Origin of the sequence: Exiguobacterium sp. SH4S7 (genome assembly GCF_004336795.1) — a bacterium.
Taxonomy (GTDB): Bacteria; Bacillota; Bacilli; order Exiguobacteriales; family Exiguobacteriaceae; genus Exiguobacterium; species Exiguobacterium aurantiacum_A.
Genome location: NZ_SJUT01000005.1, coordinates 57238 through 114308, shown reverse-complemented (window position 1 = coordinate 114308; position 57071 = coordinate 57238). Strand labels below are relative to the sequence as shown.

Here is a 57071-nt window from a genome sequence, read left to right as displayed (position 1 = left end):
GTTGAAAAAGAGCTTGATAAAAAGATTCACGAGGCGACCGCTGGCCAAGACGCCGTCATCGTCGCTGCGACAGCAGGTGCTGAAGGCACGAGCAAAGAGATTGAACTGCTTGACCGGAACGTCGCGATGAAAGCGATTGACGCCGCTAAAAAAGAGCGCGTCCGTCACGTGGTCTTACTAAGCGCATACGGTGCCGATCGACCAGACGCGGGCCCGAAAGAACATTACAACTTCTTGTCTGCGAATAATGCGGCCGATGAGTATATCGAACATAGCGGCTTGAACTACACGATCATTTGCCCAGTGGCAATTATAGATGGACCTGGAAAAGGGTCGATCGAAGCTTCAGAAGACTTAAGTGACGCCTCAGGCGCCACGATTTCCGAGACGGACGTCGCGACAGTCATTGCTGCCTCGCTCGATAATCGGGGCTTGTACGGACGTCGGATTGAAATTAGATCAGGAAGTACACCGATCAACGATGCACTCGATTTTGATAGTCGAGGCGAAGCCGCGACAGCTGGAAGAACGACACTTCGTCGACCACAGCGATGACCGAAAAAATGAAGGAGAAGGTGTCTTGATGGAACGAAAACTGTACAAAGATCCGTCTGACCAAATGATAGCAGGCGTTTGCTCGGGGCTCGGGAAGTACCTCGGAGTAGACGTGACGTTGATGCGGATCATCTTCGTCGTTCTCGCCTTATTCGGCGGACCGGGCTTGTTAATTTATATCGTGCTCGCGATTGTCATGAAAAAACCGCCTTCAGAGTATGAGGCGGAACAAGAAAGCCGCTTCTAACGAAAACGTGCTGACCAATGCGGTCAGCACGTTTTTTCATTCCGTATAGAGCGTGTAAGTCGCTTCGAACGTTTCGTTCGGTGCGAGCAACTGCATATCTTCTTTTTGACGGATGTCTTTACGATGTCCTTTATAATCGGCATGACCGAACCAAGGTTCGAGGCAGGCGAACGGGGCGTCAGACTGAGGCGGTGACCAAATCCCGAAATGGGTGAATGTCGGGCACTCCATGACGATGGCGCGACCGCTCGGTTGGTGGCGCAGTGCAGCATACTCGATATTTTCGAAAATTAAAGCGTCTTGGTCGAACAAGTGATGCGAGAGCGGGATGTAGCGGCGTTCGCCGAGCGGTTGATAGGCGCCGGTCAAATAAGGACCCTCTAACAATAAGCGATCAAGTGAGCGCGTCTCACCGAAATCGATTGTATACTCTTCGAACACCCCGCCCGCGAACGGGATATTGAAGGCAGGGTGTCCGCCGATGCTGAACGGTAACACCTCGTCGCCGCCGTTTCGGACGCGATATGTCACGTTCAATTCCTCGCCGATCAGTCGATAGTCCACGTGAAGTTCGAACGGGAACGGATAGTGTTTCTGTGTCTCGACCGAGTCACGGAGAACGAACCGGACGTGTGTATCAGACGATTCTGCGACTTCGAACGTCTCATCGCGAGCGAATCCGTGTTGGCTCATCGTATACGTCAAGCCATCATATAAGTAACGGTCATCCAACAATCGTCCGACGAACGGGAATAAAATCGGGGCTTGTCGTCCCCAATACGTAGGGTCGCCTTGCCAGAGTAGCTCGGTCCCGTCGACTTTCCAACTCGTCATTTCCGCGCCTTGCGCTTTCAAAGTGACACTGACTTTTTCATTGTGAAGTTGCACGATAGTTCCGCTCCTTTGAGTGAATGTGATAAGTTAAGTTTAGAAATGAATAGGACAGAGAACAAGGGGTAAATGATGCGATTTCATAAACTGGCTATTGGATTGATTATGGCGGGACTGATCGCCGGTCTGGGCTATAAAGGGTATGACGAATACAAGGCGAGTCAAGCGAGCGAACAGACTGACCGTGTCGCGACGGACGACACGGTTCTCGGTGGTCTCGAGATCGGTCAACGCGCGCCCGCCTTCGAACTGGAGACAATCGAAGGGGAAACGTTGGCACTTGATGCATACGCAGGACAGCAAGTCGTCTTAAACTTCTGGGCATCGTGGTGCCCGCCTTGCCGAGAAGAACTGCCGGAATTGATCGAGTTCGGCGAAGAAACCGGGATTCCGGTGCTCGGGGTGAACGTCACGAAAAATGAGCGACGCGGCAGACAAGACGTCGAGGCGTTTTTGAAAGAAGTCCCGGTCAGCTTCCCGGTATTATTGGACGAAGCAGGCACGGTGGAGAAGACGTACCGCGTCGTCGCTTTGCCGACAACGTATGTCGTCGGTCCGGACGGTGTGATTACAGCCAAACAAGTCGGTCCGGTCGACTTTAACTGGTTACGCGAACAGACAAAATGAACGTACAAAGACAGACTGGAAGAGAACCGGTCTGTCTTTGTTTACTTTTTATAATGTTGTTTGATGAGCGCATCGAAATTCGGTGTCATGTCTTCTTCAAGATAATAATGGTGGTTATCTCGAATGATCGTATCGCCAACCCGTGCTTCTGATGGCAAGAATCGTCGTGGGATAAAACTTGAGCCGTTGTTCCAACGTAACACGGCGTATTTCCCTTCGACTCGCACCAACGTGCCGTATTTGATCATGCCTCTTCCTCCTCAGCGAACAGCTTTCTGTCTCTTTTATTCTTATAGAGTGTATTCCCACATTCCATAAAACCTACACATATTTGAATGTTGCTACACAAACGAAGGAGAAGTAAACAACGATCAGTAATTGTGAAGAAAGTTTGAAGAAAACGCTTTCTTTTTGAAATGTTTTCTTCTATAATGAAGGCACGGGGTGATTATGACGAATTTGTGAACAATGGGGGTATGGTCAATGTTTTCATCAGCTATGATCGGATTGCTCGCTCTTACCGGAGTGACGATTTATGGGATTGACCGTATGTTCACGGTCCGTTCAGAACGCATCACAAAGAAATAGGTTTACAGAGGGGGATCGCAACGTCTTGGGGAGACGTTGCGATTTTTTTGCGTCAATAGTCGCGTTGGCGTGCCTCGCGCTCATGCTCTTTTTGTTCGACATGTTTTCGATTGCGTTCGTGAACCCGGTTAAAAAAGGCGTGCTCAGGCCAAAGCGAGGACCAGACGCGTTCTTCAGGCAAAGCGAGGATATATTCTTCGGCAGCGCTGAGTCGCTCAATCATCTTACTGCGGTCATCACATAGGTCGCCGTGGCCGGGGATGAGCCAACGGATCTCGTGTTCGTAGACGGCGGATTGAAGTTTTTGAAGCGATTCGAGATACGCTTCCGCGTCGTGCTCAATGAACGGTGGTTCGATGTTCGATCCGTAATCACCGCACACGAGCAGACGCAACGGTTCGACAATGAGTGACATATGGGTCGCTTCATGTCCTGGCGTCAAGTAGAACGTGATCGGGGTAGCACCGAGCTCGACCGTACTGTCTTCGGAGATGATGATGTCGACGACTGGCTTTTGAATCGGGCGGTCGATGTAATACTGTTCGTAGAACGTTTTAATCTCTTCAAGTTGGGCGCTGGCGTCTGTTTCGACGAACGTTTTTGAAGCAATCACGGTCGCATCAGGGAAAGCGTAAGCGCCGATGATATGGTCATAGTGCTGGTGCGTATAAATGACGTACAATTTCTTACCTTGTCGCTTCAACTCGATATCGCGACGGATGGTCGCAACTTCTTCTGGCAACCAGTTCGGGTCGATTAAGATGAGGCTGTCTTCAGTGTCGATCAAAGTCGATGTGGTTCGCATTAAAGCACTCTCATAAACGGTAAATGGCTGTAGGCGGACTTGAATCATGGTGATCCCTCCTTCATATCTCCAATTCTTTTCCCGAATCGGTCTCATTTAAGCGTGACGTCAAAAAACAAAAGAGCAGGAAGTCGAATGACCTCCTGCTCGTTACATGGTGTGCACCATGTGGTTATGTGTGCGAGTTAAGCCTCGCGAATATGTCGGAAATTGGAGCGGGTGAAGAGAATCGAACTCTCGTCATCAGCTTGGAAGGCTGAGGTTTTACCATTAAACTACACCCGCACATTCAAGTATACGATTTAAAAATTGGAGCGGGTGAAGAGAATCGAACTCTCGTCATCAGCTTGGAAGGCTGAGGTTTTACCATTAAACTACACCCGCGAAACGCTTAACGTTACGGTAATATAATAGCACACGATTTAACCTTTGCAAACCCTTTTTCGAAAAAACATTAGTTGTGGCGGATAGGTGGTCTTGCTAAGATAATAGAAGAGGGGAGTGGGACGGGCATGAGCGAACGAAAATCTTATTTGAAGATGATGAGTGAAGGGTTTCGCATGATGAACCAGGCGAAACAAGTCGAACAAACTGTAACGCTCCGTCAATGGACGTTCTCGGTGCGGCATGAGTCGATGTGGCATGTGATTTTACGGACTGACCGGCTAAAATGGGTCAGTTCACCGACCGAGACGTTGGTCATCGAGCCGATGTTCGTTCAAATCGGAGCGTTGCATCTCACGCGCCACGTTGAAACGAACGAGGTACGTTTGAAAATCGAGGAAGAATGGGGAATTGAAAGTAAGATCGTCTGCGACGACCAAGAGTGGGAACGATTCGTCGAAGCGCTCAAACAATTGAAGGGGGAGTAGTCGTGAGTCGAGAACGACTGTATCGGATTGAAGCGGAAGCCCGTGGCAGCGCTTGGCGGGCCCGCGTATTGACCGGCATCCAACGGTTCCGCTTTTTTAAAGGGGAACTGCTCGCACCGACTGAACGACCCTACGTCGTCTTGAGCATCTCCCAAGACGCGGGGGCGTTACCCGATTTGATTGAGACGGATATGGGCGTCTTGCTCATCCACGAACGAATCGGACCCATCTTTATGAATCTATGTCCGTACGACATCCAGCTCGTCCGGGTTGAACTGCATACGAGTACCGGCAAGACCGACCACTATTGCGCGCTCAACGTCTTACGCCGATTTGAGATCGAGCACCTCGAGGATTCCGGTGAATATCGTCCGTTAAGCGAGGATCGTCTCTACTTTCTGTCCCGACAAACCGTTCGGATGGATTTATGCGGACATATGATCGCCCAAGATCGAAACAGCCAACGCCTTTACGTGACGGAGCGGCTCAAATATGCGCTGCAAGCCAAAATGGTCACCGGCCTGACATTCAAGAAAACGAAGGAGCAATTAGCATGAAAGAATACGAAATCGACGGGTGGCTTCGTTTATCCTACCCAGAGCACTATGAATACAATGAAGAAGAGGATCACGTCAGCTTCTATTCGGTGGAGGAAGATGCGCAAGGGACGCTTCAAATGTCTATCTATGAAGCAGAGGAGGCCCAGGCACCTGAAGATGCGGCGCTGCAAGAACTGAATACCTTTTTAGGGGAGTTCCCGATCGACATTAAAGTCGCGCCGAGCGTGACGGATCAATCGGGCGGCATGACGACGGCTTACGCGAGCGGGATTGAAGACGACATGTATTTGGACGTCTGGTCGCTCACGGACGGGAAGCGCCTGTTGTTTTTAACGTACGTCGCCGACAAGAAGACGGATGAAAAGTTAGAGATCGAAGCGATCGTCGATTCCATCGAATGGACATGAAAAGAGACACGAAGCCAAGTTGGCTCGTGTCTCTTGTTCGTTATTGGAACTTTGGTACGTCGAAGTGAACTGTGTACGAATTAAGTTGGCTATACACGTTATTGATTCGATGGGTTTGTTTTAAAGCCCAACCGATATCGGTCGCATATTGATGCACACCCGGTCGGTCTGGGTTGAAACGCATCTTATAAAGTGTATTTTGTTTATAGGTTGGGTGATTGATGTATTGTTCGCTAATCCATCTAGCACCATCTTTAATTGCAATCTCTGGTGTGAACCACTTCTGCTCGAACGCGAATTTCGCGCCTAAAACAACGGGATTGCTATCTGAAGCTCGGATGCCGTACATATTGTAGACTGTAGCCGCAACAGGACGTTCAGGATAGATGCGTGTACCGCTATTATTAATTAATGCGTTGCCGTCTTTATCGACAGGAACCCCTTTAGATAAAAGTGATGAACCATACCCTGTTTCATGTGTAGCGTGGGCAAGCAAATAGACTTCATTTACATTATATTGTTTTCCTGAGTCGATGAAGAGTTGTCCTTTATCGGTTAACGTTCCGCTCAATCTGCCGTTGTTATTGAGGACTTTATTCAACATCGGGGCAGTCGTTCCTGCATTCTTCGTCAAGTCGAGGAATTGATAAAATCCACCTGAACCAACTGTGAAATGATCAGGGTTTGTAAACGCATCAATTTCAGACAACGAAGCGTGACGCCAAACATGATCGTAAATACGAACGTTATGTCCGCCTGGTCGGTAGTACGGACCGATTAAATAGTAATTTCCGACTTGTCCCGTAATACGGACTGTTTCACCAGGGTTAATATGTCCGTATACATGTGAATTCAGATTATCTAAACTAAGAAGTTTTGCTTCTCCGACAACGGAAGAGGCCGGAACGTATCCGATCATTGGACCATAAGAAACTTTGTACCACGTCGAGATGCCGCTCGGACGCTCCATATATTGAAGAAGAGCGCCGCTTGGGATTGTCGCCAACACTTCGGCGTTATTGCTTGACGGATTTTTTTGCAAGTTAATCGATCGAACTGTTTGAAGAGGTGTATGAGTGATCACACCAGTAGACCCGGTGACTTTTACCCACGAACGCGGTAAGTAAGTCGCTTTCGTTTTATTCGCGTCTGTCAGCCCGGAATTGGCGGCTTGGCGTTCGGCCATCCCGCGAACTGTCATTGGATAGTCTGTATACGATACAATGCGTTGGATACCAGTAGCTGGCGGCGTCGTCGTAACGGGTGCCGTATAACTCAAATGGATATAGCCGCCGACGAAACTTCCGCTCGTCAAGATGCCCCATTCCGTATTCAAGACAGGTTTCACTTTTACAATCGTGCCATGGATAAGGGTGCCGATGGCGGCATTTCCAGTCCCAGGAGTCGGCCGGACGTTCAGTGGCGTACCGCTTGAGATGACTTGTACTTCAAGCTCAGGTCCGTATTGTTCGGTTGAAGTCGACGGGGCTGTGAGCGAGAAGTTACGTGCTGCGACATACCCAGTCGTGTTTGCGTAACGAACTTTGAACCATGAGCCCGTCGCGCCGTGCGCCGACAGCTGATCGACTTTTGCACCGACCGGGATCGTTTGAAGGACGTTTCCGCGCGTCGAAGTCGAAGAGTACATCGTCGCCGTCTCTTTAGCGTAGTAAGGTGTGACCTGTTCTGCGACTTGTGACTCAGATAAGTTTCGCATCGGTACGTAACCTGTCAACGAGCCGGCTGCGACTTTCGCCCAAGACCCGGTTGTACCGTGTGTCGAGATCAATTTAACGCTTGTCGCGATTTGAAGTGTGCCGACTACTTTTCTTGAAGTCGACATCGAATTGAAAATACTTGATGTCGATTTGACGTACATCGTTGTCGGTTCGACTGTCACGAGCGGCTGCAAGTTCCGTTTCGCGACATAGCCCGTCTTCCCGCTGTATGTCACTTTGGCCCACGATCCGGTCGCGCCGTGCTCCGAGAGGAACGTTACTTTCGCACCTTTCGGGATCGCAATCAGGGTTGGGGACGTTGAAATCATCGAGCTATGCATCGTCGTGTTTGTTGTCGTACTATGCGTCGGGTTCGCTTGGGGTGCCACGGTTTCGCCTCCTACTTGAGAGAAGTAGCGTTGAGCCACATAGCCAGTTTTCCCGCCGTATGTGACTTTGAACCATGATCCAGTCGCGCCGTGCGTCGATATGTAAGTGACGGTCGCACCTTTTGGAATCGTTGTAACGATTGAAGCGCTCGTTGTCATCGCCGAGCGCATATTGACGGTCGCATTAGCTGTATACGTTTTGGTTGTTGCCGCTTTCGTGACGGTAGACTTCAACGTTAAGTACGAGGAAGAAACGTATCGCTTTTGGCCTTGAAACTCGATTTGGGCCCAGTTGTTGCTTGTCGAATAAACTTGTACAGCAGTTCCTTTCGTCAACTTGCCGACAATCGCTGCCGAAGTCGACGTAGACGACCGGACGTTCAAAATGGAGGTATTCACCGTGCCTTCGTATGTTGCTGCATATGACTCGGTCGGTCCGATCATGCTCAATACTGTGCTAGAGATGAGGACGGCCGCGCTCAGTCGTGTAATAGTTGGTTTCAATGTGTTACCCCTTTCATTCCATATACTTCAATCTATAAGTGTTCTTCGTAGTGCGCGGTCTAAGTATAGCGCACTTAAAAAATGGAAAGAAGATGAAAAATTTCAAAAAAGGTAAATGAATTAGAAAGTCGTTGGTTTAAAATGTAAAAATAAAAAAACCTCCATTTAATAGGAGGTTTTTCCATGTCTTAGCTTAAAGGTTGCGCAAGAGCCAACTGCTTATATCGGTCCACACTTCGTCGCGTTGCCGTTCGCGGAGCACTTCGTGACGCGCGTTGTCGTAAGACAGCACCGTCAGTTCGACTTCTGCTGCCTGATAGTTTCGAACAATCCCTTTCAACCCTTCCCCGTCGTGTACGACCGGGTCGTCCGTTCCGGCGACGAAGAGGATCGGGAGCATCTTCGGATGTTCATGGATACGGGCGAGGGATGTGACCTCTAGCGAAGCGCTAGCTACTTCATATAAGTAACCGAGTGTCGGGATACCGCCGCAGTCCGGGTCGCTGCGGTAAGAGGCCACTTCTTCCGGGACGCTAGAAATCCAATCGTTCTCCGTCTTGCTTGGGAAGAATTTTAAATTGTAGCGCCCGAACAAGAGACGTTCGAACAGGCGAGAGTGGTAATCGCTCCCTTTCATACGAATTGCCGACCCGATGGCGTAAAGCCCGAGCCGGCCGACGAAACCAGAGCCGGGAGGCGGCGAAATGGCGACGATGCCGGCTAGGTTATGACCCATGATTTGACCGAGACGACGGACGAGCAAAGAACCAAAACTATGTCCGATTACAAACGTCGGCAAATCATTTTGATAGTGACCGATCAATGCGACAGCGTCTTCGACCATTTGGTCAAATCCTTCTTTTGGAAGTAAGTGAGCGTATGTGGATTGAGCACGCGCTGATTTTCCAGCTCCGCGAAGGTCGCAAACAAAAACGTTAAATCCAGTTGTTGCCATAAAGTCGGCGAACTCGACATACCTGCCGTGGTGCTCGAGCATACCGTGAAACAAGAAACAATTTCCAATCGGGTTCGTTGCCGGGACGTGCAATACGTGCGTGCGGTACCCGTCTGCGTACGTGTGCTCAATGACGTCCAAAGTCATCCCTCCGTTGTCGTGTGGATTAAAACAATCCGATGGCCTTACCTGTCTCGTCGATGCCCATGTTGAGAGCGGCTGGATGTTTTGGCAGTCCTGGCATCGTCAAGACGTTACCCGTCAAAGCGACGAGGAAGCCGGCACCGACCGACGGTTTCAACTCTCGTACGGTTACCGTGAATCCTTGAACGTATCCGAGTTTTGTCGGATCGTCGGATAGTGAGAACGGTGTTTTGGCCATACAGATCGGCAAATCGTCCCATCCGTTCCCTTTAATTTGAGCCATTTGCTTTTTCGCCGTAGCGGTGAACGTGACGCCGGCCGCTCCGTAAACTTCTCGGGCAATCGTCGTAATCTTCTGTTCGATCGAATCAGTCAGCTCGTAAAGTGGTGTGAGCATGGCTTCGTTCGACTCGACTGTCTCGATGACGGCCTCGGCAAGTGCTTGTCCGCCTTGTCCGCCGCTCGCCCAAACTTCGCTGAGGGCGACGCGGATTTGATGCGTTTCGCACCAGTCGAGCACAGTGTCGAGCTCTGCGATCGAATCTGAATTAAAGCGGTTCAAGGCAACGATGGTTGGCAAACCGAGCTTTGTCATCGTGTCGACATGTTTGGCGAGCAACTCCATGCCTTTTGTGACGGCCTCGACGTTTTCGATGTGGAGTTGGTCTTTGGCGACACCACCATGCATCTTCAACGCGCGGACTGTCGCCACGAGGACGACCGCATCAGGATTTAAGTTGCCGATACGCGATTTAATATGACAGAACTTCTCGGCGCCAAGATCAGCTCCGAAACCGGCCTCGGTGACGACGTATTCGCCGAGCTTCAAGGCAGTCTTTGTCGCGATGAGCGAGTTACAGCCGTGCGCGATGTTCGCGAACGGGCCGCCGTGGACGAGAGCCGGGGTCTGTTCAAGTGTTTGGACCAAGTTTGGCTTGAACGCCTCTTTCAGTAAGAGTGTGGCCGCACCGGCCGCACCAATCTGTTCAGCCGTGACGGGTTCATTATCGAAGTCGTAGGCGACGACGATCCGCTTGATACGCGCCTCTAGATCGGCGAGCGAATCGGCGAGGCAAAGGATCGCCATAATTTCTGAGGCGACGGTGATGTCAAAACCGTCTTCGCGCGGGACACCGTGTGCGGCTCCGCCAAGTCCGACCGTCACGTGGCGAAGGGCACGGTCGTTCAAGTCAAGGACGCGCTTCCAGACAATTTTCCGAACGTCGATTTTTAGATCGTTGCCTTGATGAAGATGGTTGTCGAGCATGGCGCTGATCGTGTTGTGGGCTGACGTGATGGCGTGCATGTCACCCGTGAAGTGGAGGTTGATGTCTTCCATCGGCAAGACTTGGCTGAATCCGCCGCCGGCCGCTCCGCCTTTTAGCCCCATCGTCGGGCCGAGTGACGGCTCGCGGAGACAGACGATCGCTTGTTTATCGAGTCGGTTCAACGCTTGACCGAGTCCGACGGTGACCGTCGATTTTCCTTCTCCGGCGGGCGTCGGATTGATGGCTGTGACGAGGACGAGCTTGCCGTCTGCTCGAGTCTTCACTTGTTCGAGCAAATCGAACGACAGTTTTGCTTTGTATTTCCCGTAAAGGTCGAGATCATCTTCTTGTAGGCCGAGCTTTTCAGCGATTTGCTTGATGGGGAGCATGTCCGCTTGTTGGGCGATCGCTAAGTCAGATAACGGTTTGATTGTCGTCATGTATAAATTCCCTCCACTTTCGAACGTTTTACTAGTATTATGTTTGATTCATTCGTGATTCGAGCCATAATTCGGATCGTTTCTCTAATATAAACTGGCTCGTTCGTATTGTCATTGACTTTATCATAACGCATCAGTTCTGCAAATTCACTAATTGAGTTCAATATATTCCACCCATTCCGTCAAATGTATCCGTTTTCATTTTATTTCATTGCAGGTAAATTGATAGTGGAGGCGATGAAGATGATTGAAACACCGAAGCGAAGCAAACAGAGACGGAATTGGAAGAAGCCGGCAAGCTTTATCGCATTTGTCGGTCCGGCCTTTTTGGCGTTCGTGGCCATTGTACTCATCCCGTTCTTTAACGGGATCTATTACAGTTTCACGGACTGGAACGGGGTGACCGGTCAGTTGAACTTTGTCGGATGGGATAACTATCATCGACTCTTGTTCGAGGACGCCCAGTTCCGTTCGTCGTTTTGGATCACGACGAAATACACGATCGTGGCCGTCATCATGACGAACATTGTCGGCTTTTCATTGGCGCTACTGTTGACGATGAATATTAAGACGCGAAATATATTGCGAACGGTCTTCTTTATGCCGAACTTGATTGGCGGACTTATCCTTGGTTTCATCTGGCAATTCATTTACGTGAAAGGATTCGAGTCGATCGGATCATTGACCGGCTGGAGCCTGTTCGAGCTGCCGTGGCTCGGCGACGCCCAGACAGCGTTTTGGGGAATCGTCATCGTCGCGATCTGGCAAGGCGGGGGCTACGTGATGGTCATCTATATCGCGGCGCTGCAGAACGTGCCTACGGATTTGCTCGAGGCGGCCCGGATCGACGGGGCGAACCGGTTGAAAATGTTGCGCCATATCACGCTCCCGATGATCATGCCATCGATTACGATCTGTCTGTTCTTGACGATCTCCTGGTCGTTCAAAGTATTCGATACGAACTTGTCGCTCACGAACGGAGGACCGTTCAAATCGACCGAGATGCTCGCCTTGAACATTTATACAGAGTCGTTCGTGAACAACAATTACGGTCTCGGCTCGGCGAAAGCGGTCATCTTCTTCCTCGTCGTCGCGGCGATCACCGTCACCCAAGTGTATTTGACGAAAAAACGGGAGGTGCAGGCATGACGACGGAAAAAATTGAACAGTTCGAACCAAAAGCAGATCAGACGCCGAGACGGCAGTTGCCGCAAAAGCCGCTGCGGACGAGCGGGTATACGACCGGCCTTGGCCTCATCGAATTGGTCGCTATTTTACTAGGACTGTTGTATCTCGTCCCGTTTTATTACGTCATCGTCAACTCATTCAAGTCGATCGCTGAGATTTATACGAACACGTCCGCACTCCCAAACGTCTGGCTCGGATCGAACTATACGGAAGCGTGGGAGGCGATGAACTATGGCCGCGTCTTTTTGAACTCGCTTTTGATCACGGCCGGCGCGAACATCGTCATCGTCATCTTCACGTCGATGGCGGCATGGAAGCTCGTCCGGACGAAACATTGGATCTCGACCGTCATCTTCTTCTTGTTCGTCGCGGCGATGGTCATCCCGTTCCAATCGATCATGATTCCGCTCGTGAAAGTATCGAGCGTGCTCGGTCTATTGAACAGTCATTGGGGACTGATGGTCATGTATCTCGGGTTCGGGTCAGGTATTTCGGTGTTCTTATATCATGGCTTCATGAAATCGATCCCGGAAGAGATCGAAGAGGCGGCCATCATCGACGGTTGCTCGACATGGGGGCTGTTCTGGCGGATCGTGTTCCCGCTCTTGAAACCGATCACGGTAACGATCGTCATCTTGAACAGCCTATGGATTTGGAACGATTTTCTGTTACCTTCACTTGTCCTCCGAGACATTGAACTGCGGACGATCCCGCTCGCGACGTTCTATTTCTTCGGACAATATACGAAACAATGGGATTTGGCACTCGCTGGTTTAGTTCTTGGGATCGTTCCGCTCCTCATCTTCTTCTTTGCTATGCAACAGCATATCATCAAAGGGATTACGAGCGGCTCGATCAAATAACCCTTCCCAAGGGATCTCCCTCGTCCGCTACACGGGGGAGAATTTTTTTTAGAAAAGCTGTTGACATTCGTCTGAATATTTATAATAATGAGTTCAATTCAATTGTGAACGACATTGAAAGGACGAGTACACAGAAGACGTAAGCAAAGCGAGCCGGGGAAGGTGAGAGCCCGGACTGAAATCTCTGTCGAAGAACCTCCTGGAGTCGCTACCCGAACGCTTTGCAAGTAGACGTAGCCGGACCGTTCCCCGTTATCGGAACTACGAGATGTTCGTCTCGAAAAAGTGAGTAGATTCGTCTACTAATTTGGGTGGCACCGCGGAGCTTGAAGCCTTCCGTCCCATAGTCCATGGGATTGGAGGGCTTTTTTCTATTGCTCCGTCCCAAATCCCACAATTGGAGGAAGACAAAATGACAACGACAGCAACAAGCATGATGAAGGAAAAACAACAGGCAATCACGGCGGTAAAGGCAATGTTCGAGGACAAGTTCAGCACGGCGCTAGGTCTCACGCAAGTACAGGCACCGCTATTCGTCACATCGGCGAGCGGAGTCAACGATCACTTGAACGGCGTCGAGCGCATCATTCAGTTCGACACACAATATCCGGGACATGAGCTTGAGATCGTCCAGTCGCTTGCGAAATGGAAACGCGAAGCGCTCGGCCGGTACGGGTTCAAAGTTGGCGAAGGGTTGTATACACAGATGCGTGCGATCCGCCGCGACGAAGAACTCGACGCGACACACTCGCTTCATGTCGATCAATGGGACTGGGAACGCGTCATCGCCCGGGAACACCGGACGACCGACTATTTGAAAGCGACCGTCGAATCGATTTATGCGGCCTTGCTTGAAACGGAACGGTCGGTCGAGTCGGCATACGCGATCGAAGCGATTCTCCCTGAGTCGATTCACTTCTTGACGAGCCAAGAGCTAGAAGACCTGTATCCGACGCTGACGCCAAAAGAACGGGAACATGCGATTTGTAAAGAGCATGGCGCGGTCTTCCTCTCACAAATTGGAGGCGCGCTCGCCTCAGGAGAGAAACATGATGGCCGAGCGGCTGACTATGACGACTGGTCGCTCAACGGCGATATTCTCGTCTGGCATCCAGAACTCGAGACGGCGTTCGAACTGTCGTCGATGGGAATCCGTGTCGATGAGACAGCGCTCGCTGAGCAGTTGGTGACAGCCGGCGCGGAAGAGAAGCGGAAGTATCCGTTCCATCAAGCCGTGCTCGAAGGACGTCTCCCACTTACGGTCGGAGGCGGAATCGGCCAGTCACGTGTCGCCATGTATCTGCTCCGGGCCCGTCATATCGGTGAAGTCCAATCGTCGGTCTGGCCGAGCGAGATGGTCGCGGCGTGCGAAGAAGCTGGAATTAGCCTGTTGTAATTATATAGAAGCAAATGAGCCAGGACTTTCTTACGAGAAAGTCCTGGTTTTCTGTACAACATTTTCCACCCTACACGTCAATTTTGACACCTACATAATGGAAGCGTTTTCATTTAAAGTAAGGGTGTACTGATTGGATCGATTATTTTAGTCGACTTACACACCGAGGGAGGAAGCAAGATGAAACGCAAATGGAGATTATCGACAGCTGTGATGACGGCTGGCATGGTATTGACGCTCGCTGCCTGCGGGGGCGGATCGCTCACAGAAGGGGAAGGGTCGGCTGACGGGAACGCGGATAGCGGTGACTCAAAAGATGTGACGTTGAACGTCTTCCAATTTAAAGCCGAAATCGCTAAAGACCTCGAGGCGATGGCGAAAGAATATGAAGAAGAGACGGGCGTCAAAGTAACCGTTCAAACGGTCGGCGGCGGAGCCGACTACGGTGCCGCGCTCAAATCGCAATTCGCATCTGGCAATGAACCGGATATCTTTAACAACGGTGGCTTCACGGAAGCGCAGACGTGGAAAGATAAGTTGGAAGATTTGTCGGATGAAAAGTGGGTCGGTGATTTGACGGAAGTAGCCAAAGAACCGATGACGATGGACGGGAAACTGTACGGTATGCCGATGAACCTTGAAGGCTACGGTTTCATCTACAATAAGGAGCTGTTTGAGAAAGCGGGCATCAGTGAACTGCCGAAGACGCTGTCTGAATTGACGGACGCGGCTGAAAAATTGGACAAGGCGGGCATCACCCCGTTCTCGGTCGGATACGCGGAGTTTTGGATTCTCGGCATCCACTTGCTCAACATCCCGATGGCACAACAAGATGATCCCGATGCGTTCATCCAAGCGCTCAACGACAACAAAGAGAAGTTCGAAGACAATGAGCAGTTCCAACAGTTCTTGAAACTGTTCGACCTGACCATCAAATACGGCAACAAGAACCCGCTCACGACGGACTACAACACGCAAGTCACACAGTTCGCCCAAGGCGAGACAGCGATGCTCCAGCAAGGCAACTGGGCCCAACAGATGATTCTCGACGTGAATCCGGACATCGAGATGGGCTTCGTACCGATTCCGATCAATGATGATAAAGAGAAGATGGACCGCTTGCCGGTCGGCGTCCCGAATAACTGGGTCGTCAACAAAAACTCACAATATAAAGAAGAAGCGAAAGACTTCCTCGAGTGGATGGCGACGTCAGACACAGGAAAAGACTACATGGTCAACAAGTTCAAGTTCATCCCGGCGTTCAAGTCGATCGAAGCGAACGACCTCGGACCACTCGCTGACGATATCCTTGCCTATTCGAACGAAGGCAAGACGATCTCATGGAACTGGTTCAAGTATCCGGACGGCGCGGTCAACGAGTATGGTGCCTTGATGCAAGCGTACGTCGGCGGTCAGAAGACCGGTGACGAGATGCTCCAAGACTTCACAAAAGTATGGATGGATAAAGCTAAATAAAGAAAACACAAGCAGCGAACTGACCCCTTCGCCGCTTGTGTTTTTTTTATGAAGAAACTGTCACAGGAATCCCATAAAAAGCACACACATACCCCCCTAGGTTTTCGTACAATATGTTTTGTAAGCGATTGATCAAGAGGAGGGGTTATGAGACAACTAAAACTTGGATTGCTCATCGGCTTGTTGTTCGCAGCCCCGTCTGTCCACGCGGAGTCCGATTTAGTGACGCTTGACGAACCGATCGTGGTCCGTTCGAATGAGACGTTTGACGGTGCGGGGAAACGCTTCGTCAGCTGCAATGAACCGGCGTTTCGGTTAGAAGGGACCGGGGCGGTGCTCGAGAATGTTTTGGTCGAACAGTGCCGGCAGACGGACGTGGCTGCCATACAAGTCTCAGGGCTTGGCCATCAGCTGATCGATGTGACCGTCGAAGCGTCCGGGACCGGTATCGTAGTGGAAGACAGCTACGGGGTAAGGCTCGTCCGTCCCGTCATCTCGGGGTCTAATCAACACGAGGGCATCTCGCTATTGAACAGCGAAGCGGCTTTGATCAAAGGGGCGGTCATCGACCGAGTCCGTGACGGGATCTACATCGAGAACGGGTCGGGTCACCAGCTGATTCGACCGAGCGTTGCCGATGCTAGATACGGTGTCCATCTCATGTTTCCGACAGACGTGTCGATCAATTTGCCGAACCTCCGGCGCAACGGAGCAGGTGCGATGATCATGGGGACAGAGCGCGTCGTCATCGAGAACGGACAAATCCATGACCAAGTCGGCGCGACGGCGACCGGGATCATGTTGTTTGAAGCAGTCGAGACGACGTTGCGTGCCAACGCGATCTTCGGCAATCGGATCGGGATTTATGCGGAAAAATCGGAGTGGACGACGATTCATGACAACGGTGTAAACGGCAATGATGTAGGACTGCGCTTGAAGTCGGCGAACGGGATGACGATGGCAGGGAACGACTTGACCGGCAATCGGTATCCGGTCGTCTCGTTTGAGTCGGCAGACAATGTGATTCAAGGAAACGATTGGGGCGGACAGACGCTCGATTTGACACGCGACGGGTTCAGTGAGATCCCGTTTCGGGCCGACCCGTACTTGTTTTTATTGGCCGATTCATATGAAGCGTTCGAGTTGCTGTACGGTGCCCCGGGGCTAACCGTGCTTGAACGTGTGCTCCGTAGCCCGGACGAGGTCACACTCACGGACGCAGGGCCAATTGTGTCCGCGTTTCGCATCGAGTGGAACGGGTCGTTCGGAGCGGTCGCTTTAACCGGAATGATGGTTTTACTATGGATATTTGGGAGGAAACGATATGACTACGTATAAGAAAATGGCAGGACTATTCGCCGCATCAAGTTTGACGCTCGCACTTGGGGCGTGTTCGAGCGCTGCGGCGGAACCGTTCGATATCGAATGGGGCAAGACCGAGTGTGAAGTGTGCAAGATGAAAGTGATGGATAAACAATTCGCTGCCGAAGCGATTATGGACAACGGGAAAGGCTATGCGTTCGACGATATCGGTTGTTTGATGCGTGACTGGTACCCTGAGCAAACGGAAGAGGACATCGCGGCGATGTATGTGAAAGACTACAATACGATGGACTGGGTCGATTTAGATGAAGGTACGTTTGTCTATAATAAAGAAGCGAAAACGCCGATGGCTTATAACATCGTCTCGTTCGCAAAAGCAGCGGACGCGGAGACGTATGCCGAAGAGAATGGCGGCATGGTGATGGATTTAGACGACTTGAAAGAACACACGTGGGAACGCGGCGAGATGAACGGTCATAAAAAAATGAATTCGGACGACGATGGCGAAGCGAGCGACATGAGTGACGCGCACGATTCGGATGAGTCATCTGACGGTCACGGGCAGTAAGCGATGTTATGGCGGATCGAATGGTCCCGTACGCTGCGTCAGAAAGAAAGTTACGTCTTCTTGCTTGCTTGGGTACTGACACTCGTCTTGCTGGGTGGTCTCGGCCAAGCAATCCCGGTGGCGACGGCGTATACGAACGTCAGCGCGACACTCGTCACGGTGATCGGGCTCGTGTTACCGCTCCTCGTCATGTTGACGACGGCACTGCAGTGGGGCAATGAGCGTGAATCAAAGCGGATGCGACTCGTCTCGACGTTCACGGTGTCGATGCGCCGCGTGGTCTGGATGCGTTACAGCGCATTCCTGGCGACGCAAGGACTCATCATCACGCTTGCGTTCGCGCTCGCCTCGTTCCTTGTTTCGATGCCGCTCGAGACGTGGTTCGTCCTATGGGTGTATGCGTTCGGCCTCACCGCGTACGGTGCCGCAATCGGCACGTTCATCGGCGTCGTCGGACGGACGAGGCTTCGAGCCGTGCTCCTCTCGTTCATCGTCTGGGTCGTCCTCGTTTTACTTTGGCCGACGCTCCTCGTGGCAACGATTGCTTGGCTGCCTTACGGGTCGCAAGCGAGTGCGATGGTCGGGCTTCTGTTTTTGAACGGATTTGAGCTACTGCGCGTCTGGGTGAGCTCGGTCTTGTCGGCACCTGACCTGTTCGGGGCCGTCTATGAAACGTTTATCGGCTGGCTCGGCGACCCACTCGGTAGTTTGACCGTCAGCATCGCGATCTTGAGTGTCGTGTTTGTGTTGTGGTTCGGGACAGCTTGGTTACTTCGACAGGAGGGACGACATGATTCAGCTTGAACAGGTCGGTAAACGCTATGGCGATGTATGGTCGCTCCATCCGCTTGACGGAGCGATTGCCGACGGTCGGGTCGTCGCCTTATGCGGAAGCAACGGGGCTGGGAAATCGACGCTACTGAACATGATGAACGGTACGCTCGCACCGAGTGTCGGTCATATCTCGTTGAACGGGGAGACGCGTGACCGTCGAAAATCGTATAATCAATCGTTTGGTTATATGCCTGATGATTTCGCATTCGATCCGTCGTGGACCGTCGGTGAGACGTTTGCGTATTACGCGTTGCTTCAAGGAGTCAAACCGGATGCGTCTCTATTGAACCGTGTCGGGCTTGACGCCAAGACCCGGCAACAGGTCGGGATGTTGTCGAAAGGGATGCGGCAACGTCTCCTGCTCGCTCAAGCGTTGGTCACGAAACCTGACATTTTACTGCTAGATGAGCCGACGAACGGTCTCGATCCGACGTGGATGCATGTATTGGGCCGACTGTTGCGGGAAGAGGCCGACCGCGGGACGACGGTCGTGTTCTCGACACACCAGCTCGATGTGGCGGCGAGGCTTGCTGACGAAGTCTGGATGCTTGATGCCGGCCGGCTGGCCGGACGTGTCCTCGTTCAAGATGAACAGGCCGCTTACGCCGAAATTAAAAACTTCTTTTTCGAACCGGAAGTTGAGGCTTGTCAAACAGACGCCGCTCGCACAAAATAATAGACAGTTGAAGTGGTGGTCGGAGCCTTCCGGCGCCACTATTTTTGTGGGGAGATGGAACAGATGAGAAAGAATGTTACGGTCGCACTACTGCTTGCGACTTTTTTGGCGGCGATCGAAGGGACGGTCGTCTCGGTCGCGACGCCGGTCATTGCGAGCGAGTTGAACGGCGCGGCGCTCGTTAGTTGGGTATTTGCCGCCTTCTTACTATTTACCGCGGTGTCGACACCGATTTACGGGAAAGTCGCCGACTTGTTCGGTCGAAAGCGTGTCCTCTTGTTTGGGATCGGGCTGTTCACACTTGCCTCGCTCTTATGCGGTTTAGCGACATCGATGGAGCAGTTGATCGTGTTTCGGGCGCTGCAAGGTCTTGGTGCCGGTGCGGTCCTGCCGATCTCGATGACGATTATCGGGGACTTGTATAAGTATGAAGAGCGCGGCAAAATCCAAGGGATTTTAAGCGCGGTGTGGGGCGTGTCCGGTGTACTCGGACCGGTCATCGGAGGATTTTTGGTCGAGACGTTGTCTTGGCGCTACGTGTTCTTGTTGAACGTTCCGTTTGCGCTCTTATCGTTCATCATGATCGTCACATTTTATAAAGAGACGGTCGCTGAGACGACCGAACGGATCGATATAAAAGGGGCACTCCTGTTCGCTGGGGGGACGACCGCATTCTTGTACGCCTTGATCACGTTCAGTGAAACGAACATCTTGACGCTACCGGTCGTCGTCAGCGGTCTATTCAGTCTTGTGTTGCTCGTCAGCTTCTTCATGTCAGAGCGCCGGGCCAAGACACCACTCCTGCCGCTCGAGCTGTTGAAGCAGCCGATTATCGCTTCCATCAACGGGGCCGTCTTCTTTGCTGCTTGGGTGCTCGTCTCGATGTCAGCCTACATTCCGATTTGGGCGCAGGCTGTACTTGGTAAATCGGCGACGGAGGCGGGCTTCATGCTCATGCCGCTCTCGGTCGCATGGACGTTCACGTCGATTATCGGCGGACGGACGCTCGGAGCGGCATCACCGCGACGACGGGCTGTCTTCGGGATGGGCCTGCTCTTGATCGGGACGGTCATCTTGACGCTGATGACTCCATCGAGTTCGGACGTCTGGGTGTACCTCGCCGTCGCCATCATCGGCGTCGGATTCGGTTTGTCACAACCGATGTTCATCGTCGTGTTGCAGACGGTCGTGTCATACCGTCAGCGCGGTACAGCGACAGCGGCGAACTCATTTTTAAGTACGGTCGGACAGACGCTCGGCGTCGCGGTGTTCGGGGCGATGTTCAACTTTATCGTCTTGAGCGGATTCCGGAACGACGAAACGTTGAGCGGTGTCTCGCTCGAATCGTTCTTCAACCGGGCGGCGAGTGCCACGCTTGACGAGAGCGTCCGTCTGCAAGGTGAGCAGTTGATCGCCTCGGGACTGAACAGTGTCTTCGTCGGAGCGGCGCTCGCGGCGTTCATCGCTTTGCTCATCGCGCTTCGGTTACCGGCTCGCCCACCCGAACCTTCACGCGACGCCTAAAAGCGCGGTATGATGGGGGAAAGGAGGCGGTCACGTTGAAACGATGGTTACTCATGTTGTCACTCGTCTTTGTTGCCGGTTGTGCGTCTGATTCGGCGGACGATGCGGTCCAAGAAGAGGAAACCCCGATCGAACAACCGGCTGAATCGACGGAAGGGGCGCCGAACGAAGATGACGCGTTATCGGTTGGGGCGAACGAATCGATTGCACGACAGCTCGACGTCCCATGGTCGATTGCACGAACCGAGGACGGTTGGCTTGTTTCAGAGCGCGGGGGAACGATTGCAGTCATTGATGCTGACGGTAACGTCTCGCGTCAACCGGTCGAGCTGACTGAAGATGTGCTTGAAATCGGGGAAGGCGGACTACTCGGTCTTGCTCTCGCGGATGACTTTGCGACGTCGCGACAGCTGTACGCCTATCATACGTACGGGACACCTGGGGATGTGCGGAACCGGGTCGTCGAATTGACGTGGGACGGAGAACGATTTGAAGAGACGGACATCGTCTTGGAAGACATACCCGGGGCGCAGTTCCATAACGGCGGACGCTTATTACTCGACGGTGACGTGATTTGGGTCACGACCGGAGACGCACTCGTCCCAGACCTCGCTCAAGATGAGACGTCGATTGCCGGGAAAATCCTGCGCGTGCCGTTGTCCGGCGAAGGGGACCCGGTCGATTGGATTTATTCGTCCGGCCATCGGAATCCGCAAGGGTTGACCGTCATCGAAGACGTGCTCTATGCGAGCGAACACGGGGCGTCCGGTCATGACGAAGTGAACATCATCGAGCCAGGCAACAACTACGGGTGGCCGATCATCGAGGCCGATGAGACGGAAGACGGTCTCGAGACGCCTTGGTTTGAGGTCGGAGGAACGTCATGGGCGCCATCTGGCATCGTTGCCGACGAACAGTACGTCTATATGGCGACGTTGCGTGGAAATCGTTTGGTCGCGATCGACCGTGAGACGCGCGAAGTCGTTCCGCTCGTCGAGGATCAAGGGCGCATCCGGGACGTCTGGTTAGAAGACGACCGTCTGTATTACATCACGAACAATACGGACGGCCGGGGAAATCCGGGAGCGGAAGACGATCAACTGTTCATGTTGGAATTACGTTAGAAACTGACATCTCGTCAGTTTCTATTTTTTTGTTGTATTACTTGTGAGATTACGTATAATAAAGACGTTAATTGGAAAATGAAGGAGTTAATGACATGGATCATTCAAAATTGGTACATAAACACGAACAATTGTATTTCGGACTGCTCGTCGCGATGAGCATCCTGACGATCATTGTCGGCATCGTCTTGACGATTGCCTCACTCGGTATCTTCCTGTGGATCATCGGGCTAATCGTCTCGCTGTCGATGTTCGCGCACTGGATTCAAATCGGCTATATTCGGACGAACGGGGTCAAAGTGACGGAGCGACAATTCGCCGACCTGCATGAGATGTATCAGCGCGTCGGACAAGGGATGGGCATCCGTTTGTTGCCAGACGTCTATATTTTACAGGCGGGCGGGGTCTTGAACGCGTTCGCGACCCGATTCTTCCAAAAGAATATGATCATCTTGTATTCGGACGTCGTGGAACTGTCTCGGAACGGTCAGACGAAAGAAGTCGAGTTCGTCATCGCGCATGAACTCGCCCACATCCGCCGCAATCACGTCCAAAAACAGTGGCTCGTCTTGCTCGGGAATATCGTCCCATTTTTAGGGACAGCGTATTCACGCGCTTGCGAATATACGTGCGACCGGATGGCCGCCCATTACATTCAAGACGAAGCGGCTTCAAAACGGGCGCTCACTATCCTCGCCGTCGGTGGAAGGCTCGCCAAAGAAGTGAACGAGTTTGACTATTTATATGAAGCAAGTCGTGAGAACGGGTTCATCGCCAAATATAGCGAACTGATCTCGACGCATCCGACATTGCCGAAACGGATCGCCGCTATCGCCACGCATGCCGGTGAGGCGAACGTGCCGATGTTCAAGACGGCTGGTTATGTCAAAGCCTCAATCATCGGAACGATTGTCGTCACCGTGCTCGTCAACGGGGCCATCATCGCGTGGCTCGTCATGAGTGATGGGTTCACGAGCCTCGCCGCTTCACCGTTCAGCGAAGGGTTCGCTGGTGAAATGACGGAAGAACCGCTCCAAGAATTGGCGTACGACAATGCAGGTGCCGATGCGATTCGAGAAGAGCTGGCGAATGGGGCAGATGTCAATATGCAAGACAGTTATGGCGATACGCCGCTCCATAACTTGCTGTACAACGATGGAATGGACTACGATTCATTAGTGCTCTTGCTCGAAAGCGGGGCAGATGTCACCATAGAAAATGACGATGGTATGACACCGATCGATGTGGCGAAAGATTGGAGCCACGAATTTGGGATTATAGAACTGCTACGTTCTTATGAATGAACAGCTGGCTCGTCTCTCGGGAAACTGAGGGACGAGTTTTTTATGTTGGGATTGCAAACGCTTGCATGACCCGTGATATAATCTTCAAGAGGAGGGGTGTCGGTGAGGAGCATCCGTACGAAATTGACCGGGATGATCGCATTGACGATCATCGTTCCGGTTATTTTAGCGACCGTCATATCATTTTGGTACGTCAAAGACCGGGAACGAGAGCGCGGTCTCGAGCTCACGGACTGGTCACTCGAGCGCGGGACGTTGCAGATCGAACGCTACATCTCTGACTTGAGCCGCCTGCCGACGAGCCTATACGCCAATCGGGACGTCCTCGACATTCTTGAATACGGTCCCGGGCTGTCACTCGAGCAGACGGAGCTTGAAGTTCGGCGGGCCCTTCTTGGTATGTACTTATCACGGGAGGATGTCGCACAGATTCAATTGCTCATGCTTGAAGACATGGACTCGTTCGCCGCCTATAAAATGAAAGTGTCACCACGTTCGAAAAAACAACCGAGTGCGATTCAACAACAATTGCTGAAGTATGAAGAGAGCCGTGTCTTGCTCGAGGCGTCGCATCCGCTCGTCCCGTACCATGACTTTGGACCGATCGTCTCGGCAGAAGAGGTCGTGACGCTCCATTTCCGGCTCGACAAGATCGAGACGGATAAACCGCTCGCGATTCTCTCGATCGATATACCGGAAGACGTGTTTGTCGGACAACTCGCGTCGTTGCAAAACAATCCGGAGGAAAGCCTTTGGTTTATTGGCGGGAACAATCAAGTGTTTGCCAAGCTCGGGGACGAGGACATCCCGGACACTGTGGCGGCGAAGTCGATGTCGGTCGACGGGAAACATCATCGGATCATTAAATCGTTCGAGTTTGAAAATCAAACGTTTTATGTCGGGAAATCGATTCCGGATCGGTTGTTGATTGAACCGGCATCCCGGACGTCATTCATCATCTTCGTCGTCGGGATGGTTTCGCTCGTTTTAGCGTTGATCGGGGCGACATACGCATCGATGCGTTTGACGACGCCGATTAAAACGCTCACGTCGAACATTTGGCGAATCGAGCAAGGGGACATGACCGTTTCGTTCGATTCCCTGGGAAATGATGAGTTCGGCGTCCTTGGTCGGCAGTTCAAACGGATGATCGAACGGATCGATGACTTGATTCAGCGCGAATATCGGTTGGCACTCGAAAATCGGACGAACGAACTGCGCGCCCTGCAGGCACAAACGAACCCGCATTTTTTATTCAATGCGCTGCAGTCGATCGGGACGCTCGCCCTAAAAGGGGACGGTAAAACGGTTTATCGCTTAATCACACAGTTATCCTCGATGATGCGGTACACGATGCACCCGGACGAGTCGATGGTGACGCTCAAGCGCGAAGTCGAGCATCTCAATTCGTACGTTCGGCTCCAACAGGTCCGCTTCCCCGATCAGTTCGACGTCGAGGTCGACGTCCCGGACGCGTTGCTCGACTTGATCGTTCCGAAGATGATCCTCCAACCGCTCGCGGAGAACTTTTTCAAACATGGGTTTGAGCGGGACGGGGCGACGGCGGCCAATCGATTCTGCTTAAACATCCGTCAAACGGGAGCCGACCTCATCATCCGTTGTGAGAACAGCGGGCGAGCGATCTCGGACTTTGAGCTGAACGCCCTGCAACAACGGATCGAACGGTCGACAGGACCGATTCATGGTGCGGAAGGCACCGGTTTAAAGAACATTCGCGATCGACTCATGTTAAACTATAATCGGGAGGCTGAGTTTATGTTGGCTACACCAGAGACCGGCGGATTCCGCATCGTCATGCGTTTCCCGGCCGTGAAGGAGGCGGGTGCGTCATGACGAAAGTATTGATCGTCGACGATGAGTCGCCGGTACGGGAAGCGGTCAAATTGCTTGGGGAGTGGGAACGTCTCGGCGTCACGAAAGTGTTCGAAGCGAGCGACGGCGAAGAAGCGAAACGGATTATCACGAAAGAGCGCCCGGCCTTGGTTTTATCGGATATTCAAATGCCGCGCTGCAACGGGATTGAGTTGATGGAATGGGTGCATCAAGAGGTGGAGTCGGTAAAGCTGATCGTGTTGACCGGGTACGATGAGTATTCGTATATGCGGCGCGCGATTCAGCTCGGCAGCTTCGATTACTTACTGAAACCGATTGATCCGGACGTGTTGAACGATACGCTCGAACGTGCCCTCGCGGACGTCTGTCCAGCCGAGGAAGACCCAATCTTCCAAATCGGTGCGTTTATCGAGCGTCATTATGCGGAAGAGCTCAGCTTGCAAGGGATGAGCGAGCGCTTTTACTTGAGCCGCGAATACATATCGCGTCGTTTTAAGCAGCAGTATGGCGTCAACTTATCCGAGTACTTGCTGTCGATCCGCATGCTCGAAGCCAAGCGTCTCCTTGAAACAAGTAGACAACGTATTTATGAAGTCGCCCAAGCGGTTGGTTTTTCGGACGACAAATACTTCCGAAAAGTCTTTAAAAAACAAGTTGGTGTTACCCCGAACGAATATCGGGAAGACTACCAACGACAACTTTAAAGGAGGAATTTTATCATGAGTGTACACATTGGGGCAAAAGAAGGACAAATCGCAGAAACGGTATTACTTCCAGGAGATCCGTTGCGCGCGAAATACATCGCCGAGACGTTCTTAGAGGATGTCGAACTGTATAACGAAGTGCGTGGCATGTACGGTTTCACAGGTACGTATAAAGGCAAACGCATCTCTGTTCAAGGGACAGGTATGGGTGTGCCGTCGATGTCGATTTACGTCAACGAATTGATCATGTCGTACGGTGCTAAAAACTTGATTCGTGTCGGTACAGCCGGCGGGATTCAAGAAGACGTCAAAGTGCGTGACGTTGTCATCGCGATGAGCGCATCGAGTGAGATGGGACAAAACCGTGTCCGGTTCGATGGCATGGACTACGCACCGACAGCGACGTTCGACCTCCTACATCGTGCGTATATGAACGCGGAGAAAGCGGGCATCCCGGTCAAAGTCGGTCAAATCTTCACGGCCGACCAGTTCTACCAAGATGACTTCCACCACTTCAAAAAGTGGGCGGACTTCGGTTGCCTCGCAATCGAGATGGAAGCAGCCGGCCTTTACACGCTCGCGGCGAAACATAAAGTCAACGCCTTGACGATCCTCACGATCTCTGACCACTTGTTGACGGGTGAAGAGACGACATCAGAAGAGCGTCAATCGACGTTCGACGAGATGATTCGTGTCGCCCTCGACACAGCAGTCGAAGTGACGAACTAAATCATAAGTCCCTACAGACGCAACGTTTGTAGGGACTTTTTGTGTCAGTGTGCCAACGTGTCTATACAAAGCGGAACCGGCAAGCTAGACTGAAGCTGAAAACTCAGTGTCCGTGGAGGTGCTGAGCTAAGGAGAGAATTCCGTGAATAAACCATCCGCTTTTGTGATTTATAGTATCGTCTTTTTTGCGTTTTTTGATCTGTTTGCCCAACTTCCCGTCATGAGCACGTTCGCGACCTCAGTCGGTGCGACGCCGTTCATCGCCGGTGTCGTCATTGCCATCTATTCATTGTCGAACACGTTCGGAAACATTTTGTCTGGCGTTTGGACGGACAAGTTCGGTCCGTTCCGAATCTTACTCGTCGGTTTAGTGTTATCGAGTGCGAGTCTGCTCATGTATCGCCTTGTCGATGATGCTTCGATGTTATTGGTGGTGCGTGTCGTTCACGGATTCGTGGCCGGCTTGATTGTACCGGCTGCGTTTACGCTATCCGCGAACTTGACCGCGGCCAATCGACAAGGGAAAAAAGTGGCGCTCACCGGGAGCTTCGTCGGGTTGGCGGCGATTCTAGGACCAGCGTTCAGCGGCATCATGGCCAGCCGCACATCGGTCCCGGTCGTATTTACGTACGTGGCGGCGTATGGCGTGCTTGTGGCTTTGCTTGCCCTCGTCGTGTTAAAGCGGTTGCGATTCGCTGTTAAACATGAGGACCGGCGCGAAGTGGTTGGCTCGAAAACGCTAGAGCGTGACGTCGTCAAAGCGTATGTCGGGGCGTTTTTATTAATGTTCTCGCAAGGAGCGCTCGCTTATTTATTACCGCTTTACGTGCAAGCGCTCGGTTACGACTCACGGCTCAGCGGGACGTTGCTCAGCACGTTTGGCGTTGCTGCCGTCCTCGTGTTCGTCTTGCCGACGAACCGTATCTTCGACCGGTTCGAACCGGCGCGCTTGGCTGCGCTCGGGATCGGCATCCTTGGGATTAGTCAAATTCTGATTGGTTTGTCGGGTAGCGCAAATCTGCTCTATCTCGTGCTCGGCTGTTATGGCGTCGGCTTCGCTATTTTGTTCCCGGCCATCAACACGATGTTGATCAAAGCGACGAACAGTGCCAATCGCGGCAAATCATACGGCTACTTCTATGCGTTCTTCTCGCTCGGTACGGTCGTGGGTTCGGCTCTCTTAGGGTGGCTGTCCGTCTCGTTAACGCAGAAATTCACGCTGACCGGGATTGTTTTGCTGCTAGCGGGCCTGCTTTTGATTGTGATCGAGCAGACAAGGAAACGTGTCGTTTCAAACAAGACCGGGTGAGATGGGCACGTATCAAGCAGCAACGGCTGAACGTTCAAAATGGTCGGGTCTGATTGGATAGTGATAAGATAAAGACAGCGTTATCACTCAAAGGGAGGCAGATTTATGCTCGCACCAATCGAACAGTTGACGATCGAAGAGCTCATCAGTAAGCAACGTCGTTTCTTTAAGACGCAAGCGACCAAATCGCTCGCATTCCGTCTCAGTATGTTGACGTTTTTGAAAGAATCGATCAAACATCATGAAACGGAAATTATTGAAGCGTTAAAAACAGATTTAAATAAATCAGAGCTCGATGCGTTCACGACGGAGATCGGCTTTATTTACGACGAGATCAGTCGGACGAATCGAGAGTTGAAGCGTTGGATGCGCCCGAAACGTGTCCGCGGTGCAGCGATCCACCTCGGGACAAAAAGTGAAGTCATGTATGAACCGTACGGCACCGTTCTCATTATCGCGCCTTGGAATTATCCGTTCCAATTGGCGATCGCACCGCTCATCGGAGCAATCGCGGCCGGGAACACGGCTGTCGTGAAACCGTCGGAATTGACGCCGAACGTGGCCCAAGTAATGACGAAAGTGCTCGAACGGGCGTTCACCGATCGTTACGTCGTCAGTATCGAAGGGGATAAAGACGTCGCTCAAGCTTTGCTCGCGCAAAAATGGGATCATATCTTCTTTACCGGTTCGACCCAAGTCGGAAAAATCGTCATGGAGGCTGCGGCCAAGCAATTGACGCCGGTCACGCTCGAACTAGGTGGGAAGTCACCGGCCATCGTCCATGAAGATGCCAATATTAACATTGCGGCGAAACGGATTGCGTGGGGGAAATGGATGAACGCCGGGCAGACATGTGTCGCCCCGGACTACGTGCTCGTCCACGAGTCGAAACGTGATGCGTTTCTTGAAGCAATCAAGCGGGAAGCGTTCCTGATGTTTGGGAACGGAATCGGGACAGAACGGTTCACCCGGATCGTCAGCGAGTCTCATTTTGATCGGTTGACGAGTTATTTGAGTCAAGGGGACGTCTTCTTCGGGGGAGCGACGGAGCGGGAAAGTTTGAAAATCGCCCCGACCGTCATGACGGATATTCATGATGGGGCTGCTGTCATGAAAGACGAGATTTTCGGACCGATTTTGCCGGTGCTGACGTATCGTCAACTCGATGAGGCGATCGAGTTTGTGTCCGACCGTCCGCATCCGCTCGCGCTCTATTTGTTCACGGAAACGAAAGCTGTCGAACAGACGGTGCTCAAGCATCTGACATTCGGCGGCGGTTGTGTCAACGATGTCCTCATGCATTTGACGAACCCGAACTTGCCATTTGGCGGTGTCGGGGAGAGTGGGATGGGGGCTTATCACGGACGCTATAGCTTTGAGGCGTTCAGCCATGCCAAATCAATATTACGCAACACGACAAAATTTGATGTGCCGATTCGTTATCCAAACTTTAAAGGTGCGGAGAAGCTGATCCGTCTCGTCTATCGCTGAGACTGATCTGAGACTGTAGACTTTCTACAGTCTTTTTTTTATGAGAACGAATTGAAAAATAGAAGATTGTTTGAAATGTCACATACTTTTGTGATCAGGGTGCTCACGCTACTGTATAATAAAGCCATAAATGAAACGTACGAGACATTCCAGGCACGAATGAATTGTGGAGGGAGCAGACGAATATGTCTACGAAATGTGGGACGACCGAACCGAACAGCTTTATCTTTTCAGCGGAGACGAAACAGTTATTGCTCGAAATGATGACACCTCAAGACTACCCGAAGGCTAGCATCGTCTGTTGGGAAGGTGAGAAGTGTGATAAATTCTTTTATTTGAAGAGCGGATCTGTCAAATTCACGAAGATCACGAAAAAAGGGAATCCAATCGTCATGTTCTTATATGGCGCCGACGATTTTTTTGGTGAGTTTGATATCGTCGACACGTTCCCGAGTTCTTACAGCATCGAGACGACGGAAGAAAGTGTCATTGGCGTTATTTCAAAGAAAGACATCGAGACTATCATGCAGCAAGACGCCAAATTTGCCGGTGACGTGTTGCGCTGGACGTCGATGATGCGTAAACATTCAGAGATGAAACTGCGTGATTTGCTATTGTACGGAAAGCCGGGAGCGCTCGCATCGACGTTGCTTCGGATGGCGGCCATGCACGGTGTGGAGGAAGATGACGCGGTCGTCATCTCACGACATCCTTCCGATGGGGAGCTCGGTCAACTGATCGGGGCACCGCGTGAGACCGTCAACCGGATGATGAACCAGTGGCGAAAAGAAGGCGTCCTGACAACGACGGGAAACTCGATCGTCTTGCATGATATCGATTTCTTAAAAGAGCTGTGCCATTGCGAAGGCTGTCCGGCCGGGATTTGCCGATTATAACGAGGAACCGTCTCTTAGAGAGGCGGTTTTTTTGTCGTCTTGATTTGGCTAATTGTGAATTTTATGTGTGGAAACTACGCAAAATTGATGTGATTGTCACTTTTGAAGTGATAAAAGTCACATATTAAGTCGGGGTGAATTTCATACAATGAAAGAGGAAATTATAGCGAAAGGGGTCCTTCACGTGGATAAGAACGGTGGACAAGAACCGAATCTGAAAGGCACGTTTACATCGGTCATGATCGTCGCGGGTGTCATCATCGCCATGTGGTCGTCGGTCTTTTATTTATTTGTTACACGATAACGTCAAAAGGAGAAAACAAACATGCATATTCATAAGCTTGAAAAATATTGGTTGATCTTTGGCATCGTTCTATTAGGCGTGTTTTTGACAGTGCTCGGCATTTCGGCGTTTGCGGCCGGCAACCAGCCCGCATCGGACGCTGATTTGATCGACCCGGCGAAAGTGCATCAGACGGCGCCGTTCGATAAACCTGGACTTAATAAAATTGGTGATAACGAGTATGAACTCGTCATGGTCGCGCAGGCGTTCACGTTCACACCGGGTAACGTTGAAATCCCGAAAGGTGCGAAAGTGACGTTTCTCGTCACGTCACCGGACGTCGTCCACGGTTTCCAGTTGACGGGGACACCGGTCAACATGATGGTCGTGCCGGGGCATATCAACTCGCTCACGTATACGTTTGAAGAAACAGGCGAATTTTTAATTCTCTGTAACGAATATTGCGGGACGGGCCATCACATGATGGCGACAAAAATTAAGGTGGTGGACTAAATGAACGACGTAGCCTCAAAACTGAAACAGTGGGAAATGGAGCGCGGTGTGCCGGTGCCGAGCATCGGTGTGAAAGAAGCGCGCCTCGCCTATGCCCACGTTGTCGTCTCGGTACTCGCCGTCTTGATTGGAGCGATCGCGGGACTCATGCAGACGCTCATCCGTACAGGAATCATTCCGGAAGTATTCGGTTACTATCAATTGTTGACGGCCCACGGTATCATGCTTGGTCTCGTCTTTACGACGATGTTTATCATCGGCTTACTTTACGCGCTGCTCGCCAAGTCGTTCGGACGGTTTGAATCGTTCCCGACACGTGTCGCTTGGCTCGGTTTTTGGATGATCATCGCCGGGGCGGTACTCGTGACGATCATGGTGCTCGCCAATAAAGCGACTGTACTTTACACGTTCTACGCTCCGCTCATGGCCGACCCGATCTTCTATGTCGGTCTCGTTCTCTTCGTCGTCGGTACATGGTTCTCGGCGTTCGCGATGTTCCGCATGTATGCGGACTATAAACGGGAACACCCTGGCGTCCATCCGCCACTCCCAGCGTACATGAGTATCATGACGATGTTGCTATGGGTCATCGCGACACTCGGTGTTGCCGGGACGATTTTGTTCCAACTGCTCCCGCTCTCGCTCGGATGGAAAGACACGGTCGGGATTGAACTGAGCCGGACGTTGTTCTGGTACTTCGGTCACCCGCTCGTTTACTTCTGGCTCATGCCGGCCTATATCGTCTGGTATACGGTCGTGCCGAAAGTCATCGGTGGGAAGATCTTCTCGGACGCGCTCGCGCGGATGGCGTTCTTGTTATTCCTCTTGTTCTCGTTCCCGGTCGGTTTCCACCACCAGTTGACAGAGCCGGGGATTGATCCGTTTTGGAAGTTCGTCCAAGTCATCTTGACGTTCCTCGTCGTCATTCCGTCGTTCATGACGGCGTTCTCGCTGTTCGCGACGTTCGAGCTGCGGGGACGCGCTCTCGGAGCACGCGGTCTGTTCGGTTGGGTCAAAAAGATGCCGTACGGCGATGTGCGTTTCCTCGCCCCGTTCGTCGGGATGTTGTTCTTCATTCCGGCTGGTGCCGGCGGTATCATCAACGCGTCGCACCAATTGAACGCGATGGTCCACAACACGCTTTGGGTCACCGGTCACTTCCATATCACGGTCGGAACGGCCGTCGCCTTGACGTTCTTTGGAACTGCCTATTGGCTCGTACCGGTACTACGCGGACGTACACTCACGAAATCAATGAACCGTCTCGGTTTGATTCAGACGGGGACGTGGGCGTTCGGGATGTCGATCATGTCGTATGCGATGCACATCTCAGGCCTTCAAGGTAACCCGCGTCGGACCGGTCCGGCGACGTATTTCTCAGACGCGTTGACGCGTGAATGGATCCCGTACCATATGGCGATGGCAATCGGCGGGACGATCCTTCTCGTCTCGGTGCTCATCTTCGTATATTCGATGTTCAACTTGTCATTCCTCGCACCAAAAGGTGAGGAAGAGTTCCCACTCGCAGAAACGGAAGAGGCGGCAATGGAGACGCCACGGTTCTTTGAGAACTGGAAGCTCTGGATCACGGTCACGTTCGTCTTGATCGCATTCGCCTACACGGTTCCGATTTGGCACTTGATTGAAAGCGCGCCTCCGGGAGCGAAAGGTTGGGTGCTCTGGTAAACTGAAGTCAGCCTCTAGAGCTGACTTTTTTGATTTGGGGGAGAACGTATGGAGACGTTACAGGAAGTGATTCGTGAAGCATACGCTAACCGTGTCCACGACCGGCCGTTCATCGTCGCGATCGACGGCTTGAGCGGGGCCGGGAAGACGACGCTCGTCGAACAATTGAGTGGTATCGCGCCGAACGAACTGCTTCTACATATTGATGACTTCATCGTCGAACGGCATCGGCGCTATGAGACGGGGCAGCCTGAGGCGGTGGAATACTATGCGCTCCAATGGGACGTCGATCTGCTCGTGAAGATGTTGTTCGAGCCGTTGTCCCGAGGTGAGACGCGTCTGACGTTGCCATACTACGAGCGAGACGAGGACGCGATTGTCATGCGGACGATCGATGTGGCTCCGAATGCGCTCGTGTTGATTGAAGGCATCTTCTTATTGCGGGACGAGTGGCGGTCGTATTTCGACTACATCGTTTATCTTGACTGTCCACGCGAGACGCGTTACGAGCGTGTGCTAAATCGCGATACGTATATCGGCGATTTAGCGGCACGGCTCGCCAAATATGAGCGCCGCTACTGGCCGGGTGAAGCGAACTACATCAAGACGGTCAATCCAGTGATACGAGCCGACTATATCGTCCGCTCATCAAACTGACGCATCCTAATCAATGAGGATGCGTCTTTTGTTTTGGATTGTTTTGGGAAATTATTATTGACAGTCAAGTGTATTACGGTAATAATACAGTCAGATAGTGTATTAGTCGCATCATACACTTAGAGAGGTGACAACATGATCATTCAATTTAACACGAGGTCTCCCGTCTACATCCAAGTCGTCGACTACTTCAAAAAGAAGATGGCGCTAGGCGAGTTGAAGGCGGGCGAAGAGATGCCGTCGCGGCGAGAGCTCGCGACCGAACTGAAAATCAATCCGAACACCGTCCAAAAGGCGTTCAAGGAAATGGAGGAACAGCAATTGATCACGACCGAACGCAATCGTCCAAGTCGGGTGACGACGGACGACCACGTATTAAAACGAATTCGGACCGAACTCGTCGATGAGGCGGTCGCTGTCTTCGTCGAATCGATTCAAGAGCTCGACGTCACGATGGACGAGCTCGTCAGCAAAATCAAACGGCAATACGGGGAGGGGAATCTCGATGATCGAGGTACTGGGAGTTAAGAAGCGTTACCGCAAAAAACAAGTCATCGAAGATGTGTCGTTCACGGCCAACAAAGGCGAGATCACATGCCTCATCGGTCTGAACGGGACCGGCAAGTCGACGATTTTAAAAGGCATCATGGGGCTGACCCCGTTTGACCAAGGCAACGTTTTGATTGACGGCAAGCCGATCGATTTGAACAACGTCGCGTTCGTACCGGACCATTCGACGTTTCCGATCCACTTTTCGATCGAGCAGTGCGAAGCGTTCATGCGCGATTTTTATCCGAAGTTCGACACGAAGTTGTTCGCTAGACTCGTCGACGAGTTCAAACTGTTTCCAGAAGACAAGTTGAGTGAACTGTCGAAAGGGACGCTCGCCAAGGTCAATTTGGCGCTCGGCATCGCCCAAGACCCGGACTACTTGCTGCTCGACGAACCGTTCTCAGGTATCGATGTGTTTTCAAAAGAGCAAATCGTCGAGCTGTTTTCGAGTGACATCATGGAAGACCGCGGTGTCTTGATCACGACGCACGAGATTGACGACATCGAGTATTTGGTCGACAAGGCCGTCATGTTGAACCGAGGACGGATCGTCCGTGAATTCGACGTCGAGGACGTCCGCTTCATTCACGGGAAATCGATCGTCGACGTCATGAGAGAGGAGTATGGGGCATGAATTTGTTAAGACTACTCGGATGGGAAGTCGAGCGGGCGACGAAACCGTATCTCATCTTGATCACGCTTCTCGTCGTCACCCAATTTGCTTGGCTCGGCTTCTTCTTATGGAGCGAGACGAATATGTATGAAAAACTGCGTCGCACTGGGACACCTGATTATGTATTATCGTTTGGAAACTATATCGGCGGGACGGCATATATTTTGTCGATTGGATTGGCGATTGCGGCGATGCTACTTTATAGCTTTTGGATTTGGTATCGCGATTTCCAAGGACGCGGCATGTTCATGATGCGCTTATTGATGATGCCGCAACAACGGATGCTCGTCTTCGGGGCAAAATTCGCAACGATGCTGTTGATGATTCTCGGTTTGTTTGCCGTCCAATGGATCGCGCTCAAGCTCCAGTACATAGCGTTCACGGGTTGGTTCGATTCGCAGATGGTACCGATACGTGGCTCGTTCGAGCAGGCTGTCTCTTATGATGGCATGCTGTCTGTCATGTATCCGATGTCAATCGTGAATTTCATCATTCACCAAGCGTTGATTGGGCTCGTTGTTTTATTCATTTTCACGTTCGTGTTGGTGGAACGGAGTCTATGGCAACGGACGATGTGGGCGCCGGTGATTGCCACTGTTTCATTGGGAGCCATCATTGTGCTTCCGGCCATCGGTTTCGGCTTCATCGGAAACGGGCTCTTTATGGATGAATCGTTGCTCGTCGCCGGGATCGGTTTGGCGGCTTGGTTTATCGGGTTGGTTTGGATCAGTCGTCGCTACTTGACGAAGAAACTAAGTGTGTGAGGTGAGTATATGAAACGAATATGGAATGTGGCTGCGCTCGGTGCGGTAATCGTCCTCGGACTCGGGACGTTCGTCATCGACATGAACAAGACGGAAGCGGAGTGGGAGTTAACTGTCAAAACGAATCCTGATGTATGGGCCGACCAGACGATCGATGTGTTTTATGAGACGGAGAACGAGACGAGTGAACGATTCGAAGTGACGACAGAACGTAGTCGGATCGCGACGAATATGAACTATATCGAAGAAGCGATTCATTATCGAGACACACTCGATCCTTCGTTGCGCGGCTTCTATCGCCAGATGAAAGAATTGAACTTTGCCCAATCGATTCGCACGGATGAAGGATATGTCGGCCTCGGACAAAACGGAAATCAGGAAATTGTCTTATTCAAGTCTACGGATGGTGAGACTGTGACGAGTGAGACGTTTAAGGCGCCGGCCGATGTGATGGAGGGCTCGTGGGCTGGTCTGTTCGTTCACGACGGGGACGTTCATTTAATTTTCCGCAGTGGTTATGAGGCGGAATCAAAAACAAAACTTGCCGTGCTTAAGGAAGGAACAAACGAGATAACGATCAAAGATCTCGATCTCGACAACGACTTCGTTTCCGAAGTGCTCGGGACGTCTTGGTTTTATGACCGCAATATGATGCCGATCTCGACCGGTAATCGGTTTATCCCAGTTCGAGTTGGGGCGTATGAATCCTTCACAGAGAACGGGGAGACCCATTCTACCGAAACAAATCGTCCAGGACTGTTCGCTTATGACATCGAAACGAATAAAGTCGTCCAACTCGCTTCAAAAGCCGAAGAGTCAAACTTGACCGTACATGATAACGAGTTGATGGCGGTGCAACTAGACGGATCCGAAATCGTCGTCGATTTGATGACAGGAAAACCGTCGACACGCCAAGTCATCGATGGTTCAGTTGGCACAACTACCTATGTCGGAAACCAACTGTACCACGTCCGTCCGACGAAAGACGGAGCCGTCATCGACGTATACGAGGACGGGAAAGAAGTCTCGAGCGCCGCGGTGAACGCGACGAACGAGGAAGCGAAGTTATTGCTCGATGGCGCCCAATTTTATGTGAGATAAAAAATAACCGAGAGGCGGCTGCCTCTCGGTTATTTCGTTGGTTTCGGGATGATGACCCCTTCTTCTAAATCAAGCAACATATCGATCAGTTCCGCGCAAAACTCAGGGAATTGATCGAGGAACGCACCTGGACCGACCTCATCCATGAAGTCGATGTACAGATCTGCTACGTTGCCAGCCATCTTCGCTGGAAGTGCGAGGAAGGCCGACCCGAAGCGCCAGCTGCCACGGATGTCGAGCAGCTTGCCGAGCATGACGTCGCCTGGTTCGCGTACTTCCGGTAGCATTACCTTGTACGTCTCTTTCGTCTCCCAATCACGTAAGCCGTCTTCGGTCACTTCAAACACAGAGCACCGGGGGACGGCGAGACCGCGCAAGGCATGATAGAGAGCAGGTGACATGTCAGCTTTGTGGTCCGCCAAATAGCGGCCGTGCGGTGTCATCCCGTCCTCATCCGTCTCAAAGAAGACGGCCCAATCGATGAACAAATCGCGGAACAGTTCGGCGTCTTTCAAGTGCCACGTGCCTTCCGAAGCGATCTCTTGGATATAGTTCGTCCACTGCGTGCTGCGTGCGAGTGCCGCTTGCTCGTATAACTTTTTCAGTTCGGCCAGCAATTCGGACTCTTCGACGAGCAAAGGGAAGGGAATTACTTTCCGGTCTTTTTTCATCGCCGTGGTCCTCGCTTGTCTGCAGGACGTTTGACGACCGGCGGTTTGTCTTCGATCCGTTTCTCGATGACTTCGCCACGGTAAATCTCAAGCTCTTTCAATTCGACACCGAGCTGGCGGGCGAACGATTTCAAGTGCGTCAAATCTTCCGGTGTCACGATCGACAGGACCGTCCCGGCCGCGCTACCGCGAGCGGTCCGTCCTGAGCGGTGGATGAAGTCATCGGTCGATTCAGGTAAATCGAAATGGACGACGTGCGTCACTTCATCGATGTCGAGTCCGCGCGCTGCGAGACCCGTCGTGATGAGGAGCGGATATTCGCCTTTACGGAATTCGCGGAGCGTCTCGACGCGGGCACGTTTCCCTTTCAAGCTATCGAGCATACGGTAGTTCACTTTCATCTTATCGAGCTCACCTTTGAGCGGCGGTAAGAACGAGCGGTTGTTGATGAAGGCGAGCACTTTGACACCGTCGACGTGTGATAGGCGACGAAGCAATTCTGGCTTATAGCGACGTGTCGTCAACATATAGCCGTACGTCACTTGAGCACTGACAGTCCGTTCGACCTTCACGTGAACCGGTTCTTTCAAGAACGGGGCAGCCCAGGCTTGGAGCGTATCCGTCAACGTCGCCGAAACGAGTGAGATTTGATGCTCGTGCGCCGTATGGTTGATGATGCGCTCAGCCGCTTCCGTCAATCCGCTGTCGATGATTTGATCGGCTTCATCGAGCACGATCGTATGCGTTTCGTGCAGTTTAAGTTTTTTCTTCTCGATCAATTCAACGAGACGTCCTGGTGTCCCGACGATCAAATGCGGTTTTTTCTTCAAGCGATCGATTTGGCGCTTCAGTTCGACGCCGCCGATGAACGAGGCAATCCGGACGTCACCTTTTTCGGTGAAACGTTGCGCCACCGTTTGGATCTGCATGACGAGTTCGCGCGTCGGTGCGACGATGACGACTTGGATCCGGTCGTTCGAGGCATCGATTTTTTCAATAGCGGGTAAAAGATAAGCGAGTGTCTTACCTGTCCCTGTTGGTGCTTCGATTGTGACGTCTTTTCCTTCTAAAAGGGGCGGGAACGCTTCCGCTTGGACCGGCATCGGTTCGTTAAAGCCAAGGCGTTCCCAGGCTTCGTTAATGAATGGTTTTGTAAAGTTCATATCAGTTCTCCTTATCGTTGGGCAAAAACAAAGGAAGCATAAGCGCTCCCTGGTTCAAATATAGCGAACATGTTCAGTGTCTTGGTCAATCGATGAACGGAGTGTCTGTGTGTACACTTGCCCGTCCTCGACGAGTTTGATGTGCACGTCGATGTGCTCAGGCGAGGCTTCGACACCTTCGACCGTGAAGCCTTGATACACGCGGTATTCCAATTCCTTAAGCAATTTTGCATAGGCGTTTAGTTCTGGATACGTCGTCGCGACGTCGATTGGGCGCGACACGAGTGCGACCATTAAATGGTCACGGAAATCGATGAAATCCTCATTCTCGATATCGTCATCAAAGCGAATCCAAAAGCCTTTTTCTTCAAATTCTGTGATAAATCCGTCGCGCTTGTCTCCAGCCTCTTCGACTTTAAGGGAGATGCGGTCACCGGCTTTTAAGTTATGCTCGGCTGTTAATGGTTCATACGTCATGGGAAGAACCCCTTCCTCTTCTACAATGTTCTGCTTCCATTGTGCTCGATATAAGGCAAAAATTCAAGTTCTATCCCGAACCTGTGAGTTAAGTCACTACAAAAACTGTATGATTTTTCACAACTACTTAAAGATAATACAGAATTCACAAGAACGTGAACGAATAGGGATTCGTCTGTTTCTATGTAAGTTGAAAAACTACTATAACAGATAAAATAGCGCTTACAAAAACGGCGTAACACCAATGTTCATGAGATTGTTACAACTTTCACAAGAATGTAAAACATATTGTTCACGTTTTCACGTACACTCATATTATAAGGAATCAGGCAGTTATCTCAACTATGAGGAGTGACCATAATGGCAACTGAAATTAAATCAGCCTGGTCAGGATTTGTTCCTGGACAGTGGACGAACGAAGTGAATGTCGGTGAATTTATCCGCTTGAACCGCCACGAGTATACAGGGGATGACCGTTTCTTAGTCGGACCGACAGAGGCGACGAATCGTCTTTGGGGACAAGTGATGGAATTGACGAAAGAAGAACGGGAACGCGGGGGCGTTTGGGATGTCGATCAAAACACGCCGTCGACAATCATCTCACACGGACCTGGGTACTTAAATAAAGACCTTGAAAAAGTCGTCGGTGTCCAAACGGACGAACCGTTCAAACGCTCGATTCATCCGAACGGCGGCATTCGCATGGTCGACGCCGCGCTCGAGTCATACGGCTTCGAACCAAATCCTGAAATCACAAAAATCTATTCAGACATTCGTAAAACACACAACCAAGGTGTTTTCGATGCCTACACACCAGAGATGCGGGCGGCACGTAAGTCAGGGATCATCACAGGTCTCCCAGACGCATACGGACGTGGCCGGATCATCGGTGACTACCGTCGCGTTGCCTTGTACGGTTTAGATTTCTTGATTGCCGAGCGTAAAAAAGATTTGGCGAACAATGGCGGTTTCCTCTCGGAAGCAGACATTCGGACGCGGGAAGAGATGTCTGAACAGCTTCGTGCCCTTCAAGAATTGAAACAACTCGGCGCTGCTTACGGATTCGACCTCGGTCGCCCGGCTGAAACGACGCAAGAAGCCTATCAATGGGTATATCTCGCTTACCTTGCAGCTGTCAAAGAACAAAACGGTGCGGCGATGTCTCTCGGACGCGTATCGACATTCCTTGACGTGTACGCTGAGCGTGACATGGCGGCAGGCCGTTTGACAGAGTCAGACGTCCAAGAAATCGTCGATCACTTCATCATGAAACTCCGCATCGTCAAATTCTTGCGGACGCCTGACTATAACGAATTGTTCTCTGGAGATCCAACGTGGGTCACGGAATCAATCGGTGGGATGAGTGAGGATGGCCGTTCGAACGTCACGAAGAGCTCGTTCCGTTTCCTTCACTCGCTCACAAACCTCGGCCCGGCACCAGAACCGAACTTGACGGTGCTTTGGTCGACGAAATTACCGGAAGGATTCAAACAATATTGCGCGAAGATGTCAATTGAGACGTCGGCGATCCAATACGAGAACGACGACCTCATGCTTCCAGAGTTTGGTGACGATTACGGCATCGCCTGCTGTGTGTCACCGATGAAAATCGGCAAACAGATGCAGTTCTTCGGTGCCCGTGCCAATATGGCGAAAGCACTCCTCTACAGCATGAACGGTGGACGCGATGAGAAGAGCGGCGAACAAATCGCTCCGGCTTGGGACATGAACACAGAAGACGTCCTCACGTACGACAAAGTGTACGCTGACTTCGACCGGACGCTCGACTGGCTCGCGGAGCTTTACGTCAACACACTCAACGTCATTCACTTCATGCATGATAAATATGCGTACGAACGGATTGAAATGGCGCTCCACGACCCTGAAATCTTACGGACGATGGCTTGTGGTATCGCTGGCCTTTCGGTGACGGCGGACAGCTTGTCAGCAATCAAATATGCGACGGTCAAACCGGTCCGGAATGAATTCGGCATCGCTGTCGACTTTGAAACAGAAGGCGACTTCCCGAAATTCGGAAACAACGATGACCGTGTCGACGCGATTGCTGTCGAACTCGTAGAATTGTTCATGGAAAAAGTCCGGAAACACAAAACGTATCGCGACGCGCTTCATACGCAATCGGTCTTGACGATCACGTCGAACGTCGTCTACGGCAAGAAAACAGGTAATACACCGGACGGCCGTCGTGCTGGTGAGCCGTTCGCACCGGGTGCGAACCCGATGCACGGCCGCGATACGAAAGGAGCGGCAGCGTCGCTCTCGTCAGTCGCTAAACTTCCGTTCGAACACGCGCAAGACGGTATCTCATACACGTTCTCGATCGTACCGAAAGCACTCGGTAAAGAAGACGTCGCACGTGAACTTAACTTGGCGGCACTTCTTGACGGCTATATGGGTGGCGAGCACAAAGGTCACCACTTGAACGTCAACGTCTTCAACCGTGAGACGTTGCTCGACGCCATGGAACATCCAGAAGAGTATCCGCAGCTCACGATCCGCGTATCAGGTTACGCCGTCAACTTCATCAAGTTGACACGCGAGCAACAGATCGACGTCATCAACCGGACGTTCCACGGTTCATTGTAAGTAAAGGCTTGGCGGCCTTCGCTTGAAGGCCGCTCATTCGTTAGGAGGTCATCTCGATGACAATGGGATATGTACACTCGGTCGAATCGTTTGGAACCGTTGACGGCCCGGGAATTCGTTTTATCGTCTTTTTGCAAGGTTGTGCGCTTCGCTGCTTGTATTGCCACAACGCTGATACGTGGGATTTTAAAAAGAATAACCATCGTTCGGCCGAGGACGTCATTCAAGAAGCGCTCAGCTATCGTCCGTTCATGGAAGCATCAAAAGGCGGCATCACAATTTCAGGGGGCGATCCGCTCGCACAACCAGAGTTTTTAGAAGCGCTGTTGCGTGAAGCGAAAAAACACGGGCTCCACACGACGCTCGATACGTCGGGTGCACTCCGTCCCCCTAACCTTGACGCCATCTTAGACCACACCGACCTCGTCTTGCTCGATATTAAACATATCGATGACGACATGTGCAAGAAACTGACAGGACGGAGCAACGCCAACACGCTCGCGCTTGCTGAACACTTATCCGAGCGCGGAACGAAAATGTGGATTCGCCACGTCCTTGTCCCGGAATGGACGCTTGATGAAGGGGCGCTCCGGCGCACGGCGGCGTTCATTCAAAAACTCGACCACGTCGAGAAAGTCGAAATCTTGCCGTATCACGAGATGGGCGTCTATAAATGGGAGGCGCTCGGCCTCGACTATCCGTTAAAAGGCATCAAACCACCGACGACGGAAGAAGTCGAGTGGGCGGAAGGGATCTTACAAGGTACAGTCTAAAAAACTGCGCAGACCGTTATGGTCTGCGCAATTTTTCGTGTTATAGCCGCTTATCACGTACGTGGCGGCGAATGGCGTCCTCGTCGAGCGGACGGTTGGCGACACCGGTCTCGACAGCAGTCTTCGCGACGGCGATCGCGACGGCCGGTGCGACCCGCTCGTCGAACGGGCTCGGGATGACGATGCCGTTCGCGAGGTCGTCCTCTGTCAACAAGTCGGCGATCGCATGGACGGCCGCTTCTTTCATCTCTTCGTTGATCTCTGACGCCCGGACGTCGAGCGCCCCACGGAAAATACCGGGGAAGGCGAGGACGTTGTTCACTTGGTTGGCGAAGTCCGAGCGACCGGTCGCGACGATGCGGGCATCAGCGGAAGTCGCGAGATCCGGCATAATCTCCGGCACCGGGTTCGCGAGGGCGAAGATGATCGAATCTGTGGCCATCGAGCGGACCATGTCCTCGGTGACGGCGCCTGCGGCCGAGACACCGATGAAGACGTCGGCCCCCTCGAGCACGTCTGAGAGTGTGCCGACGTGGAGCTTCCGGTTCGTCGCCTTGGCGATCTGGTCTTTGAACGGGTTCATGCCGTCGGCGCGTCCTTCATAGATCGCACCTTTCGTATCACAGATGACGAGATCCTCTACGCCGAAGCGCTTGAGCAGCTTGGCGATGGCGATTCCGGCGGCCCCGGCTCCGTTCATGACGACACGCAGTTCAGGCATCGCTTTGTCGACTAAACGGAGTGCATTGACGAGGCCGGCCAAGACGACGATGGCCGTCCCGTGTTGATCGTCATGGAAGACCGGGATCGGGAGCGTCTGCTTCAACCGGGCCTCGATCTCAAAACATTCGGGTGCCTTGATGTCTTCTAAGTTGACGGCGCCGAACGTCGGGGCGAGCAGTTCGACCGTCCGCACGATCTCATCGACGTTGTGTGTGTCTAAACAAATCGGGAACGCATCGACCCCGGCGAAACTTTTGAACAGGACGGCCTTGCCTTCCATGACCGGCAACGCCGCTTCCGGACCGATGTTGCCGAGCCCGAGTACGGCGCTTCCGTCCGAGACGACGGCGACCGTGTTGGCGCGCAACGTATATTCATAGGACAGCTCTTTATTTTCAGCGATGCGGCGGCACGGTTCGGCGACGCCCGGTGAGTAGGCGAGGCTGAGCGCTTCTGTCGTGTCGACGTCGACTTTTGGTGTCGTTTCCAATTTACCGTGGTGCAAAGCATGCATCTCGAGTGCGCGTTCGTTCAATGTTTTCATAACTCTCTCCCTGTGTGCGTACGATTTTTTGTCTGTCACAATCGACTACATTGTATCGAAGAAACCGCTTACTTTCGAGCGTTTTACCTGCTATGGACGCAATTATTTCTGAACGATTGTTCATATATGTAGAATTGGTCTTAACATTTGGTGCTAATCATAAACGAAAACAAAAAGAGTCGCGGATATTCCGCAACTCCTTTGATTTCATGCTCTTGTTTTGCGCTGTTTCTTTTCTGCTAGTCGTGCCGCTTCGGCTTGGCGTTTTTCAGCGTAACGCAGCTCGCGTTCGAGTTTGACGTAACTCGCATACCGTTTTTTATCGAGCGCACCGGTCGCAATCGCGTCGCGAACGGCACAACCGGGTTCGGCTTGATGCGAGCAGTCACGGAACCGGCATCGTTCTGACAACTCCTCGATATCGCTGAACGTGTCGTCGAGATGATCGGCGCCGTCCCAAAGACCGAACTCACGCATGCCGGGCGTGTCGATGATGAAGAAGTCGTCGACGCGGAACAGTTCGCGGTGCGTCGTCGTATGCTTACCGCGCTCGTCGCTTTCGCGGACGGCTTGCGTCTCGGCGAGTGTTTTCCCGGCAAGCGCGTTTGTCAGCGTCGATTTCCCGACGCCGGACGAACCGACTAGGACGAGCGTGCTCCCGCTCGGCAGTGAAGTTCGCAATGCCTCGACCCCGTCGCCGGTGATCGAGCTGACCGGGAAGACATCAATGCCTGGCGTCGTCAGTTGGATGTCTTGAACGAGTGGGGCCACATCAGTTACTTGATCAGCCTTCGTTAAGACGATAAGCGGTATCGCCCCCGTCTCCCAGGCGGCGAGCGAGTAACGCTCGAGCCGGCGCAGGTTGAAGTCGTGACCGACCGCCATCGTGATTAAAATATAGTCGACGTTCGCGCAGATCAGTTGTTCGCGCGTCTCGTTGCCGGCGGCTGTCCGTGAAAGAACAGTCCGTCGTTCAAGGAGACGTCGAACCGTACCTTGACCGTGCTCGCGAATCGTGAACTCGACGAAGTCGCCGATGACCGGATAGTCGCGCTCGCTCATCGCCTCGTGGCGAAATTTGCCCGATATCCCGCATGTGAAAGCAGCGTCCTCTGTCGTTACCGTGTACATATGTTGGAACTGTGCTGTGACGCGTCCCGTTGTTGTGTGATCCAAATCGAATCCTCCTTTTAGTTGTGGAGGACAACTGCCCTCCTGTTGGCTGACAAGGTGTATACGGCTGTTTGTAAGGTGCTCATAAAACATCATCCTTTCATTGTTCGATACATTCACTGTACCACATTTTCTGATAACGCTATCATCTCAGTCTACAGACCGAGGGAAAACAAGCCTTCCGCTCGTCGCCATCTTTTAAATGGCGTATTATGATAAGAGTGTACTTAATGAGGAGGGATGACAGATGAATCGCCAAGTGAAGCAAGTGTTGTTCATCGTGGCGGCAATCTCTCTAGTTCTCGTCCTAATCGGCTTTTTACCAAATATGATCATGTTTGGTTTGGGGGCGCTCTTAGCACTTTGGGCTGGAGTCAGATTCATGGCCGTGACGCATGTCGGCGCAAAAATCGGTTACGGCTTACTCGCCGTGATCGGGATCATCACGATTTTGTCGAATATTTGGGCGTTAATCGGAATTGTGGTGGCATGGATGTTGTTTAAAGGGTATATGATGTATGCCAACCAAAAGCGGGACGTTGAGATTTTAAATGCGGACGGGTCGCGTGCTAGTCGTAGCAGCTTCCAATCGTTCGATCAAGTCTGGCAAAAGTTTGTAAACCGTCGCTAAGTTTTTAGAAGGAGGATTTTATGATGAAGACACCATTTGATCAGTTTCGTGATTTAGCTAACGAGTTGACGAAAGAATTTTCAAAAGAAATGAAAAAGTATCAAGAAAAAGAGGCGCCACGCTCGAGTGGGGAAGCCGAATTAAACCGCCACATCCGCGGTGCTGAAAAAGAGGCGTTGTCGGTCGAACGTCTCGTCGAGCGTCAGAAGGCGTTGCTCGGCGAACTCGCGACGAAGCGTGACGATGCCAAATTGATGGCTGACAAGCGCTACGAACAGACAGAGCTCGCGAAACAAGCCGGCGAAGAGAAGTTGGCTGAACGCGCTGCTCTCGAGTCAAAACATTACGGTGAACAGTATCGCTACTTCGAAGGCTTGCTAGACGAAGGCGGTCGTGAACTTGACGCCCTTGAGCGCCGTGCCCTCGAGATGCGCCTCAAACTCGACGAGATGCAAAACAAACGTTACGAGTTCGCGATGCGTGAGAACCTTGATTTGTTGAAAGGTGCGCTCGATCAAATCTTCGGAGCGGACACATCGAAGTCGCATCCGTTCACAGAAGAAGAGAAGAAAGACGCAACGAAGGAAGAACCTGCGGCCGAAGAAAAAACCGACGCGGCGGACGAAGATGATTTCGAAGCAAAATTAAAAGAACTTGAGCGTCGCTTTAAACAAGACTGACGCACTGGTTCAGCGATGGTCCAGAGTATTTTCGGGCCATCGCTTCTTTGCTTCATTGTACATATCGTTAGGGAGGGGGAAGCAGAGTGGAACGTTGGAACACACGCCAAATTATCGGCTTCATGATTATTTTATTTGCCATCGGACTATTTATCGACATCGTGACGGGTGGGAACAGCGTCCTCTTCAGCATGATTGTGCCGCTCTTATTGCTTTATATCGGGCGTCGCTTCAGCCGGAAAGGAAATCAGCCGGTCAGTTATATCTTTTACGGGATCGGTGGTGTGATGCTCGTCGGACTCATCTTTTCTTCGGCCGCGTTCGGGTTCGTCTTATCAGGATTATTGCTCATGTTCGGGTACCGTTTGTATAAAAATCGACCGCTTGAGTCGAATCGGTTCCGGTCGCACATTCGTCAAGAACAGGCGTTTTCGTTCGGGACGAAAGAGTCGGGCCATTACGTCTTGCAAGACACGAATGAATTCTTTTTGCTACGCGACGTCGAGATGGATTTATCGCGCGCCATCATTCCGGAAGGGGAGACGTTCTTGCTCTTGAACGGACTCGCCGGGGATATCCGTATCCTCATCCCGGCCGGTTACGATTACTCGATCGACGCCTCAATCGGTTTCGGCAAGATCCAAGTCGATGAATCGAATTATTCACCGGTGTTCAACCGCCGTTTTTATACGGCGTCTGATGAGTACCAAGCGGCGACGCGAAAAGTCCGGATTCATATCGTGCTCATGAGCGGAAGCGTCGAGGTGATGACCGTATGAAGAAAGATTCTTACCCAAGGACGGTCGTCTGGCACCAGTTATTCAGCAGTCTACTGACGGCGTTATTCGTGACGATTGCATTTCTAATAGGTGACTCGACTTCACTCCGAGATTTATTTACACGTGAAGAAGGGTTGCCTTTCGGTGTGTCTATCGTTGTCATCGCCGTTTTGATCGGCAGCATATTCGGAGTTGGGTCTTACTTTTACTTGCGCCGGGATTTCCGTGAAGTGGCGATTGCCCTATGGAAGCTCGAGAATCAAAAAGAGATCACGTTCCGGCCGTTATCGCCGTATCGCGACACGCTGGAACGGATTGTCCGTATCAGCAAACAACGTACGGAGATGATCGAGGTCGCCAAACGGGTCGGCGATCGGCCGGTCAGTGTCGAAGAGGCACGAAGCGAGGCGGTCGTCGAAGAACGTCGTCGTGTCGCCCGTGAGCTGCACGACTCGGTCAGTCAACAGCTATACGCGATCTCGATGATGACGACAGCGGTCAAGCAGACGATCGAATCGAAACCGGAACTCGCCGCTAAACAGATCGGTCAAGTCGAAGTCATGGCACAGACCGCCCAGGCCGAGATGCGTTCGCTCTTGTTGCAGCTTCGTCCCGTCGAGTTAGAAGGGATGACCTTGAAGACGGGGATTGAACGTCTGTTAGAAGAACTGTCCCGCAAACAATCGACCGAGCTCATCTGGCGTCTCGAGGAAGTGAAATTGTCACGCCATACGGAAAATGAGTTGTTCCGCATCGTTCAAGAAGCGATCAGCAATACGCTCAGGCATGCCAAAGCGAAGCGGCTCGAAATTGAAATGCGGACCGTCCAACAGACGGTCATCTTGAAAATAAATGACGACGGGATCGGTTTTAATGTCGAGGATACACAAGTCGCCTCATATGGCTTACAATCGATAAGAGAGAGAACGGCCGAAGTCGGCGGGACGTTACGTCTCGTCAGCGTGCCTGGAGTCGGTACACAAATCGAAGTGCGTGTGAAACAACAAGTGGAGGGGTTAGAATGATTCGAGTCGTATTGATTGATGATCATGAAATGGTCCGGGCCGGTGTCTCGGCATTTCTGTCGACACAGCCGGACATTGAAGTAGTCGGGGAAGCGTCGGACGGGGCGACCGGAGCGGAACTCGCCATCGCTGAAAAACCGGACGTCGTCTTGATGGACCTCGTGATGGAACCTGTGGACGGAGTCGAGTCGACGAAGCGTATTAAAGCGAGCTGGAAAGATGCGAAAATCTTAGTCGTGACGAGCTTTTTGGACGATGAAAAAGTGTATCCGGTCATCGAGGCCGGTGCGATGAGTTACGTCTTGAAGACGGCAAATGCGAATGAAATCGCCGACGCGATCCGTCAGACGGCAGCCGGTAATCCGGTCATGGCCGCACAAGTGACCGGCAAGATGCTCGAACGTCTGCGGCACCCGGAGACGACCCTTCATGAAAGTTTGACGGCGCGAGAACGCGAGATTTTGCAACTGATGGCCGAAGGCAAGGCGAACCAAGTCATCGCCGATGAATTATATATTTCATTGAAGACGGTGAAGACGCACGTCTCGAACATTTTGACGAAGCTTGACGTCTATGACCGGACGCAAGCGGTCGTCTATGCGTTTCAACATAATTTAGTGGACAAATAATCACTCGGACGGGGGAAACGGGATGATTCCAACGATTGAAACGGAACGACTGCAGTTACGACAGTTACAACCGACCGATGCGGAGCGTCTATTCACGATTTTTTCAAACGTCGACGTGTTGCGCCATTATGGGATGGAGCCGCATCAATCGCTTGAACAGACGGAACAAATGCTATTCGGGATGCTAGAAGGGATTGCCGACGGATCGATCATGCGTTGGGGCATTATGAGGAAAGGTCATCCCGAGTTGATGGGGACGATCGGATTCCACAATCGCGCCCCGCGCCATCGACGTGCCGAGATCGGTTATGAGATCCATCCGCGCTATTGGCGGAACGGCTACGCGACAGAGGCATTGCAGGCGGCATTGACGTTTGCTGCGTGTTCCGCAGACATCGAGCGAGTCGGGGCTATCGTCTATCCTGAAAATATCCCTTCGCAGCAACTGTTAGAACGCAACGGTTTCATTCGTGAAGGAACGCTGCGCCACTATATGCGCCAAGGCAATCAAACATACGACGTGTACGTATACGGCTACATAGCGAAAAAAGACGGACCACAATGTTAAATTGTGATCCGTCTTTTTTTATTTTTTCTGAGCTTGAATTTGTTCATCGATTTCAGACAAGTACTCCCAGCGCTCCATTTTTTCTTCGAGTGTTTGCTTGAGGGTACTGATTTCAGCGTAAAGATCGTTCACTTTTCCGAGATCGCTACCGGCATCGGCGAGTCGCGCTTCTGCAGCTTCGATTTTCTGTTCGGTTGTAGCGATCTCTTCCTCGATCGTCTCCCACTCTTTTTGTTCTTTAAAAGTGAACTTGACGACGTCGGCTTTGGCGCGTTCTTTCTTGTCTTTCGGTTCTTTTTTAAGTTGCCGTGCCTCGTCTTGAAGCTCGGCCAGATAGTCGCTATATTCGGCGTGGTAGACGTTGATCGTCCCCTCTTCGAAGGCGATCAGTTGCTCGGCGATACGGTCAAGGAAGTAACGGTCGTGACTGACGGCGATGACGGTTCCTGGGAACGACTCTAAGTAGTCCTCTAAAACCGACAACGTTTCCGTATCGAGATCGTTCGTCGGCTCATCTAAGAACAAGACGTTCGGCTCATCCATCAAAATCCGCAACAACACAAGGCGCCGTTTCTCGCCACCGGAAAGTTTACTGATCGGTTTATATTGGGCGTCCGGTGTGAACAAGAAACGCTCGAGCATTTGACCGGCGGTGATCGTCTCGCCGTCCGGTGTGTAGATGACTTGGGCGATCCGTTCGATCTCGTCGATGACCCGTCGCGTCGTATCGTCAAATTCGACTTGTTGACCGTAGTAACCGATGTGAACCGTCTCACCGTGGACGACCGTGCCTGACGTCGGTTCGATGCGACCGGCGAGCAAGTTCATGAGCGTCGTCTTGCCGCTCCCGTTCGGTCCAACGATGCCGTACCGTTCCCGGCGTCCGAACAGCCAGCTGAAATCGTGAATGAGCGGCGTGTCCGCATACTGGAACGACAACTGTTCGACTTCGATGACTTTTTTTCCGAGCCGGCGTGAACCGACCGATACGTCGAGCGCATCGTCTTCGGCGAGTGCCTCTTGCTGCTTTAAGCCCTCGACACGTTGAATCCGGGCTTTCTGTTTCGTCGTCCGGGCTTTGGCACCGCGGCGCAGCCAAGCGAGCTCGCGTCGCAAGATGTTTTGCCGCTTTTGTTCCATCGACTGGGAGCGGGCTTTGCGTTCGGCTCGCTTCTCGAGAAACAGTTCATAGTTCCCGTCATAAAAGTAAGACGTGCCGTCGGCAATCTCGAGAATATGGTTCGTCACCCGGTTCAAGAAATAACGGTCGTGGGTGATGAGCAAGATCGCGCCTCGATAGTCCGCGAGAACCGTCTCGAGCCAAGCGATCGTATCGGCGTCAAGTTCGTTCGTCGGCTCGTCGAGTAAGAGCAAATCGGCTTCGTCGAGCAAGGCCGCAGCGAGCGCGACCCGTTTTTGTTGGCCCCCGGAGAGGGAGCTGATCTCGGCCGACACGTCAGGTAACCCGAGCCGATTCAAGATCGACTTCAGCTTCGCTTCCGTTTCCCAAGCATCAGCGGCATCGACCGCTTGCTGTGCTTTCATGAAACGTTCGAGCCATTGCTCGCTCGATGGGTTCGCCTCGAGTGCCTGGCGAGCGAGCTCGTATTGTTTTAACGCCATGACGGATGGAGTGTTGCTCGTGAACAAGGCGTCTAAAATGGTCTGACCGGGAGCGAAATCAACGGTTTGCGTCAAATAACGAATCCGATAGTCGTTCGGATGTTGCATCGTGCCTTTGTCTGCTGTTTCGACGCCGGCAATGATTTTTAAGAACGTCGATTTCCCAGAACCGTTGACGCCGATGACGCCAATCCGGTTACCGGGATGAATCGTCATCGTGACGTCGTCAAACAAGACTTTATCGGCGAACTCTTTACGGATGCCTTCGATTGTTAATAAACTCATTTGGAACCTCCTTCAACGACTTGGCGAATCATCGCTTCTACTTTCGCTGTCAATTCTTTATTCGAGACGTCAGCCGGGTCGATGGCCGGTAAAAACGTCACATCGACGATACCCGGTCTAATCCGGTTTTTCATTTCGAGCAGGTGATAGCTGCCGTTGATCGCCACCGGAACGATTTTTGCTCCGCTCGACGTGGCGAGCGTCAGGCTGCCGGCTTTAAACTCTTTCATCGGCCCGCCTTTTGAACGAGTGCCTTCCGGGAAGATGATGATGGACTGTCCGGATTGGATCGTCTCGACACCGGCGCGGATCGCTTTGACGGATTGGCGGCGGTCACTGCGATCGATAAAGATACAACCCATCAATTCCATCCAACCCGCGATCATCGGAATTTTTTTGACTTCGATTTTTGAGATGAACGCTTTCGGATGGTTCGTCGCCGTGATCATGATCGGGATGTCGAAGTTTCCTTGGTGGTTAGCGACGTAGACGACCGGTTCGTTCGGAATATGTTCTTGTCCGTGCACACGGACTCGGGCTCCGGCCACTTTCAATAAGAAGCTGGCCCAGTTGTAGGCGATTTTTTGAACGTAATCGTATCGTGCCGGTACGTCGAGTCGTTTTGCTTTCGGATAAAACGGAAGCAAGACGGGCAAGACGGCGAAGAACGAGAAAAACCAAATGGCGGTGCGTAACATAGTATCAATCTCCTTTTCAAAATAGAGCCAAACAGCAAGAAAGAGTCTTCTTCTCACACAGAGAATCTGACTCTTAGACATGAATCTTTATTCCCAGAAGCGAGAATCGGTTTCCTCTTCTTCTTCCTCGAGTTCGAACGTAATTCGTTTATTCACCGGGTCAACGACAAAGTAGGCACCGTCTTGCTCGATGCTCTTAAACTGCATCACGTGATCACTGCCAATTTCTAAGGTGAGGCGGATTCGATTGTCGTCATCGACGAGCAAAATGCCGTCTTCTTTCAGCCACAGCTCCATGACGGGTGAATAGCGTAACAGCCATTCGTTCGATAAAGGGATTTCATTCATTCGTGTTTGTGCCTCCTACGGTCCAAGTCCGTTGTGCTCTTCTATCTAGAATAGAATACCAAAAGTGGCGTGGGAACACGAGCGTTATGTAGAGCGTTTGCGTGAACTGGAGTGCATGCGAGCGACGATGCGATCGATGCGCTTTTGATTGCGCCTTTCTTTCAGGAGCACGTTCATTTGTGCGATAAGCTGTTTAAATGAAGATAGACCCATGGCGAGCAGCGCCGCGAACAAGAATGTGCCGATCGGATCTTTGAAAAAACCGGTTTGGAGCGAGACGGACAAACCGACGACTGAAAGAATCGTGGTGAGAAAATAAAATAGCATGAGTGACTCTCCCTTCCCAGATGATTCAATTGAAAAAACCGAACGTATTTCTCGTTCGACAAGTGAGCAAAAAATTCCTTTTTTTGTCGAACAAAACAAAAAAACGCCTTCTGACGAGCGAGAGGGCGCTTACTCTTGAACCATCGTGACGGAAGACGATACGTTCGTATCGACACCGTTTGAGAATATGAAACTCAGCGAAGCGAGAAGAGCGAAGAATGCAATCAAAAGGCCCTTCATGAAGCGTTTCGCAAATGAGCGAGATTGAACATCAAACATTTTATTTCCCCCGTTCGGACATTGCTGAAACCTGATTTATAAACAACACTCCTTTAATAATAACGTTTTCAAAAAGTGGATACTAGATGGAAAAACATTGTTCACAAAATTGTCACAAAATTCCGTCTGATACTCGGTCGATTTAGAAGCTTGACGGTTGGGTGGTTCATTGTCTCGTTCACAAATTGGACACAATTGACCCGAAGCAAGAAAAGGAACGTGATATGATTAAGAACGTGTGTAGGTAGGTATACTGACAGTAATAAGATGAAAAAGGATGTGTATAGAATGGTATTACGTGCAGGAGATGTAGTCGATCTAGTTGCGGAACGTTCAGCCGATTTTGGCGTATTTATTGGGAACGGCCGTGAAGAGGTATTACTTCATCGGAAAGAACAAACAGAAGAAGTCACAGTCGGTCAAACGGTGCGTGTCTTCCTTTATCACGACTCGGAAGGCCGTCTCGCTTCGACGATGACGATTCCGAACGTATCGTTTGAAGAATATGAATGGTTCGAGGTGACAGGCGTTCGCTACAATACGGGTGTGTTCGTCAACATCGGCATTCAAAAGGATGTGCTCGTCTCGCTCGACGACCTTCCTGAAAACCGGACATATTGGCCGAAAGAAGGCGATAAGCTATGCGTCCGTCTCAAATACGATCAAAAAGGCCGTCTTCTCGGAGAACCGGCTCATTATGCGTATTTGAACTTGCTCGCCCGTCCCGCCAAAGAAGAGTGGGGCAATCAAGACGTTCAAGCGATCGTCGTCAACAAACGTGACGTCGGTGTCAACGTCTGGGTCGAGAATGAATCACTCGGTTTCTTACATGAAGCAGAGATGACGCGGTGGCCGCGTCTCGGCGAACAGTTAGCAGTACGTGTGACGCAAGTGAAGCAAGACGGTACCGTTCTTGTATCGATGAAACCGCGAGCGTATGAAGCGATCGACCCGGATGCGGAAAGCATTCGTTCTTACATCGAAGAACGCGGTGGTGAAATGCCTTACGGCGACAAGACAGCCCCAGACGTGATCGACCGTGAGTTTGGCATGAGCAAGGCGGCCTTCAAACGGGCGCTCGGGAAGCTCTTGAAAGAAAAGCAAGTTGAAAAACTCGACAACGGGTATAAATTGAAATAAGATTACTCATGTCCAGGTGGCTAAAAAAAGTTTTAGAATGTATTTCTTTCATTTTAGAAACAAATGCGGTATAGTAATAAGAGTTGACTACGAGGAAACATTTAAAGAACGTCTGCAGAACTAACCTCAGACGTTTTTTGCATGAACAAAGGAGAATATAATTTGACAAAATTTCAAGATTTACAGTTAAGTGAAGCATTAGTAAAAGGTGTACTCAAAATGGGCTTCGAGGAAGCGACACCGATCCAAGCTGAAACAATCCCAATCGCACTTACAGGAGCGGATGTATTAGGCCAAGCACAAACAGGTACAGGGAAAACAGCAGCTTTCGGTATTCCGACAATTGAGCGAATCGACACAAAGGCGCGTCAAGTCCAAGCACTTGTTCTTGCACCGACACGTGAACTTGCGATTCAAGTTGCAGAAGAGTTAAACAAAATCGGGGAAACGAAGCGTGTATACGCACTTCCTGTATACGGTGGTCAACAAATCGACCGCCAAATCCGCGGCTTGAAAAAGAACCCGCAAATCGTCGTTGCGACACCTGGACGTCTCATGGACCACATGAAACGCAAGACGATCAAACTCGACGAGATCCAAACAGTGATCTTGGATGAGGCGGATGAAATGCTCAACATGGGCTTCGTTGAAGATATCGAGATGATTTTGAAAGGCCTTCCGGCTGAACGTCAAACGCTTCTCTTCTCAGCGACAATGCCACCACAAATCAAGAAGATCGCTGAGCGCTTCATGAAGTCGCCGACGATCATCAAAGTGAAATCGAAGGAAATGACAGTTGAAAACATCAACCAACAGTTCCTCGAATTGCGCGAAGGTCAAAAATTCGATACACTTTGCCGTTTGATCGACATCGACTCACCAGAACTCAGCATCATCTTCGCTCGTACGAAGAAACGTGTTGACGAAGTTACAGAAGCACTCATCAAACGTGGTTACACGGCTGATGGCCTTCACGGTGACTTGACGCAATCAAAACGTGACCAAGTCATCCGTCGTTTCAAAAACGGCACGATCGACATCTTGGTCGCAACAGATGTAGCGGCGCGTGGACTTGATATCACAGGTGTCACACACGTATACAACTTTGACGTCCCACAAGATCCGGAAAGCTACGTGCACCGTATCGGACGTACAGGCCGTGCTGGTAAAACAGGTACTGCCCTTACGTTCATCACGCCACGTGAATTCGGTCAAGTGAAGTCAATCGAACGTGTGACGAACAAGAAAATGAACCGTCGTCACGTACCGACGATCGCAGAAGTACTTGAAGGAAACCAAAAGCAATCAGCTGAAGATTTGATCGAACGCGTTCAAGCGGGCGACTTCAAAGCTTACACGCAACTTGCGACTGAGCTCCTTGAAGAGTACGAAGCAGTCGAGCTTCTCGCAGCAGCACTTCGTGGTTTGACGAAAGAGCCAGATTCAACACCTGTTGAAATCTCTTACGCAGAACCAGTCCGTGTGAAACGTCAAGGTGGACGCAACGACCGCGGTGGATACCGTGGCGGCGCACGCAGTGGTGGCGGAGACCGTCGCACTGGCGGCGGAGACCGTGGCGGACGCTCAGGCGAACGTAGCGGTGGCGGTGGATACCGTGGAAAACGCACTGGTGGGACTGACGATCGTCGTCGCTCATCAGAAGACCGTGGCCCACGTCGTCCGCGTGACTAATCGATAAAACGAAAACCGTATTTCCTTAAGTGGATTTGCGGTTTTTTTATTTATCTCATGCTACACTGAACGAGTAGAGATTGAAGGATGAGGTGTCAACGGATGGTAGAACTAGGTTTAGGTCTCGTCATATTATTGGCGTGCATCCTAGCATTGAAGCCGATTGTTATGCGGACAGTACGTCCGAATTTCCGATATATTCCGGTCGCCACACTTTTGTTTGGCGCGATGATTTGGTTGGTCATGGCCATCGGCGTCGGCGGGAAGATGGGAATCGGATACGGTGTGATGAGTATCGTGTATTTTATTGCTTGTTTCGGTGCCTATATGTATGTGCATACACGAGCGAGCTGAAACCGGCTCGCTTTCTTGTTTCGAAAATGAGGATGAGGTGATCCAATTGGATGCAGTGGATGTGATGATGAATCCAAATGAAGTCGAAGTGACGTATGAACCGATTTTCGGGGCGGCCACGTTTCAAGTGGAAGGCTACATGGTACACGGCCATTTCAGGGGCGAGTCGCTCACCCCGTTCTTTTATGATGACGACGTACCGGTCGAGTATCAACTCGACATCGCCAAGCGGATGGAACGGTTGGCCGCCGAAGCGTTGCGTGACGAAAAGCAGTTCGTCACGTTCCGCTGCCGGTCGGAATGGATCCTTGAAGAAGGGGGCGAAGCATTTTTAGCACCGTTACGGGAATTGAACTTCCCGCTCCACCGGATATTTGTGACACTTCAAGGGACCGAGCTCGTCGATGTGTCTCGTCTGTCCCGTGTCGTCCAATATTATCGATCTTCTGGTGTGAGAGTCGCGCTCGACTTCGCGGAGTCGACGAGTATCGAGGACATCATGACGATTGCACCGGAGTTGTTGCTTGTCGATTTAGCAACGATGGTCGAGAAGAAGACGTTGTCGGTGACTTACCCCCAAATGCTCCAGACGATGGAATACATCGCTTCGAAACTCGGGGCCCCGCTGCTTTATAAGTCAATCGATCATCTCGGTCAGTTGCGTTACGCCTGGCAGCACGGTGGGAGTTACTACATGGGCGGCTTGTTAGGTCGTCAAGAGGATTCCCCGCCGCGTGAAGCAAAAGGAATGAGTGTGCTCACGCAAGAAGTTCCAGCGTTCTTCCTGCACGACCAAGAGCGATTGAAGCGGTTGTATGAGCTAGAATTCGAACTTCACGGAAAAGTCGCGGAGCTCGTCCAAACCGGGAAATGGTCACGGGATAAGAAGGATGAATGGCTGCTCCATATCGCCCCTAAATTAGAAGGGATGCTCGTCCGCTACTACTTGACCGATCAAACGGGCTTCCAGACGAGTGCGAACGTCTACCAAGAGCAACACGTTTGGAAAGTCGATAACACATACCGAGGCTATAACTGGAGTTTTCGACCGTACTTTATCCGGACGATGGCGGCGATGAGTGTTCGCGGGCGGGGCTATTTGTCGGAAGACTATCGCGACTTCAGCTCCAACGAAGTGACACGTACGTTCAGCTACCCGTTACCGGACGGCATGTTTTTGTTCGCCGATTTATCAGAAGAGTACTTATACCAAAACCGATTATTAGATTGAGAGGGATTATGATGTTTGATTACGATTATGATGCGTTGCGTGAGATTGGGAGAATCGTCGCCCGGGCAAGGGATGAGATGGCACGGGCCGTCACGCCAGGGATGACGACGAAAGAGCTCGATACGATCGGGCAACGTATTCTTGAAGAAGAAGGAGCGGCCTCGGCGCCGATTACGATGTATGAGTTTCCGGG

General features: G+C 51.7%; 59 protein-coding genes, 2 tRNA genes and 1 other annotated feature (2 of these 62 only partly in view). Of the genes, 44 read left to right on the top strand and 17 right to left on the bottom strand.

The genetic code is table 11. The features are described 5' to 3' along the window. Positions 1 to 555: the 3' portion of an NAD(P)-binding oxidoreductase gene (locus EVJ29_RS10710; protein ID WP_071399121.1), read on the top strand. 150 nt of this gene lie to the left of the window's left edge; only the last 555 of its 705 coding nucleotides appear in the window; its start codon lies beyond the left edge, outside the window; the stop codon is at positions 553 to 555. Between the two features lie 28 nt (positions 556 to 583). Then, entirely contained in the window at positions 584 to 802 is a 219-nt protein-coding gene (locus EVJ29_RS10705) for a PspC domain-containing protein (RefSeq protein WP_016508377.1), read from the top strand. 36 nt (positions 803 to 838) lie between these two features. On the opposite strand, the gene EVJ29_RS10700 is transcribed toward EVJ29_RS10705, so the two are convergent. Continuing rightward, positions 839 to 1690 carry an aldose 1-epimerase family protein gene (locus EVJ29_RS10700; RefSeq protein ID WP_233589682.1) on the bottom strand — a complete coding sequence of 284 codons (852 nt, stop codon included), beginning with the start codon at positions 1688 to 1690 and terminating at the stop codon, positions 839 to 841. 75 nt (positions 1691 to 1765) lie between these two features. Between EVJ29_RS10700 and EVJ29_RS10695 the strand changes: the two genes are divergently transcribed. Continuing rightward, positions 1766 to 2320 carry a TlpA family protein disulfide reductase gene (locus tag EVJ29_RS10695; RefSeq protein ID WP_070328877.1) on the top strand — a complete coding sequence of 185 codons (555 nt, stop codon included), beginning with the start codon at positions 1766 to 1768 and terminating at the stop codon, positions 2318 to 2320. 41 nt (positions 2321 to 2361) lie between these two features. Here the strand turns inward: EVJ29_RS10695 and EVJ29_RS10690 are convergent, their stop codons facing one another. The 4 genes from EVJ29_RS10690 to EVJ29_RS10675 form a co-directional block, all read right to left on the bottom strand. Then, positions 2362 to 2568: a DUF3006 domain-containing protein gene (locus EVJ29_RS10690; RefSeq protein WP_016508383.1), complete on the bottom strand. Its 207-nt coding sequence runs from the start codon at positions 2566 to 2568 to the stop codon at positions 2362 to 2364. 392 nt (positions 2569 to 2960) lie between these two features. Then, positions 2961 to 3761, bottom strand: coding sequence for an MBL fold metallo-hydrolase (locus EVJ29_RS10685; RefSeq protein WP_131505094.1), 801 nt, complete (start codon positions 3759 to 3761; stop codon positions 2961 to 2963). A 163-nt stretch (positions 3762 to 3924) separates the two neighbouring features. After that, positions 3925 to 3998, bottom strand: a tRNA-Gly gene (locus EVJ29_RS10680). 25 nt (positions 3999 to 4023) lie between these two features. Then, positions 4024 to 4097, bottom strand: a tRNA-Gly gene (locus EVJ29_RS10675). A gap of 128 nt (positions 4098 to 4225) precedes the next feature. Here EVJ29_RS10675 and EVJ29_RS10670 point away from each other — a divergent pair. Genes EVJ29_RS10670 through EVJ29_RS10660 form a run of 3 tightly spaced genes read left to right on the top strand, consistent with a single transcriptional unit; the run spans position 4226 to position 5552 of the window. Further along, on the top strand, positions 4226 to 4585 hold the full coding sequence (locus tag EVJ29_RS10670) for a hypothetical protein (protein WP_131441135.1): 360 nt from the start codon (positions 4226 to 4228) through the stop codon (positions 4583 to 4585). Positions 4586 to 4587: 2 nt separating this feature from the next. Then, positions 4588 to 5142, top strand: coding sequence for a hypothetical protein (locus EVJ29_RS10665; protein WP_070328879.1), 555 nt, complete (start codon positions 4588 to 4590; stop codon positions 5140 to 5142). Beyond that, positions 5139 to 5552, top strand: coding sequence for a hypothetical protein (locus EVJ29_RS10660; protein ID WP_070328880.1), 414 nt, complete (start codon positions 5139 to 5141; stop codon positions 5550 to 5552). Before EVJ29_RS10665 ends, EVJ29_RS10660 begins: the two co-directional genes overlap by 4 nt. A gap of 40 nt (positions 5553 to 5592) precedes the next feature. Here EVJ29_RS10660 and EVJ29_RS10655 read toward each other — a convergent pair whose 3' ends face one another. The 3 genes from EVJ29_RS10655 to EVJ29_RS10645 form a co-directional block, all read right to left on the bottom strand. After that, entirely contained in the window at positions 5593 to 8163 is a 2571-nt protein-coding gene (locus tag EVJ29_RS10655; RefSeq protein WP_131465703.1) for an SH3 domain-containing protein, read from the bottom strand. A gap of 193 nt (positions 8164 to 8356) precedes the next feature. Then, the gene (locus EVJ29_RS10650) at positions 8357 to 9259 is read right to left on the bottom strand and encodes an alpha/beta fold hydrolase (RefSeq protein ID WP_131505093.1); all 903 of its coding nucleotides are present in this window, start codon (positions 9257 to 9259) and stop codon (positions 8357 to 8359) included. A gap of 25 nt (positions 9260 to 9284) precedes the next feature. Next, positions 9285 to 10970 carry a formate--tetrahydrofolate ligase gene (locus EVJ29_RS10645; RefSeq protein ID WP_131505092.1) on the bottom strand — a complete coding sequence of 562 codons (1686 nt, stop codon included), beginning with the start codon at positions 10968 to 10970 and terminating at the stop codon, positions 9285 to 9287. A 243-nt stretch (positions 10971 to 11213) separates the two neighbouring features. Between EVJ29_RS10645 and EVJ29_RS10640 the strand changes: the two genes are divergently transcribed. The 25 genes from EVJ29_RS10640 to EVJ29_RS10520 all read left to right on the top strand — a co-directional run bounded on the left by EVJ29_RS10640 (position 11214) and on the right by EVJ29_RS10520 (position 36458). Then, a complete protein-coding gene (locus EVJ29_RS10640; protein WP_070328883.1) occupies positions 11214 to 12119 on the top strand; it encodes a carbohydrate ABC transporter permease in 906 nt (301 codons plus the stop codon). After that, positions 12116 to 13021, top strand: coding sequence for a carbohydrate ABC transporter permease (locus EVJ29_RS10635; protein WP_236633513.1), 906 nt, complete (start codon positions 12116 to 12118; stop codon positions 13019 to 13021). Before EVJ29_RS10640 ends, EVJ29_RS10635 begins: the two co-directional genes overlap by 4 nt. Positions 13022 to 13126: 105 nt before the next feature. Beyond that, positions 13127 to 13368 (top strand) — a binding site (T-box leader). Between the two features lie 65 nt (positions 13369 to 13433). After that, positions 13434 to 14417 (top strand): aspartate--ammonia ligase, encoded by a 984-nt coding sequence (asnA, locus tag EVJ29_RS10630; protein ID WP_070328884.1) that lies wholly within the window; start codon positions 13434 to 13436, stop codon positions 14415 to 14417. Between the two features lie 180 nt (positions 14418 to 14597). Continuing rightward, entirely contained in the window at positions 14598 to 15893 is a 1296-nt protein-coding gene (locus tag EVJ29_RS10625) for an ABC transporter substrate-binding protein (RefSeq protein ID WP_070328885.1), read from the top strand. Between the two features lie 147 nt (positions 15894 to 16040). Next, complete coding sequence (locus tag EVJ29_RS10620) at positions 16041 to 17231, top strand: right-handed parallel beta-helix repeat-containing protein (RefSeq protein WP_131443902.1); 1191 nt, start codon at positions 16041 to 16043, stop codon at positions 17229 to 17231. Further along, on the top strand, positions 17218 to 17784 hold the full coding sequence (locus EVJ29_RS10615; RefSeq protein ID WP_201739011.1) for a nitrous oxide reductase accessory protein NosL: 567 nt from the start codon (positions 17218 to 17220) through the stop codon (positions 17782 to 17784). The genes EVJ29_RS10620 and EVJ29_RS10615 overlap by 14 nt, the downstream gene beginning before the upstream one ends. Positions 17785 to 17787: 3 nt before the next feature. Beyond that, positions 17788 to 18588 carry a hypothetical protein gene (locus EVJ29_RS10610; protein WP_070328888.1) on the top strand — a complete coding sequence of 267 codons (801 nt, stop codon included), beginning with the start codon at positions 17788 to 17790 and terminating at the stop codon, positions 18586 to 18588. Next, the gene (locus EVJ29_RS10605) at positions 18575 to 19294 is read left to right on the top strand and encodes an ABC transporter ATP-binding protein (RefSeq protein WP_131490644.1); all 720 of its coding nucleotides are present in this window, start codon (positions 18575 to 18577) and stop codon (positions 19292 to 19294) included. Before EVJ29_RS10610 ends, EVJ29_RS10605 begins: the two co-directional genes overlap by 14 nt. A gap of 63 nt (positions 19295 to 19357) precedes the next feature. Continuing rightward, entirely contained in the window at positions 19358 to 20818 is a 1461-nt protein-coding gene (locus tag EVJ29_RS10600; protein WP_131505091.1) for an MDR family MFS transporter, read from the top strand. A gap of 35 nt (positions 20819 to 20853) precedes the next feature. Next, positions 20854 to 21942 carry a PQQ-dependent sugar dehydrogenase gene (locus EVJ29_RS10595; protein WP_236633512.1) on the top strand — a complete coding sequence of 363 codons (1089 nt, stop codon included), beginning with the start codon at positions 20854 to 20856 and terminating at the stop codon, positions 21940 to 21942. A 95-nt stretch (positions 21943 to 22037) separates the two neighbouring features. Next, positions 22038 to 23246 carry a M48 family metallopeptidase gene (locus tag EVJ29_RS10590; RefSeq protein ID WP_070328892.1) on the top strand — a complete coding sequence of 403 codons (1209 nt, stop codon included), beginning with the start codon at positions 22038 to 22040 and terminating at the stop codon, positions 23244 to 23246. A 102-nt stretch (positions 23247 to 23348) separates the two neighbouring features. Continuing rightward, positions 23349 to 25100, top strand: a complete 1752-nt coding sequence (locus tag EVJ29_RS10585; protein ID WP_070328893.1) for a sensor histidine kinase — start codon at positions 23349 to 23351, stop codon at positions 25098 to 25100. Then, entirely contained in the window at positions 25097 to 25804 is a 708-nt protein-coding gene (locus EVJ29_RS10580) for a response regulator transcription factor (RefSeq protein ID WP_070328894.1), read from the top strand. The genes EVJ29_RS10585 and EVJ29_RS10580 overlap by 4 nt, the downstream gene beginning before the upstream one ends. A 15-nt stretch (positions 25805 to 25819) precedes the next feature. After that, positions 25820 to 26533 carry a purine-nucleoside phosphorylase gene (gene deoD / locus EVJ29_RS10575; protein WP_016508372.1) on the top strand — a complete coding sequence of 238 codons (714 nt, stop codon included), beginning with the start codon at positions 25820 to 25822 and terminating at the stop codon, positions 26531 to 26533. A gap of 142 nt (positions 26534 to 26675) precedes the next feature. Further along, positions 26676 to 27842, top strand: coding sequence for an MFS transporter (locus tag EVJ29_RS10570; protein WP_131505090.1), 1167 nt, complete (start codon positions 26676 to 26678; stop codon positions 27840 to 27842). Between the two features lie 105 nt (positions 27843 to 27947). Then, positions 27948 to 29333, top strand: a complete 1386-nt coding sequence (locus EVJ29_RS10565) for an aldehyde dehydrogenase (RefSeq protein WP_131443906.1) — start codon at positions 27948 to 27950, stop codon at positions 29331 to 29333. Between the two features lie 185 nt (positions 29334 to 29518). Beyond that, entirely contained in the window at positions 29519 to 30229 is a 711-nt protein-coding gene (locus EVJ29_RS10560) for a Crp/Fnr family transcriptional regulator (protein WP_070328897.1), read from the top strand. 184 nt (positions 30230 to 30413) lie between these two features. Further along, on the top strand, positions 30414 to 30533 hold the full coding sequence (locus tag EVJ29_RS10555; protein ID WP_233589685.1) for a cytochrome c oxidase subunit 2A: 120 nt from the start codon (positions 30414 to 30416) through the stop codon (positions 30531 to 30533). A 21-nt stretch (positions 30534 to 30554) separates the two neighbouring features. Then, on the top strand, positions 30555 to 31025 hold the full coding sequence (locus EVJ29_RS10550) for a cytochrome c oxidase subunit II (RefSeq protein ID WP_070328898.1): 471 nt from the start codon (positions 30555 to 30557) through the stop codon (positions 31023 to 31025). Further along, complete coding sequence (locus EVJ29_RS10545) at positions 31026 to 32711, top strand: b(o/a)3-type cytochrome-c oxidase subunit 1 (RefSeq protein WP_070328899.1); 1686 nt, start codon at positions 31026 to 31028, stop codon at positions 32709 to 32711. It abuts the gene before it with no gap. A gap of 48 nt (positions 32712 to 32759) precedes the next feature. Continuing rightward, positions 32760 to 33368: a kinase gene (locus tag EVJ29_RS10540; protein WP_131505089.1), complete on the top strand. Its 609-nt coding sequence runs from the start codon at positions 32760 to 32762 to the stop codon at positions 33366 to 33368. A gap of 135 nt (positions 33369 to 33503) precedes the next feature. Further along, a complete protein-coding gene (locus EVJ29_RS10535) occupies positions 33504 to 33896 on the top strand; it encodes a GntR family transcriptional regulator (protein WP_070328901.1) in 393 nt (130 codons plus the stop codon). Then, the gene (locus EVJ29_RS10530; RefSeq protein ID WP_131441121.1) at positions 33874 to 34554 is read left to right on the top strand and encodes an ATP-binding cassette domain-containing protein; all 681 of its coding nucleotides are present in this window, start codon (positions 33874 to 33876) and stop codon (positions 34552 to 34554) included. Before EVJ29_RS10535 ends, EVJ29_RS10530 begins: the two co-directional genes overlap by 23 nt. Further along, complete coding sequence (locus EVJ29_RS10525) at positions 34551 to 35357, top strand: hypothetical protein (RefSeq protein ID WP_131465693.1); 807 nt, start codon at positions 34551 to 34553, stop codon at positions 35355 to 35357. Before EVJ29_RS10530 ends, EVJ29_RS10525 begins: the two co-directional genes overlap by 4 nt. A gap of 9 nt (positions 35358 to 35366) precedes the next feature. Then, the gene (locus tag EVJ29_RS10520; RefSeq protein ID WP_131465691.1) at positions 35367 to 36458 is read left to right on the top strand and encodes a hypothetical protein; all 1092 of its coding nucleotides are present in this window, start codon (positions 35367 to 35369) and stop codon (positions 36456 to 36458) included. Between the two features lie 29 nt (positions 36459 to 36487). Here the strand turns inward: EVJ29_RS10520 and EVJ29_RS10515 are convergent, their stop codons facing one another. From EVJ29_RS10515 to EVJ29_RS10505, 3 genes are read right to left on the bottom strand one after another with little or no spacing between them, the layout of a single operon-like run. Next, entirely contained in the window at positions 36488 to 37129 is a 642-nt protein-coding gene (locus EVJ29_RS10515; protein ID WP_070328905.1) for a hypothetical protein, read from the bottom strand. Further along, positions 37126 to 38292 (bottom strand): DEAD/DEAH box helicase, encoded by a 1167-nt coding sequence (locus EVJ29_RS10510; RefSeq protein WP_070328906.1) that lies wholly within the window; start codon positions 38290 to 38292, stop codon positions 37126 to 37128. Before EVJ29_RS10510 ends, EVJ29_RS10515 begins: the two co-directional genes overlap by 4 nt. 54 nt (positions 38293 to 38346) lie before the next feature. Then, the gene (locus EVJ29_RS10505; RefSeq protein ID WP_070328907.1) at positions 38347 to 38769 is read right to left on the bottom strand and encodes a hypothetical protein; all 423 of its coding nucleotides are present in this window, start codon (positions 38767 to 38769) and stop codon (positions 38347 to 38349) included. Between the two features lie 360 nt (positions 38770 to 39129). On the opposite strand from EVJ29_RS10505, the gene pflB reads away from it, so the two are divergent. Both pflB and pflA read left to right on the top strand, forming a co-directional pair. After that, on the top strand, positions 39130 to 41376 hold the full coding sequence (gene pflB, locus EVJ29_RS10500) for a formate C-acetyltransferase (RefSeq protein ID WP_131490640.1): 2247 nt from the start codon (positions 39130 to 39132) through the stop codon (positions 41374 to 41376). A gap of 56 nt (positions 41377 to 41432) precedes the next feature. Beyond that, positions 41433 to 42149, top strand: a complete 717-nt coding sequence (gene pflA, locus EVJ29_RS10495) for a pyruvate formate-lyase-activating protein (RefSeq protein ID WP_070328909.1) — start codon at positions 41433 to 41435, stop codon at positions 42147 to 42149. 40 nt (positions 42150 to 42189) lie between these two features. On the opposite strand, the gene EVJ29_RS10490 is transcribed toward pflA, so the two are convergent. After that, positions 42190 to 43416 carry an NAD(P)-dependent malic enzyme gene (locus EVJ29_RS10490; RefSeq protein WP_131505088.1) on the bottom strand — a complete coding sequence of 409 codons (1227 nt, stop codon included), beginning with the start codon at positions 43414 to 43416 and terminating at the stop codon, positions 42190 to 42192. A gap of 207 nt (positions 43417 to 43623) precedes the next feature. Continuing rightward, a complete protein-coding gene (gene rsgA / locus EVJ29_RS10485; protein ID WP_236633511.1) occupies positions 43624 to 44592 on the bottom strand; it encodes a ribosome small subunit-dependent GTPase A in 969 nt (322 codons plus the stop codon). Positions 44593 to 44836: 244 nt separating this feature from the next. Here rsgA and EVJ29_RS10480 point away from each other — a divergent pair, with 244 nt between their 5' ends. The 6 genes from EVJ29_RS10480 (at position 44837) to EVJ29_RS10455 (ending at position 48901) form a co-directional block, all read left to right on the top strand. Then, positions 44837 to 45220 (top strand): lmo0954 family membrane protein, encoded by a 384-nt coding sequence (locus EVJ29_RS10480; protein WP_016508398.1) that lies wholly within the window; start codon positions 44837 to 44839, stop codon positions 45218 to 45220. 23 nt (positions 45221 to 45243) lie between these two features. Further along, positions 45244 to 45900: a PspA/IM30 family protein gene (locus tag EVJ29_RS10475; protein ID WP_071399150.1), complete on the top strand. Its 657-nt coding sequence runs from the start codon at positions 45244 to 45246 to the stop codon at positions 45898 to 45900. 86 nt (positions 45901 to 45986) lie between these two features. Further along, positions 45987 to 46679, top strand: coding sequence for a cell wall-active antibiotics response protein LiaF (liaF, locus tag EVJ29_RS10470; RefSeq protein WP_070328912.1), 693 nt, complete (start codon positions 45987 to 45989; stop codon positions 46677 to 46679). Beyond that, complete coding sequence (locus EVJ29_RS10465) at positions 46676 to 47704, top strand: sensor histidine kinase (protein WP_016508424.1); 1029 nt, start codon at positions 46676 to 46678, stop codon at positions 47702 to 47704. The genes liaF and EVJ29_RS10465 overlap by 4 nt, the downstream gene beginning before the upstream one ends. Beyond that, positions 47701 to 48333, top strand: a complete 633-nt coding sequence (locus EVJ29_RS10460; RefSeq protein ID WP_070328913.1) for a response regulator — start codon at positions 47701 to 47703, stop codon at positions 48331 to 48333. The genes EVJ29_RS10465 and EVJ29_RS10460 overlap by 4 nt, the downstream gene beginning before the upstream one ends. A 22-nt stretch (positions 48334 to 48355) precedes the next feature. Then, positions 48356 to 48901 carry a GNAT family N-acetyltransferase gene (locus EVJ29_RS10455; RefSeq protein ID WP_131505087.1) on the top strand — a complete coding sequence of 182 codons (546 nt, stop codon included), beginning with the start codon at positions 48356 to 48358 and terminating at the stop codon, positions 48899 to 48901. A gap of 18 nt (positions 48902 to 48919) precedes the next feature. Here the strand turns inward: EVJ29_RS10455 and EVJ29_RS10450 are convergent, their stop codons facing one another. From EVJ29_RS10450 to EVJ29_RS10435, 4 genes are all read right to left on the bottom strand, one after another. Next, positions 48920 to 50809: an ABC-F family ATP-binding cassette domain-containing protein gene (locus tag EVJ29_RS10450; protein WP_131465683.1), complete on the bottom strand. Its 1890-nt coding sequence runs from the start codon at positions 50807 to 50809 to the stop codon at positions 48920 to 48922. Then, positions 50806 to 51507 (bottom strand): lysophospholipid acyltransferase family protein, encoded by a 702-nt coding sequence (locus EVJ29_RS10445; protein WP_070328916.1) that lies wholly within the window; start codon positions 51505 to 51507, stop codon positions 50806 to 50808. The genes EVJ29_RS10450 and EVJ29_RS10445 overlap by 4 nt, the downstream gene beginning before the upstream one ends. 87 nt (positions 51508 to 51594) lie before the next feature. Beyond that, entirely contained in the window at positions 51595 to 51855 is a 261-nt protein-coding gene (locus tag EVJ29_RS10440) for a hypothetical protein (protein WP_016508370.1), read from the bottom strand. Positions 51856 to 51939: 84 nt separating this feature from the next. Beyond that, complete coding sequence (locus EVJ29_RS10435; protein WP_070328917.1) at positions 51940 to 52182, bottom strand: hypothetical protein; 243 nt, start codon at positions 52180 to 52182, stop codon at positions 51940 to 51942. Between the two features lie 567 nt (positions 52183 to 52749). Here EVJ29_RS10435 and EVJ29_RS10430 point away from each other — a divergent pair. From EVJ29_RS10430 to map, 5 genes are all read left to right on the top strand, one after another. Then, positions 52750 to 53601, top strand: coding sequence for a CvfB family protein (locus EVJ29_RS10430; protein WP_070328918.1), 852 nt, complete (start codon positions 52750 to 52752; stop codon positions 53599 to 53601). A gap of 162 nt (positions 53602 to 53763) precedes the next feature. Next, positions 53764 to 55293, top strand: a complete 1530-nt coding sequence (locus EVJ29_RS10425; RefSeq protein WP_070328919.1) for a DEAD/DEAH box helicase — start codon at positions 53764 to 53766, stop codon at positions 55291 to 55293. Positions 55294 to 55395: 102 nt separating this feature from the next. Next, positions 55396 to 55647, top strand: a complete 252-nt coding sequence (locus EVJ29_RS10420) for a hypothetical protein (RefSeq protein ID WP_035385950.1) — start codon at positions 55396 to 55398, stop codon at positions 55645 to 55647. Positions 55648 to 55711: 64 nt separating this feature from the next. Next, complete coding sequence (locus EVJ29_RS10415; RefSeq protein ID WP_236633509.1) at positions 55712 to 56878, top strand: EAL-associated domain-containing protein; 1167 nt, start codon at positions 55712 to 55714, stop codon at positions 56876 to 56878. An 11-nt stretch (positions 56879 to 56889) separates the two neighbouring features. After that, positions 56890 to 57071, top strand: the start of a protein-coding gene (map, locus tag EVJ29_RS10410; RefSeq protein WP_131505086.1) for a type I methionyl aminopeptidase. 574 nt of this gene lie beyond the right edge of the window; the window shows 182 of its 756 coding nt (coding positions 1–182); the start codon lies at positions 56890 to 56892; the stop codon falls past the right edge of the window.

What these genes read in the sequence shown, in the direction of transcription:
- EVJ29_RS10535 (WP_070328901.1), top strand. Translation starts at nt 33,504, where the DNA reads ATGATCATTCAATTTAACACGAGGTCTCCCGTCTACATCCAAGTCGTC.
- pflA (WP_070328909.1), top strand. Translation starts at nt 41,433, where the DNA reads ATGACAATGGGATATGTACACTCGGTCGAATCGTTTGGAACCGTTGAC.
- EVJ29_RS10460 (WP_070328913.1), top strand. Translation starts at nt 47,701, where the DNA reads ATGATTCGAGTCGTATTGATTGATGATCATGAAATGGTCCGGGCCGGT.
- EVJ29_RS10475 (WP_071399150.1), top strand. Translation starts at nt 45,244, where the DNA reads ATGAAGACACCATTTGATCAGTTTCGTGATTTAGCTAACGAGTTGACG.
- EVJ29_RS10545 (WP_070328899.1), top strand. Translation starts at nt 31,026, where the DNA reads ATGAACGACGTAGCCTCAAAACTGAAACAGTGGGAAATGGAGCGCGGT.
- EVJ29_RS10520 (WP_131465691.1), top strand. Translation starts at nt 35,367, where the DNA reads ATGAAACGAATATGGAATGTGGCTGCGCTCGGTGCGGTAATCGTCCTC.
- EVJ29_RS10560 (WP_070328897.1), top strand. Translation starts at nt 29,519, where the DNA reads ATGTCTACGAAATGTGGGACGACCGAACCGAACAGCTTTATCTTTTCA.
- EVJ29_RS10600 (WP_131505091.1), top strand. Translation starts at nt 19,358, where the DNA reads ATGAGAAAGAATGTTACGGTCGCACTACTGCTTGCGACTTTTTTGGCG.
- EVJ29_RS10635 (WP_236633513.1), top strand. Translation starts at nt 12,116, where the DNA reads ATGACGACGGAAAAAATTGAACAGTTCGAACCAAAAGCAGATCAGACG.
- EVJ29_RS10695 (WP_070328877.1), top strand. Translation starts at nt 1,766, where the DNA reads ATGCGATTTCATAAACTGGCTATTGGATTGATTATGGCGGGACTGATC.
- EVJ29_RS10415 (WP_236633509.1), top strand. Translation starts at nt 55,712, where the DNA reads ATGATGAATCCAAATGAAGTCGAAGTGACGTATGAACCGATTTTCGGG.
- EVJ29_RS10685 (WP_131505094.1), bottom strand. Translation starts at nt 3,761, where the DNA reads ATGATTCAAGTCCGCCTACAGCCATTTACCGTTTATGAGAGTGCTTTA.
- EVJ29_RS10645 (WP_131505092.1), bottom strand. Translation starts at nt 10,970, where the DNA reads ATGACGACAATCAAACCGTTATCTGACTTAGCGATCGCCCAACAAGCG.
- EVJ29_RS10690 (WP_016508383.1), bottom strand. Translation starts at nt 2,568, where the DNA reads ATGATCAAATACGGCACGTTGGTGCGAGTCGAAGGGAAATACGCCGTG.
- EVJ29_RS10480 (WP_016508398.1), top strand. Translation starts at nt 44,837, where the DNA reads ATGAATCGCCAAGTGAAGCAAGTGTTGTTCATCGTGGCGGCAATCTCT.
- EVJ29_RS10550 (WP_070328898.1), top strand. Translation starts at nt 30,555, where the DNA reads ATGCATATTCATAAGCTTGAAAAATATTGGTTGATCTTTGGCATCGTT.
- EVJ29_RS10440 (WP_016508370.1), bottom strand. Translation starts at nt 51,855, where the DNA reads ATGAATGAAATCCCTTTATCGAACGAATGGCTGTTACGCTATTCACCC.
- EVJ29_RS10505 (WP_070328907.1), bottom strand. Translation starts at nt 38,769, where the DNA reads ATGACGTATGAACCATTAACAGCCGAGCATAACTTAAAAGCCGGTGAC.
- EVJ29_RS10590 (WP_070328892.1), top strand. Translation starts at nt 22,038, where the DNA reads ATGGATCATTCAAAATTGGTACATAAACACGAACAATTGTATTTCGGA.
- EVJ29_RS10435 (WP_070328917.1), bottom strand. Translation starts at nt 52,182, where the DNA reads ATGCTATTTTATTTTCTCACCACGATTCTTTCAGTCGTCGGTTTGTCC.
- EVJ29_RS10530 (WP_131441121.1), top strand. Translation starts at nt 33,874, where the DNA reads ATGATCGAGGTACTGGGAGTTAAGAAGCGTTACCGCAAAAAACAAGTC.
- EVJ29_RS10580 (WP_070328894.1), top strand. Translation starts at nt 25,097, where the DNA reads ATGACGAAAGTATTGATCGTCGACGATGAGTCGCCGGTACGGGAAGCG.
- EVJ29_RS10620 (WP_131443902.1), top strand. Translation starts at nt 16,041, where the DNA reads ATGAGACAACTAAAACTTGGATTGCTCATCGGCTTGTTGTTCGCAGCC.
- EVJ29_RS10565 (WP_131443906.1), top strand. Translation starts at nt 27,948, where the DNA reads ATGCTCGCACCAATCGAACAGTTGACGATCGAAGAGCTCATCAGTAAG.
- EVJ29_RS10445 (WP_070328916.1), bottom strand. Translation starts at nt 51,507, where the DNA reads ATGTTACGCACCGCCATTTGGTTTTTCTCGTTCTTCGCCGTCTTGCCC.
- EVJ29_RS10540 (WP_131505089.1), top strand. Translation starts at nt 32,760, where the DNA reads ATGGAGACGTTACAGGAAGTGATTCGTGAAGCATACGCTAACCGTGTC.
- EVJ29_RS10420 (WP_035385950.1), top strand. Translation starts at nt 55,396, where the DNA reads ATGGTAGAACTAGGTTTAGGTCTCGTCATATTATTGGCGTGCATCCTA.
- deoD (WP_016508372.1), top strand. Translation starts at nt 25,820, where the DNA reads ATGAGTGTACACATTGGGGCAAAAGAAGGACAAATCGCAGAAACGGTA.
- pflB (WP_131490640.1), top strand. Translation starts at nt 39,130, where the DNA reads ATGGCAACTGAAATTAAATCAGCCTGGTCAGGATTTGTTCCTGGACAG.
- EVJ29_RS10430 (WP_070328918.1), top strand. Translation starts at nt 52,750, where the DNA reads ATGGTATTACGTGCAGGAGATGTAGTCGATCTAGTTGCGGAACGTTCA.
- EVJ29_RS10510 (WP_070328906.1), bottom strand. Translation starts at nt 38,292, where the DNA reads ATGAACTTTACAAAACCATTCATTAACGAAGCCTGGGAACGCCTTGGC.
- EVJ29_RS10640 (WP_070328883.1), top strand. Translation starts at nt 11,214, where the DNA reads ATGATTGAAACACCGAAGCGAAGCAAACAGAGACGGAATTGGAAGAAG.
- EVJ29_RS10705 (WP_016508377.1), top strand. Translation starts at nt 584, where the DNA reads ATGGAACGAAAACTGTACAAAGATCCGTCTGACCAAATGATAGCAGGC.
- EVJ29_RS10660 (WP_070328880.1), top strand. Translation starts at nt 5,139, where the DNA reads ATGAAAGAATACGAAATCGACGGGTGGCTTCGTTTATCCTACCCAGAG.
- EVJ29_RS10625 (WP_070328885.1), top strand. Translation starts at nt 14,598, where the DNA reads ATGAAACGCAAATGGAGATTATCGACAGCTGTGATGACGGCTGGCATG.
- EVJ29_RS10490 (WP_131505088.1), bottom strand. Translation starts at nt 43,416, where the DNA reads ATGAAAACATTGAACGAACGCGCACTCGAGATGCATGCTTTGCACCAC.
- EVJ29_RS10450 (WP_131465683.1), bottom strand. Translation starts at nt 50,809, where the DNA reads ATGAGTTTATTAACAATCGAAGGCATCCGTAAAGAGTTCGCCGATAAA.
- EVJ29_RS10670 (WP_131441135.1), top strand. Translation starts at nt 4,226, where the DNA reads ATGAGCGAACGAAAATCTTATTTGAAGATGATGAGTGAAGGGTTTCGC.
- asnA (WP_070328884.1), top strand. Translation starts at nt 13,434, where the DNA reads ATGACAACGACAGCAACAAGCATGATGAAGGAAAAACAACAGGCAATC.
- EVJ29_RS10525 (WP_131465693.1), top strand. Translation starts at nt 34,551, where the DNA reads ATGAATTTGTTAAGACTACTCGGATGGGAAGTCGAGCGGGCGACGAAA.
- EVJ29_RS10610 (WP_070328888.1), top strand. Translation starts at nt 17,788, where the DNA reads ATGTTATGGCGGATCGAATGGTCCCGTACGCTGCGTCAGAAAGAAAGT.
- EVJ29_RS10465 (WP_016508424.1), top strand. Translation starts at nt 46,676, where the DNA reads ATGAAGAAAGATTCTTACCCAAGGACGGTCGTCTGGCACCAGTTATTC.
- EVJ29_RS10605 (WP_131490644.1), top strand. Translation starts at nt 18,575, where the DNA reads ATGATTCAGCTTGAACAGGTCGGTAAACGCTATGGCGATGTATGGTCG.
- EVJ29_RS10455 (WP_131505087.1), top strand. Translation starts at nt 48,356, where the DNA reads ATGATTCCAACGATTGAAACGGAACGACTGCAGTTACGACAGTTACAA.
- EVJ29_RS10615 (WP_201739011.1), top strand. Translation starts at nt 17,218, where the DNA reads ATGACTACGTATAAGAAAATGGCAGGACTATTCGCCGCATCAAGTTTG.
- EVJ29_RS10515 (WP_070328905.1), bottom strand. Translation starts at nt 37,129, where the DNA reads ATGAAAAAAGACCGGAAAGTAATTCCCTTCCCTTTGCTCGTCGAAGAG.